The following is a 57,671-nucleotide window of genomic DNA, read 5'->3' as shown; positions in this document are numbered from 1 at the left end:
TCATGCAGTCAAAGTCGATAGTGTTGAAGCCAACCCGACTGATCCAAATCAAGCCACTGTGAGAGCAACTGTTACCGAAGTGCGGAAGTATTTTCCGGGCGGTCAGACGGGAGAAGTTCAAACCGATCGAGATATGTCCGTTCGTTACACTTTGGTGCGACAAGACAATCAATGGCGGATTAAAGACTGGCAATAATCTTTTCTGAAAAATGTCCGCCTTCTGACTGCTCTATTTGGGGATACAATCCGTTACGATGGTGCAGGGAGTAGCGCCCAGTGGCGGGGCATGGCATGATCGGAAGTTTGGTACACGCTTATACCCCCTTGATCTTCTGGACTGGGGTGGGTGCTTTATTGTTCAAATATTTGCCGCAATCGTTTCCACGATTTCTAGGGCGAAGTTTATATTGGATCGGGGTTCCGTGGCAGATTTTCGCTCTCGTGCGAGAAACAAATTTTGCTGCGAATGTGGGATTAGTTCCTGCAATTACGATCGCAACTCTGGGCACAGGATTAACGATCGCTTGGATCACGCTGCAAGTTTTGGTCTGGCTCAAAACTGTCTCGAAACCGACTTGGTTAAGCGCGATCGATGCTTGGTTGCCGCCGCTTGATCGATCCTCTCAAGGCACATTTGTGATCGCCTCGATGCTCGGCAATACAGGATTTGTCGGACTAGGACTGATCCCCGCACTGATTGGCGATGGCGATCTAAGTTGGGCAGTCTTTTTCAGCGTCACTCAGAACCTCATCGGAACCTATGGGATCGGTGTTCTGATTGCGAGTCACTACGGTCGATCGGAAAATCAGAGTTCAATCTGGACATTGTTGCGGGATCTGATCACGGTTCCGACCCTATGGGCATTTGCCGCCAGCTACTCGACCCAATCAATTCCATTTCCAGACTGGGCAGAAACGATCGTACATTCTTCACTTTTATTCGTAATTCCAGCCTCGTTTCTTTTAATGGGAATGCGATTGATTCAGTTAAAAGGAATCGAGAGCTTGAAAACCGCTACAATTTCGGTATTGCTGAAGGCGTTAGTTTTACCGAGTCTGGTTGCGATCGCGGTCGCAATTTTAGGACTGAATCACGATGCGCGACTCTCTCTGACCATTATGGCAGGTGTTCCCACTGCATTTGCAAGCTTGATTTTGGCAGAAGAATACAACTTAGACCCGGATCTTGCTGCCAGTAGTATCGCACTCAGTACGATCGTCATTTTGGTAACAATTCCGATCTGGCTATTTATTAGCTAAAGATTGAAAAATTGTATAAACGCATACGTACTGCTGGATCAATGGTAGAATTTTGCCGACAAGTAGAGACGCACTTTTATGCCGCCTACGCTCCTGACAGAAGCTTCACCCGTCACACCCAAACTCACTCTCGGTCGGATTTTGGTTGTAGATGACGAACAGTTAATCCGAGACACGATCGCGCTCACCTTGTCCGATGAAGGTTATGAAATCATGACCGCTGCTGATGGTCGTGAAGCGCTGGAAATTTTGCAAGCGGCTTTCAGTCAAGATGCCGATCAATCCTTAATCCCAGATTTGATCATTCTCGATTTGATGCTGCCGTATGTGAACGGTTTAGATATTTGCCGCTGGATGCGCCGCGAAGGAAGCAGCGTTCCGATTTTGATGTTGAGCGCGAAAGGGAGTGAAACCGATCGCGTCGTTGGCTTGGAAGTTGGAGCCGATGATTATCTGACGAAACCGTTTGGAATGCGGGAATTGGTTGCCCGCTGTCGTGCTTTATTACGCCGTCATCAACAGTTTCAAACGACGCAAACGGTTCCAACGTTGCAGTTTCAAGACGTGACGATATATCCACAAGAATGCCGCGTGACAGTTCGCGGTGAAGTCGTCAATTTCTCACCCAAAGAGTTCAAGCTATTAGAGCTTTTCTTGCGGCATCCCAAGCGGGTCTGGTCACGGGATCAACTGCTAGAGAAAATTTGGGGTCACGATTTTATCGGAGAAAGCAAAACCGTTGATGTACATATTCGCTGGCTAAGAGAAAAGCTGGAACTCGACCCAAGTAATCCTCAGTATTTAGTCACGGTACGGGGCTTCGGCTATCGATTCGGTTAAGCTAAAGGGACATTAACGCGATGTGTGACTTGTAGCTTGGCGGTTGAAACCGCGGCTATACAAGCAAAGTGTGCCTCCGCACACTAACAGTCAAGCCTAGTCAGTCCGCATAGGGCAGACTTTGCTTGTATAGCCGCGAATTCCATTCACCAGGGCACAAGCACATCGCGGAACTCGCCCTCTAGCCCCCTCGCTGCCTGTGTCTGTTCTCTGGTTTCTAGCTGGACTTGCGATCGGGATTCTGCCGTTCACACTCTATCGAGGACAACTCAGTTCCCGTATCAATCATTTAACAAAAGACTTACCCCCCGACGAAGCCGCGATCGATTTGTCGGTGACTTCTCGTTTGTCGATGTTGATGCACCACAATCAAGAACGCCTCGAAGAGTTAGAACGCTCGATCGAGACTTGGAAACAGATTCAAAATCTTTCCCCGATCGCGTATCTCCAAGTTGATGAAGAAAACCAGTTAATTTGGTGCAATCCCGCAGCAGGGGAACTTCTAGGAATTACTCAGGCGGACGATTACGCACCCCGATTATTGCTGGAACTGGTGCGATCGTATGAACTCGATTCGCTAATTGAAAAAGCCCGCGATCGCAATCAGCCTCACCAGCGTGAATGGTTATTTTATTCAATCTCCGCTGATGCTGAAGATCTCTCACAAGCTCGATCGACTCCGATTCGAGGAATCGCTTTTCCTTTGCAAGATGGGGAAGTGGGAGTCTACCTCGAAAATCGTCAAGAAACCGTAAATTTAGCCCAACAGCGCGATCGTTGGATTTCCGATGTCGCGCATGAACTAAGAACACCCCTGACCTCGATTCGGCTCGTCGCTGAAACCTTACAGCCTCGGCTTGAACCCACGAACAGACAATGGATCGATCGCTTACTCAATGAAACGATTCGCCTCAGTCGATTAGTTCAAGATTTGCTTGATCTGAGTCAACTCGATTTGAATCCGTCCCAGCGATTGCGCTTAACTTCCGTGGATCTCGTCAAACTCATTTATTCTGCGTGGCAAAGTCTCGAACCGCTTGCCTGCGAAAAACAAGTTCAGTTTTCCTATAACGGCTTAGAGTCGGTTATTCTCAAAGCCGACGAAGCTCGAATGCACCGCGTCCTTCTGAACCTGCTCGATAACAGTTTGAAATATAGTCCACCTCGTAGCGTCATTCGAGTCGAAACAACATTGCCGGAAAACTCGAAACCGCGAGTCCAAATCGACATCACCGATTCAGGTGAAGGCTTTCCTGAAGACTCGATCGAATATGTCTTTGATCGATTCTACCGAGCAGACCCCTCACGATCGCGTCAAAATCAGGGACAGGAAGCCACTCAGTTGACCAGTGGCAGCGGTTTGGGACTGGCGATCGTGCGCCAAATCGTTGAGGCACATCAAGGCACGGTTCGCGCCCAAAATCATCCTGATGGCGGAGCTTGGCTGCAACTCATTTTACCGATCGAGCGGACTTCATGAATACTTATCGCTCTCTGTCAACGGATTCAGAATTCTGAATCAGCCGATTGTTCCGCCATTTTACTGAATACAGGCTAGTGTAATATTTGTACATATTGGTAGATATACAGTCGCCACTTTTCTGCTTCATCGTTTGTTCACACTCATCCTGAGTCAAGAGTTTATGCCTGAGAGGGTTCAAAAAATTCTTTCGCAATGGGGAATCGCCTCGCGTCGTCAGGCGGAACAGATGATCTTAGAAGGACGAGTGAAATTAAATGGCTCGATCGCAGAATTAGGTCAAAAAGCCGATCCAGAACGCGATCGCGTCGAAGTGGATGGGCAATTGATTCAAATCGTCGATCGTCCAGAATTTCTCTACTTTCTGCTGCACAAACCAGCCGGAGTCGTTTCGACCTGCGACGATCCTCAGAATCGAACGACTGTTCTTGAACTCTTACAAAAGAATTTAAGACAAAGACAAGGACTTCATCCGATCGGTCGATTAGATGTAGAATCGACCGGAGCAATCCTGTTGACGAACGATGGAGAGCTGACTCATTATCTGACTCATCCTCGCCATCACATTCCGAAAACGTATGAGGTCTGGGTCGAAGGAGAAGTGTCACGATCGGTCTTGCAGGAATGGCGCGAAGGCGTTATCTTGGACAACCGAAAAACCTTACCCGCATCGGTGAATGTGTTACGCCGTACTTCATCTAGTACATTACTGCGTGTCATTCTTCGCGAGGGTAGAAATCGGCAGATTCGTCGCGTCGCGGAACAGTTGGGACATCCCGTACTCCAGCTTCACCGCACTGCGATCGGAGAAATTCAACTCCACCCACCGGGCAAGTCCCCGTTACCAGCGGGACAGTACCGCCCACTAGAAGATTCTGAAATTCGTGTACTCAAACAGGGAATGAACCCGGCGTTAGAGAAGTTGCCAGCACAGACGAAGGAGCCGCCCAGATGAAGAAGACCCTCCAAACGAATCGAGAACAAGCAGAACGGCTGGCAGAGTTGGGAAATCAACTCCGCGATCGTCGCGAGAAACAAGAGATTCCGCTCGAAAAAGTGGCAGGGACAACCTGTATTCAACCCCGGCTATTAAGAGCGATCGAACAAGGAAAGATCGAGGATCTTCCTGAACCCGTTTATATTCACAGCTTTATTCGCCAGTACGCAGATGCGATCGGGTTAAACGGGGTGGAATTTGCCAGCGAGTTTCCGACAACAGGCGTGATGGCTTTACCGACGATTCGGACTTCTTGGCGAGCGTTGCCTGGGGCACAATTGCGACCGATGCACTTGTACTTAATGTATATGGTGCTGATTTTCGGGGCGGTGAATGGATTGTCTTATTTTCTGAATCGATCGACTCAAGCTTCCGTTCCAGTGGTGGAATTACAACAGCCCGCTGCGCCTGTTGCTCCGTTGGGTCCGACTCTGCCTGCACAGCAACCTGCCAACACTAAGACCATTTCTCCTGCGCCCGCTTCTAACAAGCCTGTTCGCGTGGGAGTAACGGTTGCTGAGGAGTCTTGGGTGCGGGTGATGGCAGATGACAAAGTGGCGTTTGAGGGTGAATTGCCCAAGGGAACGCAGCGGACTTGGACTGCCGATCGACAAGTGATCGTTCGGGCTGGAAATGCAGGCGGCGTGATTGTTTCGTATAACGAAAGCCAAGCGAAACCTTTGGGACAACCGGGAGAGATTCAAGAGATAGCTTTCCCGCCTGATCCGCAAATGGCTCTAAGATAATAGGCTGTGGGGCGATTTCCGCCCCTTTGTTTTTTGGGATCAAAATGTCAGTCCAGTACGGTTGGTTGGGATCGATCGCGGATTTTCTCGCCTGTTCTCCGAGCGATTGGTTAGCGACACTGCAAGCGAATTACCAAGCGCTCTATCAGATGCGATCGACGGGAACGCAAAACCAGGCTTGGGAAGAATGTGGGGAAATTCTACGATCGCAGTTTGCCAATTTCAGCCGCAAATCCTGGACTTTGATCTTTGAATATGAACTACCCGGTGAAGGTGGACGACGACCGGATTTAATCATTTTGGGATCGGGACAGATCCTCGTTTTCGAGTTCAAGCAGAAATCAACGCTTTCAAATGCCGATTTGGATCAAGTTGCGGCTTATGGGCGAGATCTATCCGAATATCATCAAGCATCGGCAAATCATCCGGTGAGCGCAATTCTGATTCCAACTCGCTACACCAAAGAAAATGCTGTTCGGAATACAGTACAGATTCTCAATCCAACGCAAATCGCAATCTATTTGGAATCACTAAGTGAAACGCAACCGGAGATTGATTCTAATCAATGGGTGAATTCAACTTACGAACCGTTACCGACTGTGATTGCTGCGGCGCGACGAATTTTTCAGCAAGAACCGTTACCGAGTATCAGACGCGCTCAGAGTGCGAAAATTCCTGAGATTTTGGATTATCTGAGGCAAATTGTCGATCGAGCTTCCACCCAAAAAGAACGCCATCTGATTCTAATTACAGGCGTTCCTGGAGCCGGAAAAACGCTCGTCGGTTTACAGTTCGTTTACGACAGCGATCGACCTGCAATTTTCCTTTCTGGCAATCGTCCTTTAATCACCGTTCTTCAGTACGCACTAAAAAGTAAAGCGTTCGTTCGAGAAATTCGGAATTTTTATCTCCAACACGAAGCCCGTCGCCAGTCCGCACCCAGAGAGAACATCATCGTCTTTGATGAAGCTCAACGGGCTTGGGATGCCGATCGTATGTCTGAGAAGTACGGCATTTCGAGTGCGGCTCCGGGCGCAGTTTTACGAATTTGTGAGCGGGTTCCAGATTGGTGTGTGCTGCTTGGCTTGATTGGAGAAGGGCAAACGATTCATGTTGGGGAAGAAGGCGGAATTCAACAATGGAACGAAGGATTAAACGAATCTTGGCAGGTTCATTGTTCGTCTGAGCAAGCACAATGTTTTGATACAACCGTTCACACGAATGATTTGTTGAATCTCACTACGTCTTTGCGATCGCATCTCGCACATGATGTTCAAATCTGGGTTGCCCATGTTCTTAATGGTGAAATCGATCAAGCGCAATCTGTAATCCCTCTTCTGATTCAAGAAGGATTTAATGCTTATCTCACTCGTAATTTAGAAGTAGCAAAGAATTATTGCCGATCGCGTTATCAAGATCAATCCGATAAGCGTTATGGTCTAGTTGCTTCTTCTCGATCGCGCAATTTAGTCAAATACGGTATTCGTAACGACTACATTTCTACTCAGAAACTAAATATTGGTGCTTGGTACATTGATTCACCCGATTCTGAGAATTCTTGCTGTACCTTCGATCGTGTTGTCACCGAATTTAGCTGCCAGGGATTAGAACTCGATTTCCCGATCGTCGGTTGGGGCGATGATTTGATTTGGAAAGACGAAGCTTGGATCACCACCACGCGCCAAAAGAATGTTCGTGATCCGTTACAGCTTCGATTAAATAGTTATCGCGTCTTACTCACCCGTGGGCGAGATGGATTCATCCTCTACGTGCCACCCGAAACCAAAATGGATCGCACCTTTGAAATTTTGCGATCGTCCGGATTATCACTTCTTAGCGATGAAAAGTGATGTCATGAAGCCCAGACTTAATCGGACAAATATCAAAGTGATCTCAGTCAAAACACGGATTGATCTGGGTCACTTCATAAAGCTTTTAACATCACTATACTGACTCCAACCCGTCTTCGCGCAAAACTTTAACCGCGTAAATTCCGAATCGCAGCCAAATCGTGTGTAGTAACGAGTAACCACTTCGCATGATTTAGAACCGCGATGCTAGTAATGCCGTCTCTTCGGTAGTTTCAACGTTTCCTGGAACTCCGAACTCTGTTCCTGAGTCCCAGACCACGGGAACACTAAGCGAAGCAACCGACCGATTTCCACATAGCGCACAGAAAACATGATGCCAGCAACTTCCTTCTACGCTGATGCAGAGTTTGACCCCTCCACCCTGGAGCATTCCCCGATCGCGACAGACTCAGAGTTTGATCCGAGCGAAGATCTTTCAGACCTCGAAGCTGACTTGACGGGACAACCAGGAATGCGCCCCGCTGGACGGAAAACCACTGATCTCGTCAGGCTCTATCTCCAAGAAATCGGGCGCTACCGTCTCCTCGGACGCGATGAAGAAGTCGCTGAGGCACAAAAAGTCCAACGCTACATGAAACTTTTAGAACAGCGTAACGATGCTGCATCCAAGGGAAATGCGTTAATTCGTCAATATGTCGAGTTAATCGATGCCCGCGATCGATTAGTTTCCACTCTGACTCATCGCCCGTCTCTCGAACGCTGGGCAGCCGAAGCCAAAATCGAGGTCGTCAACCTCAAACCGCTATTGGCAGAAGGCAAACAACACTGGGCAAAAGTCGTCAATTTAACGGTCACTGAACTGGATTTAATCCAAAATCAAGGACTTGCAGCCAAAACTCGAATGATTAACGCCAATTTGCGATTAGTCGTTTCGGTCGCGAAGAAATATCAGAATCGCGGTTTAGAACTGCTTGATTTGATTCAAGAAGGCACATTAGGACTAGAACGAGCAGTTGAAAAGTTCGACCCGACAAAAGGCTACCGATTCAGCACTTACGCCTATTGGTGGATTCGTCAGGGCATCACTCGTGCGATCGCAACTCAAAGCCGCACGATTCGCCTTCCGGTTCACATCACCGAAAAACTAAACAAAATTAAGAAAGCTCAACGGAAAATTTCTCAAGAAAAAGGTCGCACTGCTACGATCGAAGATATCGCTCTTGAATTAGAAATGACCCCGCCACAGGTGCGCGAAGTGCTGCTTCGAGTTCCGCGATCGGTGTCCCTCGAAACTAAAGTCGGGAAAGAGCGCGATACCGAACTCGGTGATTTGCTTGAGACTGAAGAGATTACGCCTGAAGAAACCCTCATGCGGGAATCGCTCAGACGAGATTTGATTCAGCTCTTGGCAGATTTAACCGATCGTGAACGAGATGTGATCGAGATGCGATTTGGATTAGGTAGTGACGGGCATCCTTATTCTCTAGCGGAAATCGGACGCGCTTTAGAGTTATCGAGAGAGCGAGTTCGGCAGATTGAAGCGAAAGCTTTGCAGAAATTAAGACAGCCAAAACGCCGAAACCGGGTTCGAGACTATCTTGAGTCGCTTAGTTAGAGGATGTTTCAGGAGGATAAAAAGCGGCTTTGCTGCGTTGCCAGTCCGCCCGGAAATGAATCTCCGGGCTAATGGAGGAAACCCCGCTGAAGCGGGCTAAGAGCGTAATACGGAGTTCTTAGCCCAGTTGAGTGGGCTTCCCCTGATTAGCCCGGAGATTCATTTCCGGGCGGGTGAATGCGATAAACGATGACTTCTCAAACATTCTCTTAGACGGCTAAATTCTTAAAGCAATTGCTTTCCAAACACCCTCTTAGACGGCTAAATTCTTAAAGCAATTGCGGAAGATTCTCAATTGGGTGAACTTATTGCAAGTCGCCTAATTTTTTTGTATGCTATGATTCTCAAGAAAGGAGGCTTTGTTGACAATGCTGAACGCTCCTACTTACACCAGTGCTTCGCTTAAGGCTGAATTGAACGAAAAAGGATGGCGCTTGACCCCTCAGCGTGAAATCATCCTGCAAGTGTTTCAACAACTTCCAGAAGGGCAACATCTGAGTGCTGAAGATCTTTATCATGAACTTCAAGCCAAAGGCGAAGGGATTAGTCTATCGACGATCTATCGCACTTTGAAACTCATGTCGCGGATGGGCATCTTACGCGAACTAGAACTCGCGGAAGGTCATAAACACTATGAAATTAATCAACCTTATCCGCATCATCATCATCACTTAATCTGTGTCCGCTGCAATAAGACGATCGAGTTCAAGAGCGATTCAATTCTTAAAACCGGAACCAAAGCAGCCCAGAAAGAGGGATATCACATTCTGGACTGCCAACTCACGATTCATGCGGTCTGTCCGACCTGTCAGCGATCGTTACTCCCACTCTAGGGCGACCCGAAGATCACACGAGCATTATTCAATCCCCGCGATCGTAGTAATGCTGCCCGACGTTCTGCCGCTTCTGGCGTAGTATAGCTTCCTCCATCGGCATAATTGCCGAGTCGGGACTGTCTTGGCACTGCATCTGGAAGCACGGTTTGAATCCGCGTGAATTCTTCGGCGCTACGGAATGGAATCACCACGACATAGCGGCGAACATCTTGAGGATTTTGACCACCTGCGTTCGGTCCTTCTGCGACTCCAAGTGCTGCCAAAGTCTGACGATCGGCGATTCCAGTGACAGGGAATCCTTGAGATTGTTGGAAACCCGCAACGGCTTGCTGGGTCTGTGTACCGAAATAGCCAGTGATCGGAACTGAGAAGCCCACTCGATTCAGTTGTCGTTGCAATTCGGTGACGCGCTGATTCTGATCGCCGATTTGCAGTTCCCCTGTACCCGGTGTACCTGGAGGCGTTGTGGGAGAAGTGGGTGTACCGGAAAGAATGGCATAGACATCAGCATCCACCACACCTGTTGGAGAGCGACCTGCATCGTTTTGGAGTTGAATGACAGCAGCTTGAGTATCAGGTCCGAACACGCCATCGATCGTGCCGTAGTAATAGCCTCTTGCTTGGAGTTGGGTTTGAACTTCGCGGACTCCAGGACCTCGATCGCCTAACTGTAAGCGATCGCCAAATTGCGCTGAACCCGTTCCTTGTGCAGGACTTCCCAAGCCAAAAGCGCGGTAGGTTTCTGGTCCAACGATTCCATCGGGTGTAATTCCCCGCTGTTGCTGACATTGAAGGACGGCTTCGCGGGTTTGAGGACCAAAAAATCCAGTAGAAGAACCATCAAAACAGCCTAATGCTCTGAGGCGATCTTGTAGCTCGGTGACGGCTGTTCCAGAATCACCTTCTTGTAAAACGAGTTGAGCACTGGCAGACGTGGCAAAGCTCACAATGGCGCATCCTACCATTGCACTCAACAGTTGAATGCTGCGTCTCCTAATGCGCGATCGACGGAATGATTTTGTGGCGAGATGCAGGACTGCGATCGTGTTCATAATTCTTCGAGCAACGTTTTTGAAGGAGAGTACAATAGAAAGTTTTCTCCTAAAAGTATATTACCCAAGAAGAGTTTTACAAGCCTGACCGGACTCGCGGTAGATTCGGTTCATAGAGTCCGGTCTTTAGAACTATGCCAAAAGTAGGAGCGCAGGTGTTACCGATGCGAACTAAAATCCTTTGAAAGATTGATCTCAAAGGTCTGATTTTCGCGTGACTGGTTATGCTCTTTAGTTAGGTATCACTATGGGTTTCCCGAAATCTTCAGATTATTCAGAGTCGATCGATGATCGGGCATCCTCTGAACAGTCTGCAAGTCCAAAGACTGCTTTATCGGTCATCGATGCGGTGGCGCTGATCGTTGGAATTGTGATTGGAGCAGGCATTTTTGAGACTCCTGCTTTAGTCGCATCCAACACAGGCACAAATTTCACCGTTTTACTCGCTTGGATTATCGGTGGAGTTGTTTCTCTGATCGGAGCGCTGTGCTACGCAGAGTTAGCGACGACTTATCCGCATGTGGGCGGGAACTACTATTATTTACAGCGGGCGTATGGAAGCTCGATCGCGTTTCTGTTTGCCTGGGCAAGAATGACGGTCGTGCAAACGGGGTCGATCGCATTACTAGCATTTGTGTTCGGTGATTATGCTTCTGAAATTTTGCCGCTCGGAACCTATTCAGGAGCGATTTATGCAGCGGGTGCGATCGTGCTTTTCACGATCATTAATATCCTTGGACTAAAACAAGGAAAAGGTGCTCAAAACTGGCTCACGGCTGCAAAAGTTCTCGGACTTGTCTTGGTGATCATTGCAGGTCTGACGAGTTCAGGAAGCCCAGTTCCTCAAGCTGCGACTGGATCAGCGCCCATTACGACAAGTTGGGGAATGGCAATGATTTTCGTGCTGCTGTCTTATGGAGGATGGAACGAAGCAGCTTATATTTCGGCTGAAATTCGCAATCCGAATCGTAATATTGCTCGATCGCTCTTTTGGGGAATTGGCATCATTGCAGCGATTTATATTGCGATTAATTTCGCCTATCTTCACGGCTTGGGAGTCAGCGGAATGGCGAACTCGTCAGCGGTGGCGGCAGATTTAATGCGAAATGCGTTTGGTCAGCCTGGAGTGATTTTTATTAGCTTGCTTGTTGCCGTTTCTGCTTTGGGTGCATTAAACGCGACGGTATTGACGGGAGCGCGAACGAACTATGCACTAGGGCAGGATTTCAGCGTGTTCCGATTTATGGGACAGTGGCAAGGCGAGAAGAATTCACCGATTCCAGCCTTGATCGTGCAAGGTGCGATCGCGCTTCTTTTAGTTGCACTTGGAGCATGGAGACGGAAGGGATTTGAAACAATGGTGGAATATACCGCCCCGGTGTTTTGGTTCTTTTTCTTGCTGGTGGGCTTTTCGCTCATCCTCTTTCGCTTTAAGGAGCCGAATCGTCCGAGCGCTTTTAGAGTGCCGTTTTATCCGATCACCCCGATTTTGTTCTGTGGTATTTGTGGATTTTTGCTGTATTCCAGTTTGGTGTATGTCAAAGAGGGCGCGATCGCGGGTGTGATTGTTTTGGCTCTGGGGATTCCGGTTCTGATGTGGCAGCGTCGCGTCGATAGTTAGTTATTGAGGAGAAAATAGAATGATTGTTCGTCCTTTGGTGATAACGGTTGGAATGTTGAGTTTGATGATAGCGGGCTGTTCGTCGTCTCCCACTGCGACAACGGAGGCTCCAACAACAGCTCAAAGTCCTGCAACTCAAGCTCAAAGTCCAACAACGACCCAGAGTCCGGCTCCAGCAACAACGACTCAAAGTCCTACCCCTCAGTTGGATGTGCCTTATGTGCCAACACCAGAACCCGTCGTGGATGCGATGCTGAAGGTGGCGAAGGTTGGAAAGAATGATGTGCTGCTGGATCTTGGCAGTGGAGATGGACGAATTCCAATTACCGCAGCAAAGCGATTTGGAACGAGAGGATTTGGCGTAGATATTGATCCGGAGCGGATTAAGGAAGCGAATGCGAATGCTAAGAAAGAAGGTGTCACGGATTTAGTGCAGTTCGCACAGCAAGATTTGTTCAAGACGGATTTGACGAAGGCAACGGTAATTACGTTGTACTTGCTGCCGCGCATCAATCTTCAATTACGTCCACAATTGTTGAAGCTGAAACCGGGAACGCGGATTGTGTCTCATGCGTTTGATATGGGCGATTGGAAGCCGGATCAAGTGGTGAGCGTGAATGGAACGAATGTTTATTTTTGGACAGTTCCAGAGACAATTCCGCCAAATCTGAAGAACTAGAGCAGTTCTTGGGGCAGATGAGGAGACCTGCCCCACGTTTTTTATGCTGAGACTTCATAGTTCACAGTTCCAAGCCAGGGTGCTTGCGGTTGTTGATACGGCTTGAAATTCAAAGGTGTAAGGTTGCCTTTTCTGATGAGATGCGACATAAAGTGCAGTGAACCTTGAAGTAGATCAGCGCTGAGTAGCTCTCGATCGGGAGTCGATCGTAGTTTTTGAGTAAACGATTTCATCATTTTTTTCAGCGCTCCAGCATTCTGCGAGAGTTCCAGATAAGCAAAAGTCGTATTCCGAATTTCTGCTTCTAGCTTGGCAGGATTCGTTAGCGTTTGATTCTCGAAAATGCCATTGAAACGTCGCTGAATAAAGGTTCTTACGTGTTCAGAATACGGCTTCGTATGATACTGCTGTATCGCTTCAGATAAGCGAATTTCCTTGTTTTTATTGATGGTTTCGCTGACTGTCCAAGCGGCGATATTCGCTGAATGATCCGAATCGGATGCAAATCGATCGAGAGCTTCTCTCAGCGATTTCAAATTACCAGGCTTAGAACGAAAAAGCTCGATCGCTGATCCAATATCTCCCGCCCAAGAAGTGTAGTCTCCTGTCCAGCGAGTAAAGTCCGACCATTGCAATCCAGGCTGATCGATTTGATCAGACAGCGCTGCGATGAAATGTCCAAAATCCGTCATTTCGCCTGCAAATAAAAGCTCTTGGTCTAACTTTGCTTCAATAAACGGTTGCTCAAATCCAGTCACGATCGACCAAGGTTTCGTCGTATAGCTTGGCTTAGTATAACCACGTAATCGATTCGTGATTTCGTAAACTGAAGCATCCGGATGGGATTGTTCAAAACTCTGAATAAATTGCAGAACGCCTGAGAAGTCCATCATAAGATTTGCCAAAAAAATACTGTGCCCACATTAGACACAGCATCGAATGAAGATACTACGGAATGGATTTTTTGGATAAATCATGGTGCCTGGGCGAATATAGCCATACTTATTTCAGTTGGGACACTTCTAGAAAGCCCCCTAGCCCCCAAGTTTGGGAGAGTCTTAAGCCCCCAAACCCCCAAGTTTGGGGGCGACTTCGAGGATGTCCTAATCTAAACTTCTACAAACGATCACAAGAAATAAGCGGTAGCGCTGGAAGCTCAGTCACTTCAGTGCTGAGAGGAAAGCGCACACGAGCGGTTTTAACCGCCGTCATTTTTCCGAGGCAGTCGCTTAATGTAGTCTCGCAAAACCTCAGCAGGAGACACCTGCTTTGATTCTGCGTAGTCTTTGAGTCGCTGGAACTCTTCATCAGATAACCTTAAATTGAATACATTCTGTCTTACCATCGTAGTAGAAATAAACTACGATAATTATATGCCGAAATTGGATAGGGCACTGTCAGCTACGCAGTAAACAGCTTCTCCAGTAGGCAAGTATCAACGAGTGATACGCAAACCGTAGCAAACGGGGCTGTCCCAGAATTGCCTGGGTTGTAGAAACAGACTTTATCTTGCGAAACAAGTCGAGTGCTTGCATGAGATTTGGAGTAGGGGTAGGGCGCGTGTAAGCCAGCCTGGAGGCTCAAACTTGATATCAGTCCCGCAGCAATGCGAAGGGATGTCGATGTTTAGGGCTACTGAAAATTTCCGTATCTGGAGCGAGAGGCTAAAAGCACCCGCGTCTTCAGACCGGGGATAAGCTTACTAAATTTCGTAGTGCCACGTTGCATCAGGGTGCAACAGGGTCAAATGATTGGGCAATCGCTGAACTAAGCCTTGTTGCTCAAACTGCTTCAGAACACGGGTAATCGTCACGCGAGTCGTTCCGAGTAGGTCTGCTAAATCCTGGTGAGTCAGTCGCAGATCAATCAAATGACCTTTGCTGACTTTGCGCCCAAACTTCTTTGAAAGCCAAGTGAGCAGTTTTAACAACATCTCTTCGACTCGGCGATGACTGCGAATCAGCATGAATTCTTCAGCTTGTTGCACTCGTGCTAGAAGTTGCACGGGGTCAGGGAACCATTCATCGGCAGAAAGTGGAGTCGCTTCAACCTCAGTTAAACACTCGATTTGGTAAGGCTCGATCGCGGATAGGTAAGTTCCAACCCAGTCACCCACACCACACAATCCCAAAGTAACGGTCGAACCATCTTCGAGCCAAGTTACCATTCGCACCACACCCGACTCAATTCGCCAGAGTGCAGTGTGTCGGAGTGGAATTGTCGATCGACGTTTAAAAGATCGAACTTCGGGCAGCGATCGAGAAACGACTGTGGAGTGCATGGCGACCCTTGTATCAGTGAAAAAGTTAGCGATCGTACTTGGTATTGCATTGTTGTATTCCGACGGCTTAGAACCGCGATCGAGAAATTAAGCTCGATCGCGGTTTAATCTGACTTATTGTTTTGCAGCAGCTAACGTTTGATCAAACACACCACCATCTTCAAAGAATTTCTTCTGAACTTCGTCCCAGCCCCCGAAATCTTTGATTGATGCCAGGGTCTTCACTGGAGGTAGTTTCGCTGTATCTGCTTTGGTTCCAGCAGCAACACTATCCAACGGACGATATCCTAGTTTCAAGAATTCTGCTTGAGCTTCTGGTGTGAATAGGTACTTCACAAACGCTTCAGCAACTTCGCGGGTTCCATGCTTATCCACGTTCTTGTCAATTACAGAAATGGGAGTATCGATCGAGATATTCGTTTCTGGAACAACATACTCCAGCTTTTCGCCCTTTTGCTGTGCCAAAATTACTTCATTCTCATAGTTGATCAGCGCATCACCCTGACCTTGTTTGGAGAACGCATCGGTCGATTCACGAGCATCTTTAGCGAGAACTGCAACGTTTCTGTATGCTCTAGCGACAAACTCTTTGGCTTTGGCTTCGTCGTTATTGTTGCGTCTGAGCGCATCATTCCACAATACGAGATAGTTCCAACGTGCTCCACCAGAGGTTTTTGGATCAGCCGTGACCCATTTCACATCATCGCGGGTCAGATCTTCCAAGGTTTTAATGTTTTTGGGATTACCTGGACGAACCACGATCGCGGCAACTGTTTTCGCAACGGTTCCATTGTTAGGAGTTTTTGTGTCCCAATCTGCATTCACCAGTCCCGCTTTCACCAGTTTTCCAGTATCGGCTGCCAATGCGAGGTGAGCGACATCGGCTTCTAAACCGTCAATAATGGCGCGAGTCTGAGATCCCGATCCGCCGTAGCTCTGTTTGAAGGTGACGTTTTGACCTTTATCTCTTTTCCACTGCTCAACAAACTTGGGAATGATGGCATCATGGGCAGCTTTGGGAATTGCATAAGCTACGAGCGTTAGTTCCACATCTTTAGTTGGATTAGAAACCGGGCTTGCTCCTCCTCCAGCGGTGGGCGTTGAAGCGTTGTCGCCACTGCTGCACGCTGCGATCGTTAAACTCAGTGTCGCTCCGATCACAAATAGAGACAAAAACTTTCTGACCGATCTTGGATGAAATAGGGATTGAACTGCTCGGATCACTGATTCCAAAGCGTTATAGCGCCAAAACTTCATTGCGTTCTCCTTGTATTCTACGGTTCGTCACTCGAATTACCGTATTTTCTCAACCCACATCGTATCGGGGAATATTGAAATTCGCAATAGGTATCTGCAATTTCTCGCTCGGATTATAGGAGTTTCGCGATCGCATCCAGTCCCAAATCGATCTTCTAAAATGATCGGTAGTTCTTCAGACGTACAAGTATGCTTTCGACGTTTGTGATTACGCTACGGGAAGGGGTAGAAGCTGCGCTAGTGGTCGGGATTGTGCTGGCGTATTTGAGCAAGGCAGGTCGATCGAGTCTCAATCCTTGGGTTTATGGCGGGATTGTTTCCGGCATTGTTGCGAGTGTTGCTGTTGGGATTGTGTTTATCTGGACATTGGGCAGTTTAGAAGCTTCTAATCAGGTTTATGCACCTGTGTTCAAACCGCTGCTAGAAGCGATTTTTGGATTAGTCGCGATCGCGCTTTTAAGTTGGATGCTGATCTGGATGACGAAGCAAGCGAAATCCCTTAAAGGTGAAGTCGAACGCGAAATTGATCAAGCAATGCAGACGAATGCAGCTTGGGGCGTATTTGGATTGATCTTCTTTGCGGTGCTGCGAGAAGGATTTGAAACGGTGGTGTTTATTGCGGCACAGTTTCAGCAAGGATGGTCGCCTGTCATTGGTGCAATTGGCGGATTAACAGGCGCGATCGTCATTGGGATTTTATTGTTCAAACTCGGTGTACAGATCAATCTGAAACAGTTCTTTCAAGTGATGGGAGTGTTCCTGTTATTGATTGTCTCTGGCTTAGTGATTGGTGTGTTAGTTCACTTTGATAAAAGCTTCGCAATCCTGTCTCAGTTAAATCCTGAGTTTGCGAGTCTCTGTATTTCTGAGCCGAATTCTTGCTTTCTTGGCAGCTTGATTTGGGATGCTTCTAAAGTGCTACCGCAGAAACAATTTCCAGGTGTAATTTTACATACACTGTTTGGATATGTCGATCGCTTATATTGGCTCGAAGCGATCGCATATCTAATCTTCTTATTTACAGTCGGTAGCTTGTATCTCCAAAGCTTGAATCCAACTAAGGAACCAGCACAGAAAGCGCTTTCGGAACAACCTTAAAATGTGCAGGTGTGGTGGTCGTAATTTCGCCATCGGTGTTAATGGACTTCGCTTTCTTCACATACACAAAAATCTCCTTCCCTTGCCAAGACTGAACCCAGCGAGATTTTGTGTGTGTTCCTCGTCTCAGAGCAGGAAGCGCTAACGCCATCTGCCACCAATGATCAATTTCGAGACTGTAGAGATCCAAGCGTTCATCATCGATCGCAGCATCTTCCGCGACTGCCATTCCGCCCCCGTAGTAGCGACCATTTCCAACTGCAATTTGAACGGTTTTCACTTTCTGCGATCGACCATCACAAACAATCTCAGCTTTGAATCTGCGCGACTTCCACAACACTTGGAATGCAGTCGTCGCATACGCCAACACACCCCAGCGTTTTTTTGCGGTCTTCGTTAAACCGCGAGTAATTTGAACACTTAATCCTAAGCTTGCAACATTGAAAAAATACTTACCATTCACCCAACCGAGATCAATCTTTTGAATCTTACCGTTTGCAATTACCTGACAAGCTTCGGGCAATGTTACTGGAAGCCCAAGCGTTCTGGCTAAATCGTTCGCAGTTCCGAGGGGCAAAATTCCGAGTGGCAAACCTGTTTCAACTAATCCTTCAACCGCTGCATTCAGGGTTCCATCTCCGCCGCCAACAATCACGAAATCGACACGATCGCGGTTTTCTCGAATCGTTTGGGGCAACAATGCGGGTCGATCGATTGGAGCTTCGATCAGTTCTAATCCCAAAGCTTCTAGCTGATGAATTGCTGCCTCAAGTTGATCATGACCTTTACGAGCATTGCGATTGACGAGGAGTAGCGCACGATTAGACATAAGAAGAAAAATATCGGGAACAAATGCCGCAATCTTAACGGATATTGAGGTTTCTCGCCTATGTCTATAGCATTGAATCGAACGATAAGTAAATGATGAATTCCGGTTTCCTACCACAGATAGATGAATTCTTAAAACAAAACTTACAAGTATCCTCTATGACAAAAAGCTCGAATATGTTCGTAGAAGATATCTCAATTAGATCAAGGGCTACAGGCTGCTTTTTGTTTGGTTTGATGGCTTCAATTAGATGAACGATTGACTAGATTCTATTCATCTGTGGTGTGAGATACCCTCTATGCTAAATAAATTAGGAAACTCTGCGATCACATTTAGCACGATCACGCTTTGTACAACAGTTTTCAATTCCAGTGCATTCGCGATCGATCCGTTAGAACTTTCTGATCCGACGATCGAACAAGTCACTTCAGTTTCCCAATTAACCGATGTTCGTCCCACGGATTGGGCATTTCAAGCTCTGCAATCCTTAGTCGAACGCTATGGCTGTATCGCAGGCTATCCAGACCGAACTTATCGTGGCAATCGTGCTTTAACGCGGTTTGAATTTGCGGCGGGATTGAATGCTTGTCTCGATCGAGTCAATGAACTGATCGCAGCTTCCACCGCAGATTTAGTGAAAAAAGAAGACTTAGCAACCCTGCAAAAGCTTCAAGAACAATTTGCAGCCGAACTAGCAACAATTCGCGGTCGAGTGGATGCGTTAGAAGCCCGAACGACCACTTTAGAGAGACAACAGTTTTCAACAACTACAAAGCTCGGCGTTGAGTTGGTTACTTACTTAGCAGATGCGTTTGGACGCAATGCGAGTGATGCCAATAATACGAATTTTGGGTATCGATTGCGATTTGATTTTGACACAAGCTTTTCTGGTGAAGACCGCCTTAGAGTTCGGCTCCAATCGACCAACCTGCGACGGCTCGATACTGCGACTAATTTTCCGGTGGGGTTAGCAGGCGGAACGGATGAATCGAGATTTCTAGCAACCAGCGTTTCGCAAAATGGTGAAATCACGCTGAATCGCTTGCAGTATCGGTTCCCAGTTGGGGAAAGGTTAACGGTTTACCTTGATGCGAACTCGATCGATCCCACGATCGTCACTGATCCGATCACGCCGTTTAATGATCAAGTGATTGGTGCGCCCTCGAACTTTGGTCAAGTCAATCCGGTTTATTTCCCGATCGGGAATCGGGCTGGACTTGCTGCAAATTTCCGAGTTTCACCAGCAATTAGCTTTGACTTTGGATACTACGGCGAAGATTCAACGATCGGCGGACCGAATTTTCCAAATAGCAGATCTGGTCTTTTCAACGGCGGTTACAGTGCTTGGGGACAACTCGTTTACAGCGCTGGATCGCTCAAATTCGGCTTGCTCTATGTCAATAGCTATTCTGTGGTAAATGGTGTTGATACGTTAGCTGGAAGCAATCCCGCAAAAGTGATCGGAGCGGGTCCGGTGATTGGAAATTCTTACGGGTTCCAGTTTAACTATCGAATTTCACCGCGATTTGAATTAGGTGGATGGCTTGGATATACGGCGGCTCGTGCGTTGGGAGATGGCACAAAAGGTGATGCAAGCGTTTGGAACTATGCGGTTAACTTAGCGTTTCCTGACCTTGGCAAGAAAGGGAACTTGGGCGGAATCCTCTTTGGAATGCAGCCGAGATTAACAGGCACGAGCAATGATAATCTGGCGCAAGCGATCGGGCTTCCGGCTGGACAACGCAGCGATCGAGATACGGGCTATCACATCGAAGCTTTTTACCGCTATCAATTCACCGACAACGTTTCGATCACGCCTGGAATTATTTGGCTCACGGCTCCAAACCACGATAGTCGAAATCCTGATGTGGTGATTGGTGTGATTCGTACTACTTTCGTTTTCTAAAATCTATCGATCGTGGTAGTTGTCAAAATTCCCTGCGCTATTCTAAATCTATTTCTATGTTGATGAGGACTTCAAGATGAAGCGACGAAAGGTAATTCTAGGCGGATTGTGTTTTGCCTCTCTTGCAACGACGGCTGCCTGTGGTGGTGGGGGGCAGTCGGGTGGCAATCAAGCTGGAGATAGCAAAACACTCACGATGCTGACATCACCAGACTATCCACCCTACGGATTTTATCAAACCTCTGGAGGTGAACGTAAGATCGTTGGATTTGACATTGATATTGCGAACTATATTGCAAAAGAATTGGGCTATCAATTGAGAGTTCAAGAGTCCGATTTTAACGGGTTGATTCCAGCACTTCAGGCGAATCGCGCCGATTTTGTAATGGCGGGAATGACCCCAACCGATGAGCGCAAAAAGAACGTTGATTTTTCTAATATCTACTTCCAGGCGCAAAATACGATCGTGGCTCTCAAAGGGAGCAATCTTGTGAAAGCCGAGAATCTTGCTGGAAAACGAGTCGGGGTTCAACTGGGTTCGATTCAGGAAGGCGATTTGAAGAAGATTGCGGAAAAGGTACAAGGAATTCAGGTGAAAACATTGAACCGTGTGCCGGAAATCATTCAAGAGATCAAAGCCAAGCGAATTGATGCAGCGATTATCGAGGATACGGTGGTCAAAGGATTTGCACAGGCGAATGCGGATTTGGAATATAACGTGATTCCATCTGAAGGACCATCGGGAAGCGCGATCGCATTTCCAAAAGGATCGCCCCGTGTTGCAGAATTCAACGGAGTTTTGGACAAAATGAAAGCAAACGGAGAACTCGATCGATTAGCAAAACAATGGTTTGCCACGACGATTCCAGCCTCTCCCGCAGCGTCTCCTTCTCCCACGGCTTCCCCTTCGCCATCTCCCACCAACTAATCTGCTAAAGATATGAATCTAGATTTTTCTCGTATCTTTTCGGATATTCCTTTTATTCTCGCAGGTGTTCCACAAACTTTATTATTCACGTTTGCCTCTGTATTCCTCGGTTTGATACTCGGAACGGTACTGTCTCTATTTAAGATTTCTGGAATCAAACCACTGGTCTGGTTTGCTCTAGCATATACTTCGATTTTCAGAGGAACTCCGTTACTGTTGCAGCTATCGTTGGTCTATTTCGCAACTCCGCAATTGATTGGATATGATATCACTGCATTACAAGCAGGCGTACTTACGTTTAGTCTGAATTCTGCCGCGTATATGTCCGAAACAATTCGCGCTGGTATTCAAGCCGTCGATAAGGGACAAACTGAAGCAGCGATGTCTTTAGGAGTTCCTTATCCGTTGTTGATGTGGGATGTGGTATTGCCGCAAGCATTGAGAAATATTTTGCCAGCGTTAGTAAACGAAACCATTTCGCTGTTAAAAGATTCGTCGCTTGTTTCAACGATCGGTGTGGTGGAGATTCTTCGGAGTGCCCAAATTGTTGGCGCAAATAAGTTTATTTATTTTGAGCCGCTGATTTTTGCTGGGTTACTTTATTACGTTTTGGTAATGGCATTGACTTTCTTAGCATCCATTCTTGAAAAGAGGTTAAAACGCAGTGACTAACGTTGTTTTACGAACAGAATTTCTCGCCAAATCTTTTGGGAGTTTGAAGGTTTTAGATGATATTTCAACTGAGATTCGACGCGGTGAAGTGGTTGCGATTCTGGGTCCTTCGGGGTCTGGAAAATCTACGTTTCTACGCTGTATGAATTTGCTCGAACGCCCGACGCGCGGACGAGTTTATTTCAACGATGTAGATATCACCACACCGAAAACAGATATTGCAAAAGTGCGTGAAAAATTGGGGATGGTGTTTCAGCATTTCAATTTGTTTCCACACATGACGACGCTGAAAAACGTGACGTATGCGCCGATGAAATTGAAAGGAATGAGTCACGCTCAAGCTGAAGAAAAGGGCAGAGAGTTATTAACTAAAGTCGGTCTGGGTGAAAAGTGTGATACTTATCCGTCGCGCCTTTCTGGGGGACAAAAACAACGAGTTGCGATCGCTCGTGCTTTAGCAATGGAACCCGAAGTCATCCTTTTCGATGAACCCACTTCTGCGCTCGATCCTGAAACCGTGAAAGAAGTGCTCGAAGTGATGAAAGCTCTGGCGAAAACTGGGATCACAATGGCGATCGTGACTCATGAAATGGGGTTTGCTCGTGAAGTTGCCGATCGTATTCTTTTTTTAGATCAAGGCAAACTCGCAGAAGACGCGCCACCCAACGAATTTTTCGGAAACCCAAAATGCGCTCGTGCCCAACAGTTTCTAGAAAAAATGCTGTAGTTTCGTCTTGATTTCACGAGGATAGATTAACCAAACACGCTGTACGGTCTGAGTTAATGTTTGTACCATAGCTGAAAGTTCTCCAATTTCTCGGAGTCCGATCGTGGTTTGAATATTAATTCCTCGATCGTACAGCGTGTAACCCCGACTCACGGCAATTCTCAAGCCACAATAGATCTCCGGATCGAATCCAAGTTGCTTTGTCCAAAGTTGTACTTTTTCGAGTAGCTTTTTGCGATCGCTTTCCGACACATGAGAGATGTCTAAAGCTTTGAGCAAGTCCCGATCGAGAAATCTCCGCGACAAATCCGATAAAATTTCATCTCCATGATTTTGCCACTGCTGCAAATGATAGATAAACGTGCCGTCATCAGTTGCTAAATATTGCGCTAAATCAATTTCGTTATTAATCCAAGCTTTGACATTCTCATCAGCATACAAACCTCCCAGTTCTAATTGATGTTTTGCTTGCTGAAATATCTTTAACAAAACCCAAGTTGCTGCTACATTTTTACGATGGTTGTACACCTGCGAATACATAAAGAAGCGCACGATCAAATAATGCTCGATCGCTGCCATTCCTTTACGTGCGACGACTAATTGCTGAGTGACCGGATCGTATCGCATTGCCATGAGAATTCGATCGAGATCAATCCGTCCGTAAGAAGCTCCAGTAAAGTAACTATCGCGCATCAAATAATCGAGTCGATCGCAATCCAACTGACTTGACACTAATTGCGAAATTAATGGAATTGGATGCTTCTTCAAAAACACCGCTTCAATTTGATCAATCAAATCGGGCGAATGTCGATCGAGCAATTCCCGAATCGGCTTTGATTCTCGCAAAATCCGCCGCGTCCAAACTTCATGATCGCTACCAAAAATCTCTTCAGCGGTGTGACTAAACGCGCCATGTCCAATGTCATGCAACAATGCCGCACAGAGTAAAACCGTTCGATGCGGTAACAATTGCGGATAGTCCCGCGCAATTCGATCGAATGCCCGTCGCGCCACTGCCATCACACCGAGCGAATGCGTAAATCTTGATCCTTCTGCTCCATGAAAGGTCAAACTCGCAGGTCCCAACTGTCGAATCCGCCGCAATCTTTGAAAGGCTGGCGTATCGATTAATTGGATCAGAAGTGACTCAGTTGGATCGCCAGAATTTAGCGCGATCGCTCCATGTAACGGATCGTGATAGACACGCTCAAAATTCACTTGGCTCCTGCAACTAGAGAGTTTTCGGATAGCTCCTCGATCGCAGCTTGGTATTGTGTATCAGATGGCGTTCCCAATTGCTCGATCGTCATTCCTGGATCAAGCGAAACCGAGCGATCGGGCTGGATTCCCAAACGATTAATGTCGGTATGATTTGGCGTTTCGTACTTTGCTACCGTCACCGCTAATCCCGCACCATCAGATAAATCAAACAGCGATTGAATCAAGCCTTTCCCAAACGTTTTCTCACCGATAATCGTTGCCCGTCCATTATCCTGAAGCGCTCCCGCTAAAATCTCACTCGCACTCGCTGTTCCTTGATTTACTAGAACCATGAGCGGATCTTGCGTTAGAGCCTTTCCGGTTGCTTCAAAACTTCCGATCGTGCCCTGCCGATTCACGGTGTAGACGATTTCGCCTTCGTCAATCCAAAGCCGCGCAATCTCAATTCCAGCATTCAGCAAGCCGCCTGGATTGTTTCGCAAATCGAGAATATAACGATCGGCTCCATCGCGTTCAAATTTCGCGATCGCATGAGCCACTTCCATCGTTGCATTCGCATTAAACTGACTCAACCGCAAGTAACCCACTTTCGAGCCGTCTGCTTGTGAACGTAACTCAGCAAAGACCGGATTCACCTCGATTCGATCGCGTACCAGATCAAAATCCCGCTCGAATCCTTCTTCTCGTGCGATCGTCAAAGTGACATGACTTCCCACCACGCCGCGCATTCTGTCTGCCGCTTCGTCGAGGCTTAATCCCTCAGTCGAGACTTCATCAATTTTGAGAATCGTATCGCCCGCAAGAATGCCAGATTTTGCAGCGGGAGAACCGACGATCGGCGAAATCACCTTCAACCGCTTCGTCTCCATATCCAGCGCAATCTGCAACCCTACTCCGGTCAATTCCCCTGACGTACTCGTTTGCAAACTCTTATATTGATCCGGCTTTAACAATCGGGTAAACGGATCATCCAGCACAGCCAACATCTGAGAAATCGCGCCATAAGTCGATTCTCGATTTGGTAACGATTGCTTCAAATATTTCTCACGAATCGCCCACCAATTTCGATGATTGAAAGTCGGATCGACGTAGGCTCGATCGATAATCCGCCAAACCTCGTTAATCAATTTCTGCTCTTCGGTGAGCGCCTTAGCGGGGGCTGCCAGAAATAGGAGTGCAGCCGCGATCGATAACCCAATCACCGTCAGTGAGCGAAGCCAAGTAAGTCGTTTTCCCATAGCGATCGATATTAACGCTAAATCAGGCAATTTGATGCAGTCAAGCCACTCAAGATCATCAGTATGATTCACTTTGCCAGAGAAGCCCGATTCTGACAAAAGTTTTGTCGAACGAAATTATTCTTTACAAAGACTTAAGTTAACGAGTCGAACCCAGAACCCTTGAGAAATCAGCAAAACCCCTGATAAATTGGCTCTTTCCACGCGAAAATCTGTCCTTGGGATATGTTACATTTTTTATGAACAGCAATCATTTTTAGGAACGCTTGCTTTATGGCAAATGTGTATGACTGGTTCGATGAGCGCCTGGAAATCGGAGCGCTTGCCGAAGACGTAACCAGCAAGTACGTGCCTCCCCATGTCAACATCTTCTATTGCTTGGGCGGCATCACGCTGGTCTGCTTTTTAATCCAGTTCGCGACTGGATTTGCAATGACTTTTTACTATAAGCCAACCGTTGCCGAAGCATTCTCCTCCGTTCAGTACATCATGAACGAAGTGAACTTTGGCTGGCTGATTCGCTCCATCCATCGCTGGTCTGCCAGCATGATGGTGTTGATGATGATTCTGCACGTGTTCCGCGTTTATCTCACTGGCGGTTTCAAAAAGCCCCGTGAGTTGACCTGGGTAACGGGTGTAGTCTTGGCAGTAATCACCGTTTCTTTCGGTGTGACTGGATACTCCCTGCCTTGGGATCAGGTCGGCTACTGGGCGGTGAAAATCGTTTCTGGTGTCCCTGAAGCCATCCCAGTTGTGGGAACGCTGATTGCAGACTTGCTGAGAGGCGGCGCAAGCGTCGGTCAATCGACCCTCACCCGCTACTACAGCGCACATACTTTCGTCTTGCCCTGGTTGATCGCCGTCTTCATGCTGGCGCACTTCCTGATGATTCGGAAGCAAGGAATTTCTGGTCCGTTATAAGGATGTTTGGATTTTAGATCTCAAGTAAGATAAATCTAAAATCCAAACTTTTTTGCTGATCTCTAGAGTTAAGGAGAGCCTCCGTTAAATGGCAACCATCAAGAAGCCGGATCTCAGCGATCCTCAATTGCGTGCGAAGTTGGCGAAAGGCATGGGTCACAATTATTACGGTGAACCTGCTTGGCCCAACGATTTGCTTTATATCTTCCCGGTCGTGATTTTAGGCACGATCGCGCTTTGTGTCGGTTTGGCAGTGCTCGATCCTGCAATGAATGGTGAGCCTGCGAATCCGTTCGCAACTCCGCTCGAAATTCTGCCTGAGTGGTATCTGTATCCTGTGTTCAACATTCTCCGCCTCGTGCCGAACAAGCTCTTGGGTGTGGTGTTGATGGGTTCAGTTCCTCTAGGCTTGATCGCCGTTCCGTTCATCGAGAACGTGAACAAGTTCCAAAACCCCTTCCGTCGTCCTGTGGCGATGGCAGTGTTCTTGTTTGGAACGTTTGTCACGATGTGGCTCGGAATTGGTGCAATCTTCCCGGTGAGCCAAGGCTTGACCCTCGGTTTGTTCTAAGGTTGATTTGAAATAGAAATTTGATGCCTGCTGGGTGGCTTGAGGAGATTCGAGCGATCGAGCAGGCATTCTCTTTAAAGGAATTTCTGATGGTTCACTCTGCGAGGCTTTTCAACCTCTGAAGAATGTCTAGAGTTGGAAGCAGGGGCAGAATTTAGAAGTCATTATGATGCAGGAATCATTACACCCAAGCTGAGTGGAACTGTAAATCATAATTCCATTTGTGGGAATTGCTGTTGCCTTCTGAATTTGGCACTGAGGAACCAAGACTATAAAGTTTTTGCGCTCGATATCAAGCTCTGGCTTCCAACCTTTCAAAAATTCCGGTATCCGAATTTGATGGTGATTGCTAGAAAGCCAAAGTTTTGCAGGAATTACCCGCTGATACTCGCATCCTGGGAGATATCAAAACTCACAGAATCAGGGACTTTAAATGTAATACTCGTCGAGAATCTGAAGCAGGTCGCCCCAATCAACATAGGAAGTATTCTGGGTTTTAATGAATGGCGCGGCGGCGAGTGCGGCGTTCTGATTGATGTCGATTTGCTCGTAACCAATAATTTCATCATTCACAAATGAATTGCGCCAGTCCTGGGATGACCCGGTTTCTTGGAAGGTCAGACGATTTAACTGGTCTTCTGTATAAATAGAGCGCGGCGAGGTTGTGTAGGTTTGATACTCTCAGATTACAGACGGAGTCACAGCAATCGTTTGACCAATTGACCTGTATTGACCTCTGATTTGGAAGAAAGAATTTTACTATGGCAAATCGGGCGAAGTGTGTTCGAGTTGGGTGAAATGTTGCTAATCAGCTAAGTTCGGTTAACCTTTGGATGCTTGGCGGTTAGAAACCGCAGCTATACAAACAAAGTGCGCCGCCGCGCACTAACCACTAATTCCATTCGCCACGGCACTCATCTTAATCACACGTTAATCACAGTTCGATCGTGATGAGGATCACCTGATATATCAAGCTTTGACAAAGTGATGCGGGAACTCTGGAGGCATTGTTCCTGATGAATTTATCAAAGTATGGCTTCTACTTGGAGCGCCATTGCTCAACCGACGGATTTAATTGCCTCCAATTTTGCCACAGGTGAAACGAATTGGTTCGCGATCGCAGAAAATCGCATTATCAATCGTGCTTCCCTTCCTATTTCTGATCCGAATCTTCAAGTTGTTGATATTTACGATTACGATCGTGATGGTCGGTCTGATTTGCTTTGGAACGATCGACGTGATAATTCCCTGTTCTTTTCAAATGGTCAGCGTCTGCATACTCTGAATGATTTGAACTGGCAGATTCAGAGAGTTGGAGATTTTGATCGAGACAACGATCGAGATATTCTTTGGCGCAATCAAAGCACCGGACAGATTGCACTTTGGCAATTAAACGGAATGCAAACAGAAACCGGGCAAATTCTCACATCGGTCGATCGGGGCTGGAAAATTGCTGATGTCCAGGACTATGACAGCGATGGCGATTTAGATCTGTTGTGGCGGCACGATCGCTCTGGTGAGAATGTGTTCTGGCAGATGAATGGAACCGCGATCGAGCGTGGATTTGCGATCGCATCTGTGCCCGATCCAAATTGGAAAATGATCGGGAGTGGCGACTTTAATGGCGATCAAAAGTTCGATCTGTTCTGGCAGCATCACCAATCCGGACAGATTGTCATTTGGCAAATGAATGGAATGAGCATCGAGCAAGGAACCCCTTTGTCGATCGCGGTTGATTCAAGCTGGCAAGTCAAAGGCATTCACGATTACAACCAAGATGGAACAGACGATGTTCTCTGGCAGCACGTTCAATCTGGAATGATTCAATACTGGGAAATGACTGGATCGCAACCTCAGCGATCGACCTTCCCAGCAACCTTCAATAATTGGCAAATTCAATCATTCAAACAATCAGAATTCATAACAAAGATACCAACATACAATTCAAATTCTGGCTACGGAATTGTGAACGCTGGAATTGCAGTTGCGGCAGCGATCGGACAAGCTCCATTTGCTCAAGTTCAAAATACTTCCTGGGCACTGGATATGATGAATATTCCAGAAGTTTGGGCGCGTGGATATACAGGTCAAGGAATTACGATCGCAGTCATCGATTCTGGCATTGATTTAACCCATTCGGATCTTCGATCGAATCTCTGGACGAATTCACGAGAAATTGCTGGCAATGGAGTAGACGACGATCGGAATGGTTTTACCGATGATATTTACGGCTGGAATTTCAGCTTAAACAATAACGATGTTTCTCCCTCCAGCGCACACGGAACCGCAGTCAGTGGAATTATCACAGCCGCACGAAACGAGTTTGGAATCACAGGAGTCGCTTACAATTCCAAACTCATGCCAATCCGTGTGACGAATGCCCAAGATAACTGGAACGGTAATTTAGCCAATGCAATTCGATACGCTGTAGATAACGGTGCGAGAGTCATTAATTTATCGCTATGGTGGACAGATTCCCCACAGTTAAGAGATGCACTCGCGTATGCTGCTAGTCGCAATGTGATTACCGTAAAAGCTGCATTAAATGAAGGCGCATCACAGCCGAGTAATCCGGCTCGATATGCGACTCAATTCGGAATTGCCGTAGGAGCAGTCGATCGCGATCGACGTTTCGCCACTTTCTCTAATCGATCGGGCTTTGATCCTCAAATGCGCTATGTTCTTGCTCCCGGTCGCGACATTGAAACCACGATTCCCGGCAATACTTATCAATCCGGTTGGTGGGGCACATCAATGGCAACCCCTTACATTTCTGGTGTGGTTGCATTAATGCTCAGTGCCAATCCGAATCTTACCCATGATCAAGTGCGGCAAATTTTGATCGAATCGACCACAGATGCGATCGTGTAACATTCCTCAGAGGATGTTTGAGAAGGATAAAAAGCGGCTTTGCTGCGTTGTGAGTCCGCCCGGAAATGAATCTCCGGGCTAATGGAAGAAACCCCGCTGAAGCGGGCTGGGAGCGTAATTCGGAGTTCATAGCCCAGTTTAGTGGGCTTCCCCCGATTAGCCCGGAGATTCATTTCCGGGCGGGTGAATGCGATGAACGATCACTTCTCAAACACTCTCTTAGACTTTCTAATTCCTGCCCGCGATCTAGAATGAAAACAGTCGCGTTAGGCAAAGTCTAGTTATCGAAACCGTCTACGGAAACCTCAACGGCTTAAAATCCAGCCAAATTAAACAGCTACAGCGGTTGTATCACCAACGCTTACCGGGCGATCGCATTACGACTGCCGAGTTCGCTCAACGGATCGCCGCGATTAGCTCAGAGATCAGTCAACCTGTCTGCACCTATGTGAATCGTCGCGGTCAAGTGATTCGCGTCGGAGTCGGAACGCTCAGACAGACCCAGATTCCGATGCTAGAACTTCCACGCTACGGGGCAGAACGACTCTGCGGCATTCGCTGTATTGCGACACAACTAAAACAAGATCCGCCGGGTGAATCGATGCTGACAGTGATGGCACTTCAGCGATTAGATGCGTATGTGGCATTAACGCTGACGGGAGGTGGTTTTGAGCGTCGAGGGGGCGGTGCAACTGGATACGTTAGAAGCGCGTACTTAGCTCACCTAGTGCCGCACCCAGAAGCGAATTGGACAATTTCGCCGCCGTTAAGTTTGGACATGATTGCAGAGCAGGATTTTCTGGCACTGGTTGAAGGGCTTGAAGAAGAATTTCGCCGGGAATATGTCGCGCAGCAAGTCGATCGAGATCACGATCAAGTCCTCATCGTCGGATTACAAACGGATAATCAATCTCCACAGGTTTTCAAAACGGGACTGCGAGAATTAGCGCGATTAGTCGAAACCGCAGGCGGCGAAGTGCTGCAAACCATGACCCAGAAGCGTCCCCGTCCGCATCCTCAAACTGTTGTAGGAGAAGGAAAAGTCCAGGAAATTACCTTAGTGGCTCAGACCGTTGGCGCGAATTTGATTGTGTTCGATCGAGATCTTTCCCCCGCTCAAATCCGCAATTTAGAAATGCAGATCGGCATTCGGATCGTCGATCGTACTGAAGTGATTCTCGATATTTTCGCTCAACGTGCTCAGTCTGGAGCCGGAAAGCTCCAAGTTGAACTGGCACAACTCGAATATATGCTGCCGAGACTCACTGGACGCGGGCAAGCGATGTCCCGACTCGGTGGCGGAATCGGAACACGAGGACCTGGAGAAACGAAGTTAGAAACCGAACGTCGATCGATTCAGCGGCGAATTACTCGGCTCCAACAAGAAGTCAATCAGCTTCAGGCACATCGCGCCCGATTGCGACAGCGCAGACAGCATGAAGAAGTTCCTTCGATCGCAGTGGTCGGTTATACGAATGCTGGAAAATCCACGTTATTAAACGCGCTCACGAATGCGGAAGTTTACACAGCAGATCAATTATTCGCAACACTTGATCCAACAACTCGTAGGTTGAACATAACGGATTTAGAAGCGCAAAAGACAACGCAATTACTTCTAACCGATACCGTTGGATTTATACACGAGTTACCACCCTCGCTAATGGATGCATTCCGGGCAACCCTTGAAGAAGTGACCGAAGCGGATGCCCTTCTACACGTTGTGGATCTGTCGCATCCCGCTTGGCAAAGCCAAATTCGAGCCGTTATGCAAATTCTGTCTGAAATGCCGATTAGTCCGGGTCCTGCACTTCTAGCATTTAATAAAATCGATCAGGTCGATGCAGAACAACTCGCGATCGCACGTGAAGAATTTCCACAAGCGGCATTCATCTCAGCCCACGAACGCTTAGGGCTAGAAACACTCAGACAACGATTGTGTCAATTAGTGCGCTACGCCATGTCAAATTAGATTGAAACCTATTAAGTGCCCAGTGGCAGACAACCCAGGGCACAGATCAACTATCTCGAACCAGCCTTGGTCAGTTCTGCATTGAGGACAGAACTCACCGCAGGCGCATACTTCACTAGCGTTCCGATCTCAGTTTGAATCGGCAAAACGTCGATCGAATCCAAGGTCGAACAATACTTCAAATCTTCCAAACAGTTCAACCGCAGCAAGCGCTTTCCGTGGCTTGCGTGATACAGCAAACTCAGCAGATTATCCTGCCACTGTTGATACAGCGCCACTGCACCGACCATTTCATCATTCCCGACCAATTCACCAAGCGAGGTTCCGAGACGATCCGCCACACTCTGGACGATCGCACCTGCACAAACCGTATCTTCCAGCGCAAATGACCCTTCCCAACCTGCACCCACAATCCAAACCGTTTCTGGCTGATGTTCGATCAAATAATCTACGACAGCGTGACGATTGATCAGGGCAGCCGCTAACACCGTCGGAGAAGCCTGAATCTTTTGCAGAGCGCGAGTGCCATTCGTCGTGCTAATAAACAGACGTTTGCCGCCCATCAGTTCCGGAGTGCAATCGAGGGGAGAATTGCCTAGCTCACAGCCTGCCACCTTACTGCCGCCTCGTTCTCCGGCTCGTAAGCGCTTTTCAGGGGGAAGCATCTCGCTTTCATGAATCAACTTATCCATATCGCTGAAAACCTGAACAGCTTCCGCTCCTGAATGTAAAGCAGTCGCGATCGTGCTGGTTGCCCGAAGCACATCAATCGCGATCGCACAATCAGCAGAGTTCTGTACGGGCGTGAGTTCGGGCGTGTGGAAAACAGAAAATTTCATAATGGGTAGTGTAGAGAGACTGCGGAAATCCAAACAAAGTTGAAGGGGGGTCGCAGCCTTCAGAATACTAAATGCAGACCCAATCTGCGAAATATATCTTAACGGCTGACCATAGATTCAAGTCGATGATAGCCCAAACTCGCTATTGGGTGTATGGTATGAGCGGGTTTTGATTCAAAAAAAGAAACATCGTAATGATTCTTGAACAAAACCAACTCAATGAAGCGCTTAGGATGTTTCTATCATTGAAATCTCTTAGGGATCTAATCATGTCACAGCGCCCGATCATTCTTGGCATCGTTGGAGATAGTGCGGCTGGAAAGACCACTCTGACACGCGGAATTGCTCAAGTTCTGGGCGAGGAGAATGTGACGATTATTTGCACCGACGATTATCACAAATACGATCGTACCGAACGCTCTCAAATTGGGATTACTGCGCTTCATCCTGACTGTAATCACTTAGACATCATGCAGCAGCACTTATCTCTGTTGCGATCGGGGCAGCCGATTCTGAAACCGAACTACAGCCACAAGACCGGAACCTTTGAAGCGCCGACTTACATTAAGCCGAATCGGTTCGTCATTATCGAAGGGTTGCTGGGTTATTCGACTCGGCTTGCACGTGATTGTTATGACGTGAAAGTGTATCTTGCACCACCGGAGTCTTTACGCGCCCAGTGGAAGATCAAGCGCGACACTCAGAAGCGTGGATACACGGAGGAACAAGTTCTAGAAGAGTTACGCAAACGAGAACCGGATTCAGCCGAATTTATCCGTCCACAACGGGCTTGGGCAGATATGATTGTGAGTTTTTGTTCTCCCACCTCTACACCAAATGGTCATTTGGATGTGAAATTGGTGTTGCGTCCGACAATTCCGCACCCAGATTTAACTCAAGTAGTGGGCGATGATGCTCCGACTCGATCGGCAATTCGATTAGGACTCGATCGAGACATGGGTAAGCCTGTGGATGTGCTGGAAATTGACGGACACGCCACAAAAGAGCAGGTTGTCCATCTAGAACGATTTATCTGCGATGAACTTCCCGCCTTATCAAATGTCTGTAATCCGACAGGCGATACCGAACTGGGCAAAGTCTCAGGAACGACTGGAGAAATGATTCAGAGCTATCCGCTGGCAATGACACAGTTGTTGATTGTGTATCACATGATCAAGGCAACGAAAGCGCTTTAGACCCTGTAAACGCCGTGACGGGCTTGTGAAATTACTGACTTAATCTCTGTGAATGTGCGGATTCGATCGTCCTGAATACATAAATTTACAGATTTTTTCCTAAGTGACTTAACGCATCGTCTCGACAGGCGCTGATTTATGAACACTTTATATTCACAAGTGCAATTGTAATCTCACCGTAAAAATGCCGAAGCAAATGTCAATTTACACTTGTGTGTTTTTACACTGAACAAGATTCTTGTTAGATGGGTGCTCATTCCGGGAAAACACGTCGGTTTTCTTGATTTCTACCAAGCCTTAAAAAAGTTGAGCTTCCATATTCTGGTTTAAATGATTCCGCAACCATTCAATCCGACGTTCTCGCGCACCGCTGCGCGATCGATTCCACTTGTTTCAGTTTTCGGTATCTCGATCGCCAATGCTACCCGGTCAGAAGCGATCGAGATTATGGAGGAACTTATTCAGCGATCGACTCCTTCCCAAATCTTCCTTCCCAATGCTCATACGCTGAATTTAGCGGTGTCTGACTCGAACTATCACGCTGTTCTCAAGCGTGCCACTTACCGATTTGGGGATGGTGCTGGAATTCGCATTGCCGCTCGAATGAGGGGAGTCAAAATGAAGGCGAATTTGGTTGGAACCGATCTCGTTCCTGACTTTTTTCACGCCACTGCAAATCGAGGCTATCGTTACTTTCTACTGGGTGCAGATCCAGATACGATTCAATGTGCGGCTCAATATGCCAGAAAACGGTTCCCTGGTTGGGAATTAGTGGGATGTCACCACGGATATTTGACTGACCCTGAAACCAGAGAGTCTGCGATCGACCAAATTAAAGCGGCTCAACCCCATGTATTACTCGTTGGGATGGGCAATCCGATTCAAGAAACTTGGATCGATCGCTATCAGCCCGATCAAGTTCCACTTGCGATCGGAGTTGGTGGACTGTTCGATCATTGGGGCGGAAACTTGAAACGTGCGCCTCGCTGGGTGCGATATTTTGGGTTTGAATGGCTCCAACTCTTGATTCAACAGCCCAAAAAATGGCAGCGTTACCTCATCGGTAACTTTACCTTTCTGCTGAATGCCGTTCTGTGTTGGAAGCCCGATCTCGATTTAGCCGCTAAACTCAACCGAAAAAGAATGCGATGAACTCAACCTCAATTAGCCCCCTTCGCTGGCACCTGAAAAAATTGGCGCGTCGGCTGATGGTTCTCTCTAGTCTCGTCCTGAGAGGATTCAAGTTTGGTCACGATCGACGATCGCAGATTCGGGTCTTGACCTATCACCGTTTTGGGTATCAGCCGCGTGATCCGTTTTGTGTCACGCCCAAGGATTTTGAAACTCAGATGGCTTGGCTTGCTCGTCATAAACGAGCGGTTTCCTTGGAGCAGATCGAGCGATTTTTGAGGGGCGAAATTGACCTTCCCAATCACTCAGTGTTAGTGACGATCGACGATGGCTATCAAAGCATTTACGATTTTGCGCTGCCGATTTTGAAGAAATACAATATTCCCGCTGTTGTATTTGTCACCGTCAGCGCGATCGATCATCACGAAGATGCAGAGCCTCATTTAACTTGGAATCAGGTTCGAGAGTTGGCATCTCATATCACAGTGGCATCGCATGGATGGACGCACCGATCGCTTGGCAAAATCAGCCTTGAGGAGATGCAGGTCGAGGTTCTGCGATCGCGCAAAATGCTGGAGCAAAAATTAGGCACTCCAGTCACCGCATTTGCATACCCGTTTGGAACGCTGGCTGATTTTAATGCAACTACTGCAACTGTTTTGCAGGATAGTCACTATCAGTATGCGTTTACGTCGCAGCACGGTTCGATTTCGGAGCGGGAATCGCCCTTGAATCGGTTCTACCTGCCTCGAATTAAAGTGGAGGGAGGCGAAGGATTGTGGATGTTTCGGCTTTTAGTGGGAGGCGGACTCGATCACTGGCGGCTGATTGATCAAACCTTGTGGAAGTTTCAGCAAAGTCCCGATCGTTCAGCCGTGTAATTACAGTGATTGAATTGAACTTGATAAGTAGGAGAGCCAAATTAAACCACTCGTTGGGTTTGGGTTTCGACTGCGCTCAACCCTCGAAGAATCGGGTGTTGCGCGTTGAGCGGAGTCGAAACGCATTTTACGATTAATCTCACCCATCTACTTACACAAATTCTCTTTTTTAAGAGAATCACTCCTAGAGGGAATTTAGAACATTTCACAACTCAGACAAGATCGCTATAAGGGTGAACTGCTAAATCTCTCGATCGCATTCACCAAAAAGTCAATTTCACTCTCAGTTGTGAAGTAATGCACACAAGCCCGAACACAATTTGGATTCAAAATAACCCGCAAAAAGATACTCTGTTCTTCCAAAAATTGCACTAGCTGAGTATGTTTTCCACTTTCTAATTGAAACGAAATTAAACCCGCTTCCGGGGCAGTTTGCTTCAAACATTTCACATCGGATAATTCGTTCAATCGCTGCCACAAATAAGCACTTCGATCGCAGATCATCCGATACCGCTCTTTAGAATATGGCGCATGAAACTCGATCGCATTTCTCAAGGCTGGATACAACGGAATCGCAGAGGTCGCAATTTCATAACGCCGACCATCAGGCTGAAAGCGATCGGGATTCCCTTTTGCATCTGTGATCACACTCCGCCAACCAATGAAAGTCGGATGTAACCTTTCTCGTGCTTCAGGACGCACATACAATCCACCCACACCCGCAGCACCGCACCACCATTTATGTCCAGTAAAGGCATAGAAATCTGCTTGTAACTGTGTCAAATTTAGCGGCAGAACTCCTACCGATTGAGCCGCATCAACTAAAACTTGAACCGATTGAGCATGGCAAATTTCAACCATTTCTTCTAGCGGTAGAACTTGTCCCGTGTTCCAGAGAATGTGACTGATCACAAACAAACGAGTATTCGGTTTGAGGCATTGTTTGACGATCGCACTCGGATCACCCGAATTCAGAGTCTCTAACAAGGGACAAACAGAGACTTCCAAATCAAATCGCCGCTGAAGTTCGCGAACGGCTGCAATGATTCCTTGATGTTCGCAATCGCTGATCAAAATGTGATCGCCATCTTTCCAATCCATTCCCCAAAGTGCAATATTGCAGCCGACAGAAACATCTTCGGTAAGCGTGATCGTATCCGGAGTTGTTCCAAGATCTTTCGCGATCGCATCTCTCGTTAAAGTTCCTTCTTCAACAATCCAAGCATTTGCCGCACTGGAAAACGGACCTAATTCTTGAAAGCGATCGTGCGCTTCGTGCAGGGCTGCGATCGCTGATCGGGGCATCGGTCCTTGTCCGCCATAGTTAAAATACGTTTTACTTTTCAGAAATGGGAATTCACTGCGGTGCTGTTCGAGCATAGAAAAACGCGATCGAGGGCTTCCTAAAAATAACAAACGACTTCGCAATCGTTAAAGCACTAAGAAAACTGTTGCTTAATTTACATTTAAGCTGCCGTTAATTTGATTCGCTTAACATCGCGCTCAAATTGCTTAATATTATTAAACAGATGCAATTTTCGCTTTAGAATCAGACATAATCGATACATCTGATTGATGCCGCAGTCCGCCTAATTTTTGTTAAGTTGTAGGCATGATAATTACTGCTGATCTGCTGCTAAACTATCAACGCTGTAGCCGTCGAGCTTTTCTCGATCGATACGGGGATGCGGAACAAAAAGATCCCCCAAACGATTACTTGCTAAAGCTGATACAAGATAGTGCAGAAAATCGGCGACAAGTGTTGGCAGATCAAGAACACCGAGCGCCATCGTATCGATCGGGCGATTGGCGGAAAGGTGCAGAAGAGACTTTAGACTTAATGCGATCGGGAATCGATCGTATCTATCAACCTGTTTTAATCACTGAGGAAAATGGGGTCGCACTCGTTGCTAATCCAGATTTATTAGTGAAGCAGCCAGGACAATCCATTTTTGGCGATTGGATCTATGTTGCTTACGACATCAAACTGAGTAAGCGTCCAAAGCAGGAATATCAAATCGTGGTTGCTTACTTTGCCAAAGTGTTAGCGGCGGTGCAAGGAGCTTGGGCAGAAGAAGCCTGGTTAATTTTGAAAGAACGTGGTGAATTTGCAGTGGATTTATGGGAAACCATTCCACGCATGGAGACGATTCTTTCGACTTGTATTGACACTCTGAAACATCAACAAGAACCAGAGGTATTTATCTCTCGGAGTCGGTGTAGTTTGTGTCATTGGTTTAGTCACTGTTATGCGATCGCGAAATCCGATAATCATCTTTCTCTGCTTCCCGGTGTGACGCAATCGCGCTATGTTCAACTGCAAGCGTTGAACCTGACAACTTTGGAAGCTCTAGCCGAAACGTCCCCCACTCGACTTGAACCGCTTCCCGGATTTGGTAGTGAAACCGCTCATAAAATTGTTCGACAAGCACGATCGACATTGCAAAACGTGGCGCTTCTAGGTGAAAGTCTCGCAGCGCATACGATGGGTAAACGACCGTTCCGAATGCCTGAAATTCCGACTGCTGCGATCGAGCTTTATTTCGATATCGAAGCTGAACCGAGTTTGAATCTGGTTTATTTGCATGGAATATTAGTCGTCGATCGAATAAATCAAACCGAAACGTTTCATCCCTTACTGGCAGAAACGCCTGAAGAAGAATCGATAGTGTGGCAAAAATTGATTGACTTATTGTGGGCGTATCCGACTGCGCCCATTTTTCATTTTTGCCCCTATGAATTGCAGACGGTTGAACGTCTTGGAAAGTTATTTGAAACACCAGATGAATTAGTCAAACCGTTATTATCGCGATTCGTTGATTTGCATGATTGTGTGACTCAAACTGTTACTTTGCCTGTCGAAAGTTATGCGCTGAAACATATTGCTCGTTGGGTTGGTTTTGATTGGCGAGATTCGAGCGCAAGTGGAGCACAATCGATTTATTGGTACGCGCAATGGTTAGCAACAGGCGATCGCAATTATTTAGACTCGATCGTGATCTACAACGAAGATGATTGTCGGGCGACCTATCAAGTGAAAGAATGGCTGGTAAACTTCTTAGATCAAGCAGTCATACAAAACGAGTTAGGGTACGCAGTCTAATGGCAAAACTCGATCGCATTCTGATTTACCCAATCAAATCTCTTGATCCCGTCTCGGTCAATCAAGCAAAGATTCTTCCTGGCGGTTCGCTGGAACACGATCGAGAATTTTGTATGGTCGATGAGAACGGAACTTGGGTGAATGGGAAACGAACGGCGAAGGTTCATCAGATTCGATCGCAGTTTGATCTAAAGACGCGAATCGTAACGCTCTCAGTTCAAAACGATCGTCCGGTGAGTTTTCATCTCGATCACGGTCGCAGCGGCATCGAAGGCTGGCTGGGTGATTATTTTGGGTTTCGAGTGTTTTTGAAACAAGATTTGACGACTGGATTTCCAGATGATCCGGTTTCTCCAGGACCGACATTAGTTAGTGTTGCAACGTTAGAAAAAGCGGCTTCTTGGTTTGAGGGAATGACAGCGGAAAGTATGCGATCGCGTCTCCGTACAAATTTAGAACTCTCTGAAGTTCCTGCCTTTTGGGAAGAGCAACTCTATTCAGCGGATGAAAGTGCGATCGAGTTTCAGATTGGTGATGTTCAGATTCAAGGAATTAATCCTTGTGCTCGATGTGTGGTTCCGACTCGTGACGCTGTTTTAGGCGATCGATATCCTCAGTTTCAAAAAGTGTTCACAACCCAACGCAAACAAGAATTACCGGATTGGGCAGCGAAAGAGCGGTTCGATCACTACTACCGCATGGCAGTCAACACTCGAATCGCTCCTTCTGAAACTGGAAAAGTTCTTAAAGTGGGTGATGCTTTACAGGGTGTTTGAAAAGCATCAAAGTTCTCTCGCTGCGTTCTCGAGCGCCCCGGAGTGAATTCGGGGCGATCGGGAGAAAGTCCTTTGAAAAGGACTAAAGGCGCAGTGTTGATCTCTTAGTCCCCTTTAGTGGACCTCGTTCCATTAGCCCCGAATTCATTCCGGGGCGGGTGAATGCGATGAACGATATGTTTCAAACATCCTCTTAACGTGGAGCGGGACGAGTTGAACCGCCACCTACGACATTTAATCGCTGAGTTACCATCGTCATGCCACCGTGTCGAACCAGAACCGCAGACACCCATTGAGATCCAGCAGTACTCGGAGCTTTGCCCACTTTGAACAATCCACCAGAGTTCAACACATCTAAATCAGCGGTCGCAGGCTTGAGATATCCAGCAGAATTCACAGGCTCTTGAACCACCGCGCCAAGTAAAAGATCGTTCTCAAGCGGTTCCTGCACGATCGCATCAAAACTAAATTCCTGTCCAGGTCTGACTTGTTCCGGTAAATTCACTTTGACCGAGGGCGGCTTTTCGCCAGTAGTTATCAGATTTCTCTCAGACAAAATCTCTTGCCGAACAATCGCTCGATTTTGGAACTGTTGACGCGATCGCAAAGTGGCATCTAATCTCACCTGCTGTCCGTCTCGCGTCTGAGTTCCCGTAATCCGCGTGACTGTGACTGCTTGAAACCCATTCTGACTCGGCTCCCAAGACTGCAATTCCGTCTTATAAGTGAGCGTTGGATACTGCTTCCAAAGTTGCGACAAAGATTGCTCTAAACTCTGCCGATTCAACCCATCAGAATGCGTGAAATTCGGGCTGTAGAACTTCAAAACTTCTTGAATATTTCTGCGGTTTGCGGCGGCATCAAGTTGAGCGATCGCACTTTTCAATTCTGCCGGAGCGGTTTCTGGAGTGGCGGCAGTTACACGATGAACTGAACCAGATACGATCGCCAAACTCAAACCAATCAGAAACAAAATTTGCAGCGGGGCAGTCAATCTCAGGCGCATAAACACTCACCGAACAACAAGCTTCTAATCACTATACACGTGAATTTTGAGCAAGCCGAACAATCATCTGCATTAAGACGCTATTTTTGTACGATCGCACGTTCTATACTTGAGCTTCATTATCTCTAGGTCGCGCTATGCTTACTCCTGCTCAATCCTCGCAACTTCAACAATGTCTAGAACTGGCACGTGATATCAATCAACATCAAGAAGCGATCGCACAATTCACTCAGCTAAGAGACTCGATCGCTCAAGATGAAGCGGCAAAATCATTAATTGATGGGATTTGGGCGGAAGTCTTAGCGGCTCGTCGATCGTCCGCGTTTTGGCAACAAATGAGCGATGTTGAAAAGGATGTCTCAGAACGTTTGGCTCAAAATCATGTTCAGCTTCAGCAGAACTATCTTCGTCTAATGCAGGAAATGTGACATTAGGTTGATTTAACTTTTGTACGAACTTTTCTAACTGCCTATCTCGCTTAGGAAATCTCCCTAAAAAAACTTAATTATTCGTTCGACTTTCTGTAACTGATATTTTATGAAGTAATGTGATTCTACTTTGTTAAGAAGGTTATCGGAAATACTCGATCGAACTCTGAAATTAAAGAGTTTTCGTCGGTTAAATCAATTGAATTCATATTGCTTAATCGTTTAAGAACGCGATCGCATTCTAGCTGCAAATTTCTACAAAAAATATTATCAATCCATGAAGTATACAGACATAAAATTTCATATTTAGACCCTAGAAAAATAAAGATAGATGTCCATAAGATGAGGGCAGGTAAATAACGGACTCCGAAGTTTACCCACCCTTATTTCTTGTACATTCCAGTAATCATCAAAATCATGACCACAACCTTACAACGTCGCGAAAGTGGCAATGTGTGGGAGCGTTTCTGTAACTGGGTCACTTCAACCGATAACCGGGTCTATGTAGGCTGGTTCGGCGTGTTGATGATCCCTACTTTGCTCTCCGCAACCATTTGCTACATCATCGCTTTTATCGCTGCTCCTCCTGTAGACATCGATGGCATCCGCGAACCTGTTGCAGGTTCCTTGCTGTTCGGCAACAACATCATCTCCGGTGCAGTTGTACCTTCTTCTAATGCGATCGGCTTGCACTTCTACCCGATCTGGGAAGCCGCTTCCTTAGATGAGTGGTTGTACAACGGCGGTCCTTACCAATTGGTGGTATTCCACTTCTTGATTGGTGTATTCGCTTATCTTGGTCGTCAGTGGGAACTCTCCTACCGTCTCGGTATGCGTCCTTGGATCTGTGTTGCTTATAGCGCTCCGGTGTCTGCTGCAACTGCTGTGTTCTTGATCTACCCGATCGGACAAGGTTCGTTCTCGGATGGTATGCCTTTGGGTATCTCCGGTACGTTTAACTTCATGATCGTGTTCCAAGCAGAACACAACATTCTGATGCACCCGTTCCACATGTTGGGCGTTGCTGGTGTCTTCGGTGGATCGCTCTTCAGTGCAATGCACGGTTCGCTTGTCACTTCTTCATTGGTGCGTGAAACCACCGAATCTGAGTCGCAAAACTACGGCTACAAGTTCGGACAAGAAGAAGAAACCTACAACATCGTTGCAGCACACGGCTACTTCGGTCGGTTGATCTTCCAATACGCATCGTTCAACAACTCGCGTGCACTGCACTTCTTCTTGGGTGCATGGCCCGTCGTTTGCATCTGGTTTACCGCGCTGGGTATCTCCACGATGGCATTCAACCTGAACGGATTTAACTTTAACCAGTCGATCTTGGATTCTCAAGGTCGCGTGGTGAATACCTGGGCAGACATGATCAACCGTGCGAACTTGGGAATGGAAGTAATGCACGAGCGTAACGCTCACAACTTCCCGCTTGACTTGGCTGCGGGTGATCAAACTCCCGTTGCAGTTCAAGCTCCTAGCATCAACGGCTAATTAAAAAAGTGCGGGGGTTACTCCTGAAGCAACGCCCCGCATTATAACCCTTGATTGAAAGAAATCCCTCGGCTTTGGTCGGGGGATTTCTGCTTTTATCTAGATTACACTTAACAAAACTTATTCTCCAGTTCGTTTTGGACAATTTGGAGGTGAGGGATTAGCTGTAAATTCCGCCTCTCGATCGAGTAACTTTTCCCGATCGAACCCTTCACATTCGGTAATAATAGACTCATATCATAAATTTCGTGTCCGTTCTTTTCTGAGATCGCCACGATCGTGCTACTAGGAGTTCCGCTGTGAAGTTCAAACCGCTGATGAAACCTGCTGGAGCGCGGACTGTCTTAATTGGGTCTGCGATCGCTCTTGCATTCACTGGATTTGGCATTTTCTCGTATTCGATTTTCCGTCCCAATTCACAATCCTCTTCGGCTGAGATTTCAGCGCCACCTTCGGACACAGTAGACGCGGTGAGTGCGTTGGGACGATTGGAGCCAGAAGGCGGCGTGATCAAAGTCTCGGCTCCGACTGCTTCTGCTGCTGGTGGATTCGGCGGATCGCGTGTGGAACGAGTTCTGGTGAAAGAAGGTGCAAGGGTGAAAGCAAATCAGCCTTTAGCTGTTTTAGATACGTATCAAACGCTTCTAGCATCCGCGATGCAGGCGGAAGCTCAGGTGAAAGAAGCAGAATCGCGATTGGCTCAGGTGCAAGCGGGTGCGAAACAAGGCGATATCAATTCTCAGAGAGCGACGGTTTTGAGAGCACAGGCAGAATTGCCGAAAGCGGAAGCCGAATTTTTCAAAGTCGATGCAGAATATCAGAAAGCGAAGCGAGATTACGATCGCTTTACCAGACTCTTCAAAGAAGGGGCGGTGAACGAATTAGAAGTGAGTAATCGTAAGCTCACGTTAGATACGACTGAGAAGCAGCGCCAGCAAGCCGCTCAAGTCATTCAACAAGCACAACTCGAACTCGAAGGGGCAAGACAAACTCTGAGCAGTGTTGCCGAAGTTCGCCCAACGGATGTGCAACAAGCGCAGGCAGGTGTCCAAGTTGCGATGGCGAATTTTCAGCGATCGAAAGCAGATTTAGATAAAGCGATCGTGCGTGCGCCTGTAGACGGTCAAGTGCTGAAAATTCACACTGATCCGGGCGAAGTTGTTGGCAATGATGGCGTTGTGGATCTCGGTCGCACGAATCAAATGTATGTGGTGGCTGAAGTCGATGAGAATTCGATCAACAAAGTGAAAGCGGGACAACGGGCGAAAATTACCGGATTTGCGTTTCCAGGGGAAATGATGGGAACGGTCGATCGAGTTGGATTACAGATTCGGAAAAATGAAGTCTTGAACACTGATCCCGTCGATCGAACAGATACGCGAGTGGTCGAAGTGAAGATTCGGCTAGATAATAGCGAACCCGTAGCAGGATTGACGAACTTGCAAGTGAGAGTCGCGATCGAGCCTTAGAGGGCGTTTGAAAAGTATCGTTTATTGCATCAATCGCCCCTCGAATGAATTCGGGGCTATCGGAACAAAGTCTGTTGAAACAGACTGAAGAGACTGCTACGATTGGCTTTCAGTCCACTGAAGGGGACTTCACTCCGATAGACCGTGATTTCTAATCACGGGCGAACTGCACTCGAAGCAAGGACCTTCTTGTACTTCTCAAACATCCTCTAAGAGGATAAAAAGTTCTCGCTACGTTGTGATTCCGCCCCGGACTGGAAGTCGGGGCTATTGGTACAAAGTCCTTTGAACAGGACTGAAATCCTTTGAACAGGACTGAAATCCTTACTCCACTTGGTTATTAGTCCCTTTAGTGGACTTCGTTCGATTAGCCCCGATTTTAATCCGGGGCGGGTGAATTCGGTGTCCGCTACGTTTCAAACATCTCTTAAAGTCTGTAAATGAGTAGTCTATGTTTGCGATTCCCTTAGCTTGGTTGCAACTGAAACGTGAGAAAGTTCGGCTCTTAGTCGCACTGGCTGGAATTGGATTTGCAGTAATTTTGATGTTTCTGCAATTGGGATTCCAGGATGCACTGTTTGAAAGTGCAATCACGCTGCACCGCAATATTGAAGGTGATATCTTTCTGATTAGTCCTCAATCGACTTCGCTGATTGCGATGAAGAGTTTTCCTGAACGGCGATTGTTTCAGTCGTTGGGATTTGCAGGCGTGAAGTCGATTAGCCCGATTTATATTGGGTTTGGGATTTGGAAAAATCCATTTTGGCAAGGTCCGCCTGCACCGCAAACTCGGAGTATTTTGGTAATTGGAACGAATCCGGGCGATGACATTTTTGCGGTTCCGGGCGTTTCGGAAAATCGATCGAAGATTCGTTTAACCGATGTCGTTCTATTCGATAGTGCGTCTCGTCCTGAATTCGGTCAAGTATCAGAGCGATTTCAAGCATTAAATTCTTCTGATCCTGCGATTCGCACGGAGGTTGAATCTCGTCGAGTTGAAATCGGTGGATTGTTCCGGTTAGGGGCTTCTTTTGGAGCGGACGGTAACTTGATTACGAGCGATCTGAATTTTCAGCGCATCTTTCCGAGCCGCGATCCATCTTTGATTGATATCGGTGTGATTAAACTTGAACCGGGTGCAAATCTAGAGCGAACTTTAGAACGATTCAAGAATTTGCCCGGAGAGCGGCGGGTTGATCCGAATAAAAAGCTTCAAGAAACGAAAGAAGATTTTGTTGTCGGTGATGTGCGCGTGATGTCGAAGGCGGCATTTATAGCATTTGAGCAGAACTATTGGAAAGACAGTACTGCGATCGGGTTTATTTTCACGTTAGGAACTGCGATTGGGTTTGTTGTTGGAACAGTAATCGTTTATCAGATTCTCTACACCGATGTGGCTGATCACTTAGCTGAATATGCGACTTTGAAAGCGATGGGCTACAAGAATCGCTATCTGTTGTCGATCGTATTCCAAGAGGCGTTAATCTTGTCAGTAATGGGGTATATTCCTGGCTATCTACTTTGTATTGGGCTTTACAATCTCACTCGCAATGCAACTTCTCTACCATTAGCAATGACATTATCGCGAGGCATAATTGTGTTATGTCTGACTATTCTCATGTGTGTGATTTCGGGTGCGATCGCAGTTCGTAAAGTTCAACAAGCTGATCCGGCTGACATTTTCTAATTATGCCAAACGATTCCATCATCGATATCCAGAACGTTAATCACTACTACGGCACAGGACGATTGCGGAAACAGATTCTCTTTGAGGTCACAACCGCGATCGAGCCTGGAGAAGTGGTGATTATGACAGGTCCTTCTGGTTCTGGAAAAACGACTTTGCTGACCCTGATCGGAGCACTCCGATCGACTCAAGAAGGTAGTATGCGAGTGCTTGGACAAGAATTGCTCAATGCTTCAGAACGCGAACTGGTCGAACTGCGGCGAAATATTGGCTACATTTTTCAAGCTCATAATTTGCTTAATTCGCTCACGGCTCGACAGAATGTGCAAATGTCGATCGAGCTTCATACTGATATTTCTCAAGCTCGATCGCGTGAAATGGCAGAGTCGATGTTAGCAGCGGTCGGACTGGGTGAATGGGTGAATCAGTATCCGAGTGAGCTATCTGGCGGACAAAAACAGCGAGTTGCGATCGCTCGTGCCCTTGTTTGTAATCCGAAGATTGTTCTGGCAGACGAACCTACTGCTGCACTCGATAAGAAATCCGGTCGAGATGTAGTGGAAATTATGCAGAATTTGGCGAAGAAACAGGGAGCCGCGATTTTGCTGGTAACGCATGACAATCGAATTTTGGACATTGCCGATCGTATTATCAATATGGAAGACGGACGACTCACTTCTCTTGAAGTCGCACCTGCGTGATTTGTCCGACTTTTACGATCGCTCAGTAGGAAAAAATGATGCAAGTCTCGATCGTGATTCCCACATTGAACGAAGCGAGTCGTCTTGGACGCACATTACGGCAGCTTGCAGTGCTTGAACCATCCGCGATCGAAGTACTGGTTGTGGATGGAGGAAGCCAAGATGAAACCGTTCCAATTGCACAAGCGGCTGGAGCAAAGGTAATTCAGTGCGATCGTCGAGGGCGATCTGTGCAGATGAACTATGGAGCAAAATCAGCGATCGGAGATGTGGTTTGTTTTTTACATGCGGATACCAGTGTTCCTGATGATTTAGTTGCTGTGATTGAGCAAACACTTTCAGATTCAGCGATCGTTTGTGGTGGCTTTGTCTCACTGATGGCTGGAGCACAGAACACACGCTGGGGAATTTCACTGCACAACTACTTAAAAACCTACTACGCTCCTTTGCTGTTTAGACCGCATTTGTTCTTACGAGGATTGCGTCTGCTCTTTGGTGATCAAGTGATGTTTTGTCGCCGCGCTGAGTTTTGGGAGTGTGGTGGATTTGATGAGCAGCTTCCGATTATGGAGGATGGAGATTTGTGTCTGCGACTGGTGCAAAAAGGGCGAATTCGACAGGTCAATCGGATTGTACAATCCTCCGATCGACGAGTTGCCAAATGGGGAGCTTGGAAAGCAACAGCAATCTATCTCTATGTTGGAATTTTATGGGGAGTGGGAGTCTCTTCGGACTATCTCAAAAAGTTCTATGAGGATGTCCGTTAGGTAAGCTTTGCGGCAAGCTTTAACACAAATTGAATTGCAGGATTGAGAAATGTTTTTCGATAGTATACGTCTGCTGCTTGTTTAATCGCTTGTGCTTGCGTTGGATAGGGATGAATTACTTCAGAGAGTGCCTTTAGTCCTTGTTTTTTGACGATCGCAAATGTGACTTCGCTGATCATGTCGCCTGCATGACGCGCCACGATCGTGGCTCCTAAAATTCGATCTGAACCCCGTCGAAGTAGAACTTTCACAAAACCATTGGTTTCTCCGTCGGTTAAAGCTCGATCGACTTCTTGAAAAGGAATATGAATTGTTTCAGTCTCTATTCCTTTAGTTTGAGCTTCTGTTTCATACAGTCCAACATGCGCGATCTCAGGATCAGTGTATGTAACCCAAGGCATGACGAGGTTACTGAGCTTACTTCGCCCTAAGCCAAATGGAGCAAATAAAGCATTCCGTATCAGAATTCGAGCGGCAGCATCCGCAGCATGAGTAAACTTCCATCGCATACAAATGTCGCCTGCTGCATAGATTCGAGGATTTGTAGTTTGAAGATAATCATCTACGATCACACCAGTTGTATTGTATTTTACGCCGACAGCTTCTAGGTTTAGTCCTTCAACGTTTGGCGATCGTCCTGCACCAATCAAAATTTCATCTACAACAATCGTTTTTGTTGTGCCCTGATGTTGATAGTGAATCACTTTACCCGTATCGGTTTGCTCGACCCGGTTTACGGTGCTTTTTAGAAGTAGCTCGATACTATCTTGTAAAAAACTTTGCTCGATTAGATGAGCAGCTTCGGCATCTTCTCGATCGAGCAAATGGTCTTTGTTATGAAGTAGCGTGACTTCGCTACCGAGTCGCTGAAATGCCTGTGCCAATTCACACCCGATCGGACCCCCTCCAATTACTGCCAAACGAGCAGGACGATTGACCAATGAGAAAACAGTTTCATGGGTGAGAAAACCAGCCTCAACAAGTCCAGGAATGTCAGGATGACCCGCACGTGCACCTGTAGTAATCGCTGCCTTCTTAAAGCGAAGTTTAGTTCCGTCAACCTCGATCGTCTGTGGGTCACAAAAGACTGCCCGACCGAGAAATACATCAATTCCCAAGCGACGAAATTCGTTTGCTGAATCATGCGGACTAATCTCAGAGCGAATCCGTCTCACTCGTTGCATTACCGCCGCAAAATCAACCTCTACAGATTCGGGGGGACGAATCCCAAAAGGTTGAGCATCGCGAATTGTAGCCGCAACCCGTGACGATTGAATCAATGTTTTCGAGGGGACACAGCCTAGATTGAGACAATCACCGCCCATCAAGCTTTTCTCAATCAAAGCAATCTTCAATCCCAAGTTTAATCCAGCCGCTCCAGCCGCTACGACCAGTCCAGCCGTTCCTGCACCCACTACAATCAGGTCATAGATTGGTGCGGGTGTGGGATTGACCCAATCTGTGGGATGCACCTGAGCAATCAGTTTTTGATTGTATTCATCAAGCGGTTGAACGGCAGGCTGATTCAGGATTGACATAGCAATGTTTTACTTACAATAAAGAAGCGATCGCTTACGAGCTTTGATCATGGAAACAATGGTGCGTCAACAGTATAACCAAATGGCAACGGTGTACGATCGCCTCTGGAGCCGTTATATTCTCAAATCTTTATCGTTTCTGAGAGATTGGACGCAGCTTGCCCCAACGAGCACTGTGCTAGATGTTGCTTGTGGTACGGGAACTTTTGAAAGTTTAGTTCTAGCAGAACAGCCAGATCAATCGATCGTTGGAGTTGATCTATCGGAGAAAATGCTAGAAATTGCTCAGAAAAAATGTCGCGACTATCCGAATGTTTCGTTTGAACAAGCTTCTGTGACCGCATTACCGTTTGACGATCGCAGTTTTGATATCGTGGTTTCAGCCAGTGCGCTTCACTACTTTGAAGATTCGATCGCAGCTTTACTAGAAATAAAGCGGGTACTGAAACCTGAAGGGGAGCTAATAATTCTCGATTGGTGTAAAGACGATTGGCTGTGTCAAATTTACGATTTTGTTCTGAAGCGACTCGATCGAGCGCATCAACAGTGTTATACACAGCATGAATTTCACGAGCTTCTGAGCAAAACAGGTTTTCACATTGATCGATCGACTCGATTTCGCACAGGTTGGGCATGGGAATTAATGATCGCGACTGCAAAGCCTATCGATAGAATTTAGGAAAGTTAGAACATTGATATGCCAATTGTTGAGAACAAACAAGGAACGCGATCGCGTCGATACGACTTTGATTGGTTGAGAGTATTAGCTGTTTTGCTGCTGATCTATTTTCATGCGGCTGCCGTGTTTTATCGAGGTGAGCTTGGAGAGTTTTATATTCAAAATGCTCAACCTAGCCAACTGATGAATGCTCTGATATTGTTCATCCATCAGTGGCACATGCCGCTTTTTTTCCTGATCTCTGGTGCGGGAACTTGGTTTGCATTGTTGCATCGATCTAGTCAGCAATATGTTCAAGAACGTGGGCAGCGATTATTTATTCCGTTTGTGTTCGGAACACTCTTTCTAGTTCCACCCCAGGTATACTTACGACTGCTGAATCAATCAGCTACCGATCGAGCTTATTGGCAGTTCTATCCTCAGTTTTTTAATGGTGTTCGCCCCTATGGGAACTTTGAATGGGCACATCTTTGGTTTCTAATTTATTTGTTTACGTTTTCAATTCTGGCACTCCCGCTATTGATAGTTCTGCGAGATGCACCACTACGATCGACATTAGCAAACTGGATCGAGAAACCTGGTGTCATCTTGCTGATGGCGTTACCTTTGGCTCTGATCGAAGGTAGCTTACGACCCCATTGGTTTGGGTTTCAAAACCTGTACGACGACTGGGCGAATGTTTGCTTGTACCTGCTGTATTTTATCTATGGCTATTTAATCTGTTCAGATGCTCGATTTGGAAGCGCGATCGACAAACATTTAGGGATTGCGACAACATTAGCGATCGTCTGTATGAGTGTGTTGCTCAGTCTGTGGCAGACCGATCTGATTCCCGATCGCGCTTACTCAGTCAACTATGTTCTATATCAATGTTTTCGAGGCTGCAATAGTTGGTTCTGGGTGTTGATGCTCTTAGGACTGGGACGGAAATTTTTGAATGTTAATAGTCGTTTATTGTCTTATACGAACGAAGCAGCTTACCCGGTTTACTTGCTCCATCAAACGGTTTTAGTGTCGATCGCGTTCTATGTGGTTCGTTGGAATGCGGCAGTCATGACAAAATTCTGGACAATTAGCACCGCTACAGTTGTTGTTACGATCGCGCTCTACGAACTGTTCATCCGACGGTTCAACCTTGTACGATTCCTATTTGGTCTGAAGCCAGTCATAAGGCAGTCGCGCCAAGAAGCCTCGATCGCGACTGCCTCAGATTCAAGCCAATCCTAGCAACTGAGTGAGTTCTAGAGTTAGATTGTTCCTGGATCGCGCTTGCCCAAAAGGTGCTGAACCGCTGTATTTGCTTCGGGAATTGCCAACACAAACGACGCGATCGAACAAAGTGTCGCAACTTGGCAATAGGCGCACAGTGCTTCATTATCCCGCCACTCGATTCGCGCTAGTCCCAATGCCACGATCGAATCAATCAGCGTTTTTCCTGCCATTGCGATCGGTAAGAGTGGCGCTTGTGTGGCGCGATTTGCTCCGCCTGCTCCAGCCAGCAATGCTGTAACTGAATAGTTGACAAGCATCATCAATCCATCCGGTGTATCAAATACGCTGTAGGCGAAATCGGAAGCATCGACTTTACTCGAATCAATTCCGGGAATGGGCGGATCAGGAAGTTTGTCGATCATGCCAACTTGATAGGCAGAGACCGCTTCTGCCATTGTTGCACCCAGGAAAGACAGTCCCATAATCAGGCGACGACGGGATAGATCAGGATTCTGACCTTTCCGTAGTTCCTCACTCAGTTGTCTTGGCTCCATTTGATGTTTTCTCCAGATGTAAGAATGTATTGGGTGAAGACGGTTTTCGGTCAAGCACACAACATTCACACAGTTTGGTTGCCAGGAGAATAGACAACACCACACTATAGGCAGAATTCGACGATTTTGAAGTGTTGTTGAATCGGCTTAAGAGGGTGTTTGGAAAGTAATCGTTCATCGCCTGAATCGCCCCTCGAATGGAATTCGGGGCTATCGGAACAAAGTCTGTTGAAACAGACTGAAGAGGATCTGAAGATTGGCTTTCAGTCCCCTTTAGTGGACTTTCTCCGATAGACCGTGATTTCTAATCACGGGTGGAACGTAATCGCAACGAAGAGTCTTTCTATACTTTTCAAATATCCTCTAAAAGCGCGATCGATTTTAGAAAGCGATCGACAATCAGTATACCTAGCCATTCACAACAGAAAGCTACCAACTCGGCAATAGAACCCTATCGCGACTTGGTAGCGAGTTATGGTGATTTGACTCTAGGACACATCGTAATTTTGACGGGATTTGACCTAGAAATCTGTATCGAAGATTGCTCAAATTCATCGATTGACGAGAATCACAGACGAGAAAGGGTCGATCGAGCATTCTATAGCAGTACCTACTTTAGTTAGAACACTTCTTAGAAAGCCCCCCAGCCCCCAAGTTTGGGGGAGTAAGAGTCTTAAGCCCCCAGAATTGGGGGTTTGGGGGCAACTCCGAGGATGTCCTAATCTAAACTTCTACTGCTATAGAAAAGTTATTTAACTGAGCAATCCATGATTCGACTTAATCAATTGATGATGGGCTTTTCCGTTGTGGTCGGTTGCTTGATTATTGGCATTCAGAACACGCCAAAACTTTGGCATCAATTCCAACTTTGGCAGCACTCCGGAGTGACTTGTGAGCAGTCTACAGAAGACGGAAAAGCCACACGCTACGGAAACGATTGCAGTTAAATCTCTTTCATGGCTTCGTTAATCTGCTGAGTGACAAAGGGCAAAATTTCTTCATTCGCACTGTGTGATTTGCCTTCGGTGAAGACGACGAGAAGATAGGGCTGCAAATCGGGCAGTTCAACATACGCGGCATCATGACGGACTCGGCTCATTAAGCCTGCTTTTGACCAAACTTTTGCAACTTGAGGAACACCGCCCCCGATGAAGCCCACGATTTGATTTTCGGGATCGGCTTCGAGATCTGCGGGATTTAGCGATCGCTTAATTAATTCCATCATCGACTGCGATCGCTCTGGTGTAACCGCTACGCCACCTACAATACTGTGAAGCAATTTCGCGGCTGCATTCGTAGTGAGCATATTCCGATTCTCGAAATCTTCCCCGTAAAAGGCGCGTTCTCGCCCGTAGGGACCATCACACCAAGTTTTTTGATTCACATTAATCGTGGCAAACTCTGACCAGTTCAACGATTGAAAATACCGATTCACAATATTGCGCTGATATTTCCAGGTTTCAAACGGTCCGGCTGCAAGTTCGGGTCCGCCTGTCGTACCGCTGAGAACATCCACAACCAGTCCAGTTGCATCATTACTCGAATCGACAATCATATCGCGCAGTGCCCGATCGAGTTCGGCAGAGGACGGGATCATGCCACGTTCTAACCATTCGTGTGCCGCGACTAGGTAAAATAGCTTGACCACACTGGCGGGGTAAATATTTTCAACACCGCGATAGGCGAATCCTCTGGGCGATCGCTGCCAAAATTCTTCGGGGCGAATCGCTCCGCCAGTATTGACGAACACAGGCGAGTCATACACAATCCAGGTCAATGCAATTTGATTTGCAGCAAGACTCGGAAACTGTGCCCAAGTCGCTTGTAAGACTCGATCGCCCAAGGTTTCTAACCGTTCGTCTTTGTGAAAAAAAGTCATAGCTCAGTGAAAGTTCTGCCTTATGCAATATCGCACGATCGCGAATCTCAATCTCTACGATTCACCGGATTTAAATCGGTTGGCAACGCAAGCGGCTGCGGGTCGCTATTTGAAGATTTTGTCAGATGAGCCGCTTCAGGTGATGACTTGTGAAGATGATTATCCGGGCTATCTTGATCCGCAGGATTTGAAGTCTCTGGAAAAGGCTGAAGAGTCGTATCAGGCGGCGGTTTGGACAGCGGAAGAAATTCGCGATCGTATCTCTGAAGTGATCGAATTTACTCAAACGGCGATGTCGGTTCCGAATGAGTATCTTTGGGGTGGAACGGTTGCACCAGACTATGATTGTTCGGGCTTGATGCAGGCGGCGTTTGCTTCGGTGGGGATTCGACTGCCGCGAGATGCGTATCAGCAAGAGGCATTTTTACAGCCTGTTGAAGTGTTGATTCCGGGTGATTTGGTGTTTTTTGGCACTCCTGAGAAGGCGACTCATGTTGGGCTTTATCTTGGAAATCAGCAGTACATTCATAGTTCTGGCAAAGATCGCGGACGAAATGGAATTCACATCGATCGACTTTCAGTAGAGGGCGATGCGATCGAACAATATTATTATTCAATCTATCGAGGAGCGGGAAGAGTCAGTTCTAGTTATATTCCCCAGCAATGATGTCTGTTTTGATTTGGTTACTGTGTGCAATTAGTTTTTTCCTATCCCTTTGGGTTGTGATCCCGGCTCCGATTTTTTCATTGTTGCCGTTGAGTGTGGGCGCACCAGAGATTAGTCACTGGCTGGTTTTGACGAATACGATCGCGGCTCTACTTGCATTATTCCGCGTTCACTCTTTGCCATTGTTTATCGGAATGCTATTTGCACTAGGTTTGAGTCTAATTCCTGCTGTACAACTTCCCACAACAATACAACAAGCGAAAACAGCAATGATATCGACTTTGGGTGAAAGTTCTATGCAGCAAGTTTTACCCAGTTTTCGCTCTGCTCCTTTTGTTGTGTTCGATGCGTTTCGTGGAATTCCGAAAGCTGAGATTCGTCGAGATTTGAACATTCCGGTTGCGAGTCCTGATAATGTCCCACTCACGATGAATGTATATCGACCTGTGAAAGCAGGGAAGAATCCAGCGATCGTACAAATTTATGGAGGTGCTTGGCGATCGGGAACTCCGGACTCGAATGAAGACTTTAGCCAGTACATGGCAGCACAGGGCTATACCGTTTTAGCGATCGACTATCGACACGCGCCACAGTACAAGTTCCCCACACAGCTTGAAGATATTAGAACGGCAATTCAGTTCATTTTGCAAAATGCCGATCAGTATGAAGTGGATGTCGATCGCATGGCAATCATGGGACGATCCGCAGGGGGACATTTAGCGATGTTAACAGCGTTTGCGACCAATGCTTTTCCGTTTCGTGCGATCGTCAATTACTACAGTCCAGTTGAACTCACGGAAGGCTATAACAATCCACCGTTTCCTGATCCGATCAACAGTCGAGAAGTGCTAGAGAACTTTTTGGGCGGAACTCCAGTGCAGCTTTCGGAGCGATATCGACAAGCATCGCCTTATCAGCAAGTACGATCGAATCTCCCGCCAATCTTGCTAATCTATGGAGGCAAAGATCATATTGTGCAATCCCAATTTGGTCGAAGCTTGTATGAGAAATTGAATCAGAATGCCAACACTGCGGTGTTCATTGAAATACCTTGGGCAGAACACGCCTTTGATGCTGTGTTTAATGGGATTAGTAATCAGTTATCGCTCTACTACACAGAACGCTTTCTAGCATCAATACTGAAATAACCTAAGTTCGAGATAAGGCTGGGCGCTTGGCGGTTTCTAACCGCCACAGCAATTGAACGCAATTTCTTAGAGGGTGTTTGAGAAGGATAAAAAGCGGCTTTGCTTCGTTGCCAGTTCGCCCGGAAATAAATCTCCGGGCTAATGTAGGAAACTCCGCTGAAGCGGACTGCGAGCACAACACGGAGTTCTTAGCCCAGTTTAGTGGGCTTCCCCCGATTAGCCCGGAGATTCATGTCCGGGCGGATGAATGCAATGAACGATTACTTCTCAAACACCCTCTTATCCAGAACTCAGGTTGAAATAGCTATCGTACCTTCTGACGCGACTTCAGCACTTTCAATCTCTGACGTAACTCTTCAATTTCTGGCTTCTCTCGTCCGTAGCGCCATCGAACATACGCCTCGGAAATTTCGCGAATCGCATGAGATCGATCGTCGTTTTGAACTTTCTTCGCCGATCGAGCATATTCCAAAGGCGTATCTGCTGCACTCTTTCGATAACCTTGAGAGGCAAGTTGGGAGAGCATCTGCTGATAAAGTCGCTCCATCGGTTGCAACTTCCGCATCCGTCGATAGTAGCGCCATTTTTGCCAGCCTTGACCGATTAGCCAGACAGACATCGAGCTTCCAATGATAATCAAAGTCGCTGTAAAGAAGCCTTGCAAGCCTTGAGTAAAGAGAGCGAGGAACCAACCGATCGCATTTCCAACAATCCGAATTACTTCACTAATCCAAGCCGTCACAGGTAAAGGCAACCAGCTTGCAACCCAACTCCAGAACCGCTGCAACAAACTAAACGGCTGATAGTCTTCAACCGAAGGTGGAATGAGTTCATGACCAGGAATCGGGTCGATCGTAAACCATCCCATTCGCGGCACAAACATCTCTGTCATCGCGTAAGCATCTGTATTCCGAACAATGTACAGTCCAGTAAACGGATTGAACTGTCCCGGAGCGTATCCAGCAACCAATCGAGCGGGAATGCCAATCGATCGCAGCATCACAGTCAGTGCCGTTGAAAAATGATCGCGATCGCCGCCTTGATTCTTCAGAAAAGCAAGAACTAAATCCTCATTCGGTTCTAGTAGTTTGAACTCTTGCTGAATCCGATAACGCTGTTTCAAATACTGTCCGAGATACAAAGCTTTTTCATAATCTGCATCTAATGAATTCTCAGAAGTTGCTAAGATGCGATTCGTTTCTGCTGCTACCTGTTGTGCAATGCTCGGTGGAATCTGCAAATGTGGACTCTTTTGAGGATATTGCGCTCTGAGTGAATTCAACCGCAGCAAAGTACGATCGCGATACGGAACCGCCGAAACCACACTGTAAGTAATGCCATCACCTAAGTTAATCGGAGAACGCAATCCTGCCTCTGGATCGATCGCGATTTCATCCGTCGGAAAGTACACTTCTCTTGCTCGATCGAGGGCTGGCAGCAAGTTCGGCATATCCGAAATAATCGAAAAAGTCTGAACCACTTCGCGAGTTCGATTCACACTCACCGGAGTTGGCAAGATAAACCGATACGACCAAGGCAACCGTTTCACCGTCTGGGTTTTATCATTGCGAGAAACTTCCCAGCCTTGTCCGGTATATCGATCGAATGCCATCACCCGCCAAAAACCTTCAATCTGCGATCGGACTCGCATAATCGCTCGTGGCTTGAGTCTACCGCGCTGATTCTGATTAATCTTGTCGCCAAATCCTGCATAAAAATCCGCACTTGGATCACCCTCTTGTGTTCTACCGCGTCCCTGTCCTGTGCTCCCTCCCCGAATTCCAGCACGTAACTCTCCGCTCGATGGCGAGCCTGGATTGTTAATTACTCGATTATCAAATCGCTCATGCACACTTACCGGAGAACTGACTGGGAACATTCGCAATTGATACCCTGGCAAGCGCGGCATAAAGGCGAAAATGACTAATCCCAAGGCAAGCACGATCGCAAAAATCGCAGGCAACACTCGAAAATTGATCTTCTTAAAGCTGGTGCGCTCTAGCTTAACCACATCCACACCTAAGCGCGAACAATAATCAAGCATTAAAACGGGAAGTGCGATCGCCAAAAATACGAGCAACATTGCTCCGAATAGCATCGTTTGACTTAAGGTACTAGCAACCGAGAGCAGCACCAATCCAATGATCATCGAATAGCCCAAATCTTTGCGTCGTGGCAAATCAAAACTATGCAGCACTTGAATCTGAATCAAGAACTCTGCTAAGAGCAATCGATTATCACCCGATTGAGCATTTCCGAACATCTTGCCGAAAAAGCTGAACAATACGATCGTCATTGCGATCGCTAATAGAAACTTAAACCCAACATTCTTTTTCCCTCGTCGATGCCAACTCCAATACGCCCCGATCGCGCTGAGGGGAATTGCCCAGAGTGCTAACTGAGTTTCCGCCGCCAGATCAGTCGCTAAAATGCCGACACTAACGAGCGATTGGGTGAGGACTCGAAACAGAATCGACTCTTCGGGTTTTGCCTCTGGAATTGCTTGAATCCGGGCTTGGACTTGTTGCCACCAGTTTTTCATGAAGAAAAGATGAAGGGTAAGTTCACCCTCCAGAGTACCCGCGATCGAGTCCAACTATCGAGAATTCTGCACTCAATAAAACTAAGGCATTCCAGCGGGCGCAGATTAAATTAATTGCATCCTCGATTGTGATTTGCTTTGTGCTGAGAAAATGACAGCTTGATTCTGATGTGATCTACATCTCTTGTTGATGTGATTTATTGTCATGAGCAATCTAGAGCATCTGGGTATCTTTTGGGTAAGTTGCTATCGCCCCATCTGTCTCAGGAGCCAAGCTATGTCCGAATTGTCTGCTCAACAGTTTGAATTGAATGGTTATTCAGCGATCGAGCCAATCTATCTTGGTTCGAGAACGCTCGTATATCGGGCTGTTCGGAACAGCGATCGAGCTTCTGTGATTCTCAAACGATTGCGAGATGAAACACCAACGGTCGAAGAACAAACGCAGTTTCGCAATCAATACGTGATCACAAAAGACTTGGCGATTCCTGGGATTGTGCGGGTGATTGGGCTGGAATCTGGTGGCAACGGAGAAATTCTTG

General features: G+C 47.0%; 52 protein-coding genes (2 of these 52 running past the window's edge). 37 read left to right on the top strand and 15 right to left on the bottom strand.

The features are described from left to right. From ACQ4M5_RS25635 to ACQ4M5_RS25595, 9 genes are all read left to right on the top strand, one after another. Positions 1-196: the end of an IMS domain-containing protein gene (locus ACQ4M5_RS25635; protein WP_430678552.1), read on the top strand. It extends 1,892 nt beyond the left edge of the window; 196 of the gene's 2,088 nt are visible here — the last part of the coding sequence; its start codon lies off the left edge, out of view; it ends in the stop codon at positions 194-196. 95 nt (positions 197-291) lie between these two features. Then, complete coding sequence (locus ACQ4M5_RS25630; protein ID WP_430678551.1) at positions 292-1,260, top strand: AEC family transporter; 969 nt, start codon at positions 292-294, stop codon at positions 1,258-1,260. A gap of 78 nt (positions 1,261-1,338) precedes the next feature. Further along, positions 1,339-2,100 carry a response regulator transcription factor gene (locus ACQ4M5_RS25625; RefSeq protein ID WP_430678549.1) on the top strand — a complete coding sequence of 254 codons (762 nt, stop codon included), beginning with the start codon at positions 1,339-1,341 and terminating at the stop codon, positions 2,098-2,100. A gap of 199 nt (positions 2,101-2,299) precedes the next feature. Next, complete coding sequence (locus ACQ4M5_RS25620) at positions 2,300-3,580, top strand: sensor histidine kinase (protein WP_430678548.1); 1,281 nt, start codon at positions 2,300-2,302, stop codon at positions 3,578-3,580. Positions 3,581-3,743: 163 nt separating this feature from the next. Next, positions 3,744-4,535 (top strand): pseudouridine synthase, encoded by a 792-nt coding sequence (locus ACQ4M5_RS25615; protein WP_430678547.1) that lies wholly within the window; start codon positions 3,744-3,746, stop codon positions 4,533-4,535. Continuing rightward, the gene (locus ACQ4M5_RS25610) at positions 4,532-5,323 is read left to right on the top strand and encodes a helix-turn-helix domain-containing protein (RefSeq protein ID WP_430678546.1); all 792 of its coding nucleotides are present in this window, start codon (positions 4,532-4,534) and stop codon (positions 5,321-5,323) included. The genes ACQ4M5_RS25615 and ACQ4M5_RS25610 overlap by 4 nt, the downstream gene beginning before the upstream one ends. Positions 5,324-5,367: 44 nt before the next feature. After that, positions 5,368-7,173, top strand: a complete 1,806-nt coding sequence (locus ACQ4M5_RS25605) for a DNA/RNA helicase domain-containing protein (protein ID WP_430678545.1) — start codon at positions 5,368-5,370, stop codon at positions 7,171-7,173. Positions 7,174-7,504: 331 nt separating this feature from the next. Next, positions 7,505-8,749: an RNA polymerase sigma factor SigC gene (gene sigC / locus ACQ4M5_RS25600; RefSeq protein WP_430678544.1), complete on the top strand. Its 1,245-nt coding sequence runs from the start codon at positions 7,505-7,507 to the stop codon at positions 8,747-8,749. 368 nt (positions 8,750-9,117) lie between these two features. After that, positions 9,118-9,582: a Fur family transcriptional regulator gene (locus tag ACQ4M5_RS25595; RefSeq protein ID WP_430678543.1), complete on the top strand. Its 465-nt coding sequence runs from the start codon at positions 9,118-9,120 to the stop codon at positions 9,580-9,582. Here the strand turns inward: ACQ4M5_RS25595 and ACQ4M5_RS25590 are convergent. Beyond that, entirely contained in the window at positions 9,579-10,637 is a 1,059-nt protein-coding gene (locus tag ACQ4M5_RS25590; protein WP_430678542.1) for a peptidoglycan-binding domain-containing protein, read from the bottom strand. The two genes, ACQ4M5_RS25595 and ACQ4M5_RS25590, sit on opposite strands and share 4 nt — an antisense overlap. Before the next feature lie 247 nt (positions 10,638-10,884). Between ACQ4M5_RS25590 and ACQ4M5_RS25585 the strand changes: the two genes are divergently transcribed. Then, a complete protein-coding gene (locus ACQ4M5_RS25585; RefSeq protein ID WP_430678541.1) occupies positions 10,885-12,258 on the top strand; it encodes an APC family permease in 1,374 nt (457 codons plus the stop codon). 19 nt (positions 12,259-12,277) lie between these two features. After that, the gene (locus ACQ4M5_RS25580; protein ID WP_430678540.1) at positions 12,278-12,937 is read left to right on the top strand and encodes an SAM-dependent methyltransferase; all 660 of its coding nucleotides are present in this window, start codon (positions 12,278-12,280) and stop codon (positions 12,935-12,937) included. A 41-nt stretch (positions 12,938-12,978) separates the two neighbouring features. On the opposite strand, the gene ACQ4M5_RS25575 is transcribed toward ACQ4M5_RS25580, so the two are convergent. From ACQ4M5_RS25575 to ACQ4M5_RS25565, 3 genes are all read right to left on the bottom strand, one after another. After that, complete coding sequence (locus tag ACQ4M5_RS25575; RefSeq protein WP_430678539.1) at positions 12,979-13,830, bottom strand: hypothetical protein; 852 nt, start codon at positions 13,828-13,830, stop codon at positions 12,979-12,981. A gap of 809 nt (positions 13,831-14,639) precedes the next feature. Then, positions 14,640-15,218: a Crp/Fnr family transcriptional regulator gene (locus ACQ4M5_RS25570; protein ID WP_430678538.1), complete on the bottom strand. Its 579-nt coding sequence runs from the start codon at positions 15,216-15,218 to the stop codon at positions 14,640-14,642. Positions 15,219-15,332: 114 nt separating this feature from the next. Further along, positions 15,333-16,475: a sulfate ABC transporter substrate-binding protein gene (locus ACQ4M5_RS25565; RefSeq protein WP_430678537.1), complete on the bottom strand. Its 1,143-nt coding sequence runs from the start codon at positions 16,473-16,475 to the stop codon at positions 15,333-15,335. Positions 16,476-16,664: 189 nt separating this feature from the next. Between ACQ4M5_RS25565 and ACQ4M5_RS25560 the strand changes: the two genes are divergently transcribed. After that, entirely contained in the window at positions 16,665-17,573 is a 909-nt protein-coding gene (locus tag ACQ4M5_RS25560; RefSeq protein ID WP_430678536.1) for an FTR1 family iron permease, read from the top strand. Here the strand turns inward: ACQ4M5_RS25560 and ACQ4M5_RS25555 are convergent. After that, positions 17,533-18,402 (bottom strand): lipid kinase, encoded by an 870-nt coding sequence (locus tag ACQ4M5_RS25555; protein ID WP_430678535.1) that lies wholly within the window; start codon positions 18,400-18,402, stop codon positions 17,533-17,535. The genes ACQ4M5_RS25560 and ACQ4M5_RS25555 overlap by 41 nt on opposite strands. A gap of 298 nt (positions 18,403-18,700) precedes the next feature. Between ACQ4M5_RS25555 and ACQ4M5_RS25550 the strand changes: the two genes are divergently transcribed. The 4 genes from ACQ4M5_RS25550 to ACQ4M5_RS25535 all read left to right on the top strand — a co-directional run bounded on the left by ACQ4M5_RS25550 (position 18,701) and on the right by ACQ4M5_RS25535 (position 22,635). After that, positions 18,701-20,308, top strand: coding sequence for an iron uptake porin (locus ACQ4M5_RS25550; RefSeq protein WP_430678534.1), 1,608 nt, complete (start codon positions 18,701-18,703; stop codon positions 20,306-20,308). A gap of 76 nt (positions 20,309-20,384) precedes the next feature. Beyond that, the gene (locus tag ACQ4M5_RS25545; protein WP_430678532.1) at positions 20,385-21,236 is read left to right on the top strand and encodes a transporter substrate-binding domain-containing protein; all 852 of its coding nucleotides are present in this window, start codon (positions 20,385-20,387) and stop codon (positions 21,234-21,236) included. A 12-nt stretch (positions 21,237-21,248) separates the two neighbouring features. After that, entirely contained in the window at positions 21,249-21,908 is a 660-nt protein-coding gene (locus ACQ4M5_RS25540) for an amino acid ABC transporter permease (protein WP_430678531.1), read from the top strand. Continuing rightward, positions 21,901-22,635 carry an amino acid ABC transporter ATP-binding protein gene (locus ACQ4M5_RS25535; protein WP_430678530.1) on the top strand — a complete coding sequence of 245 codons (735 nt, stop codon included), beginning with the start codon at positions 21,901-21,903 and terminating at the stop codon, positions 22,633-22,635. The genes ACQ4M5_RS25540 and ACQ4M5_RS25535 overlap by 8 nt, the downstream gene beginning before the upstream one ends. Here the strand turns inward: ACQ4M5_RS25535 and ACQ4M5_RS25530 are convergent. Both ACQ4M5_RS25530 and ctpA read right to left on the bottom strand, forming a co-directional pair. Then, positions 22,618-23,853: an HD domain-containing protein gene (locus ACQ4M5_RS25530; protein ID WP_430678529.1), complete on the bottom strand. Its 1,236-nt coding sequence runs from the start codon at positions 23,851-23,853 to the stop codon at positions 22,618-22,620. The two genes, ACQ4M5_RS25535 and ACQ4M5_RS25530, sit on opposite strands and share 18 nt — an antisense overlap. Then, positions 23,850-25,094: a carboxyl-terminal processing protease CtpA gene (gene ctpA / locus ACQ4M5_RS25525; RefSeq protein WP_430678528.1), complete on the bottom strand. Its 1,245-nt coding sequence runs from the start codon at positions 25,092-25,094 to the stop codon at positions 23,850-23,852. Before ctpA ends, ACQ4M5_RS25530 begins: the two co-directional genes overlap by 4 nt. A gap of 273 nt (positions 25,095-25,367) precedes the next feature. On the opposite strand from ctpA, the gene petB reads away from it, so the two are divergent. Continuing rightward, positions 25,368-26,015 carry a cytochrome b6 gene (gene petB / locus ACQ4M5_RS25520; protein WP_068382559.1) on the top strand — a complete coding sequence of 216 codons (648 nt, stop codon included), beginning with the start codon at positions 25,368-25,370 and terminating at the stop codon, positions 26,013-26,015. An 88-nt stretch (positions 26,016-26,103) separates the two neighbouring features. After that, positions 26,104-26,586, top strand: a complete 483-nt coding sequence (gene petD / locus ACQ4M5_RS25515; protein WP_190377482.1) for a cytochrome b6-f complex subunit IV — start codon at positions 26,104-26,106, stop codon at positions 26,584-26,586. 429 nt (positions 26,587-27,015) lie between these two features. Here petD and ACQ4M5_RS25510 read toward each other — a convergent pair whose 3' ends face one another. Continuing rightward, positions 27,016-27,159 carry a hypothetical protein gene (locus tag ACQ4M5_RS25510; protein ID WP_430678527.1) on the bottom strand — a complete coding sequence of 48 codons (144 nt, stop codon included), beginning with the start codon at positions 27,157-27,159 and terminating at the stop codon, positions 27,016-27,018. Between the two features lie 459 nt (positions 27,160-27,618). Here ACQ4M5_RS25510 and ACQ4M5_RS25505 point away from each other — a divergent pair, with 459 nt between their 5' ends. Next, a complete protein-coding gene (locus tag ACQ4M5_RS25505) occupies positions 27,619-29,457 on the top strand; it encodes a S8 family serine peptidase (RefSeq protein ID WP_430678526.1) in 1,839 nt (612 codons plus the stop codon). 346 nt (positions 29,458-29,803) lie between these two features. Beyond that, positions 29,804-31,426: a GTPase HflX gene (gene hflX / locus ACQ4M5_RS25500; protein WP_430678525.1), complete on the top strand. Its 1,623-nt coding sequence runs from the start codon at positions 29,804-29,806 to the stop codon at positions 31,424-31,426. A 50-nt stretch (positions 31,427-31,476) separates the two neighbouring features. On the opposite strand, the gene ACQ4M5_RS25495 is transcribed toward hflX, so the two are convergent. Continuing rightward, positions 31,477-32,265 (bottom strand): 2-phosphosulfolactate phosphatase family protein, encoded by a 789-nt coding sequence (locus ACQ4M5_RS25495; RefSeq protein ID WP_430678524.1) that lies wholly within the window; start codon positions 32,263-32,265, stop codon positions 31,477-31,479. A 269-nt stretch (positions 32,266-32,534) separates the two neighbouring features. On the opposite strand from ACQ4M5_RS25495, the gene ACQ4M5_RS25490 reads away from it, so the two are divergent. The 3 genes from ACQ4M5_RS25490 to ACQ4M5_RS25480 all read left to right on the top strand — a co-directional run bounded on the left by ACQ4M5_RS25490 (position 32,535) and on the right by ACQ4M5_RS25480 (position 35,473). After that, complete coding sequence (locus ACQ4M5_RS25490; protein WP_430678523.1) at positions 32,535-33,461, top strand: phosphoribulokinase; 927 nt, start codon at positions 32,535-32,537, stop codon at positions 33,459-33,461. Between the two features lie 330 nt (positions 33,462-33,791). Next, positions 33,792-34,613, top strand: coding sequence for a WecB/TagA/CpsF family glycosyltransferase (locus tag ACQ4M5_RS25485; protein ID WP_430678522.1), 822 nt, complete (start codon positions 33,792-33,794; stop codon positions 34,611-34,613). Further along, on the top strand, positions 34,610-35,473 hold the full coding sequence (locus ACQ4M5_RS25480; RefSeq protein ID WP_430678521.1) for a polysaccharide deacetylase family protein: 864 nt from the start codon (positions 34,610-34,612) through the stop codon (positions 35,471-35,473). Before ACQ4M5_RS25485 ends, ACQ4M5_RS25480 begins: the two co-directional genes overlap by 4 nt. Before the next feature lie 225 nt (positions 35,474-35,698). On the opposite strand, the gene ACQ4M5_RS25475 is transcribed toward ACQ4M5_RS25480, so the two are convergent. Next, positions 35,699-36,853 carry an aminotransferase class V-fold PLP-dependent enzyme gene (locus ACQ4M5_RS25475; RefSeq protein WP_430678520.1) on the bottom strand — a complete coding sequence of 385 codons (1,155 nt, stop codon included), beginning with the start codon at positions 36,851-36,853 and terminating at the stop codon, positions 35,699-35,701. 232 nt (positions 36,854-37,085) lie between these two features. Here ACQ4M5_RS25475 and ACQ4M5_RS25470 point away from each other — a divergent pair, with 232 nt between their 5' ends. Together ACQ4M5_RS25470 and ACQ4M5_RS25465 are read left to right on the top strand one after the other, a co-directional pair. Next, the gene (locus tag ACQ4M5_RS25470) at positions 37,086-38,576 is read left to right on the top strand and encodes a TM0106 family RecB-like putative nuclease (RefSeq protein WP_430678519.1); all 1,491 of its coding nucleotides are present in this window, start codon (positions 37,086-37,088) and stop codon (positions 38,574-38,576) included. Beyond that, a complete protein-coding gene (locus ACQ4M5_RS25465; RefSeq protein ID WP_430678518.1) occupies positions 38,576-39,352 on the top strand; it encodes an MOSC domain-containing protein in 777 nt (258 codons plus the stop codon). Before ACQ4M5_RS25470 ends, ACQ4M5_RS25465 begins: the two co-directional genes overlap by 1 nt. Before the next feature lie 193 nt (positions 39,353-39,545). Here the strand turns inward: ACQ4M5_RS25465 and ACQ4M5_RS25460 are convergent, their stop codons facing one another. Then, positions 39,546-40,358: a nuclear transport factor 2 family protein gene (locus ACQ4M5_RS25460; protein WP_430678517.1), complete on the bottom strand. Its 813-nt coding sequence runs from the start codon at positions 40,356-40,358 to the stop codon at positions 39,546-39,548. A gap of 137 nt (positions 40,359-40,495) precedes the next feature. Between ACQ4M5_RS25460 and ACQ4M5_RS25455 the strand changes: the two genes are divergently transcribed. The 6 genes from ACQ4M5_RS25455 to ACQ4M5_RS25430 all read left to right on the top strand — a co-directional run bounded on the left by ACQ4M5_RS25455 (position 40,496) and on the right by ACQ4M5_RS25430 (position 46,910). Continuing rightward, positions 40,496-40,786 (top strand): hypothetical protein, encoded by a 291-nt coding sequence (locus ACQ4M5_RS25455; RefSeq protein ID WP_430678516.1) that lies wholly within the window; start codon positions 40,496-40,498, stop codon positions 40,784-40,786. A gap of 417 nt (positions 40,787-41,203) precedes the next feature. Then, positions 41,204-42,286, top strand: coding sequence for a photosystem II q(b) protein (gene psbA, locus ACQ4M5_RS25450; protein WP_430678515.1), 1,083 nt, complete (start codon positions 41,204-41,206; stop codon positions 42,284-42,286). A 299-nt stretch (positions 42,287-42,585) separates the two neighbouring features. Next, on the top strand, positions 42,586-43,755 hold the full coding sequence (locus ACQ4M5_RS25445; RefSeq protein WP_430678514.1) for an ABC exporter membrane fusion protein: 1,170 nt from the start codon (positions 42,586-42,588) through the stop codon (positions 43,753-43,755). Positions 43,756-44,206: 451 nt separating this feature from the next. Next, complete coding sequence (locus ACQ4M5_RS25440) at positions 44,207-45,442, top strand: FtsX-like permease family protein (protein WP_430678513.1); 1,236 nt, start codon at positions 44,207-44,209, stop codon at positions 45,440-45,442. A gap of 2 nt (positions 45,443-45,444) precedes the next feature. Further along, positions 45,445-46,143: a DevA family ABC transporter ATP-binding protein gene (locus ACQ4M5_RS25435; RefSeq protein ID WP_430678512.1), complete on the top strand. Its 699-nt coding sequence runs from the start codon at positions 45,445-45,447 to the stop codon at positions 46,141-46,143. 35 nt (positions 46,144-46,178) lie between these two features. Then, positions 46,179-46,910, top strand: a complete 732-nt coding sequence (locus ACQ4M5_RS25430) for a TIGR04283 family arsenosugar biosynthesis glycosyltransferase (protein WP_430678511.1) — start codon at positions 46,179-46,181, stop codon at positions 46,908-46,910. On the opposite strand, the gene ACQ4M5_RS25425 is transcribed toward ACQ4M5_RS25430, so the two are convergent. Beyond that, positions 46,907-48,448, bottom strand: a complete 1,542-nt coding sequence (locus ACQ4M5_RS25425; RefSeq protein ID WP_430678510.1) for a mercuric reductase — start codon at positions 48,446-48,448, stop codon at positions 46,907-46,909. The genes ACQ4M5_RS25430 and ACQ4M5_RS25425 overlap by 4 nt on opposite strands. A 49-nt stretch (positions 48,449-48,497) precedes the next feature. On the opposite strand from ACQ4M5_RS25425, the gene ACQ4M5_RS25420 reads away from it, so the two are divergent. Beyond that, positions 48,498-49,127, top strand: coding sequence for a class I SAM-dependent methyltransferase (locus ACQ4M5_RS25420; protein ID WP_430678509.1), 630 nt, complete (start codon positions 48,498-48,500; stop codon positions 49,125-49,127). A gap of 18 nt (positions 49,128-49,145) precedes the next feature. Beyond that, the gene (locus tag ACQ4M5_RS25415; protein WP_430678508.1) at positions 49,146-50,354 is read left to right on the top strand and encodes an acyltransferase family protein; all 1,209 of its coding nucleotides are present in this window, start codon (positions 49,146-49,148) and stop codon (positions 50,352-50,354) included. A gap of 20 nt (positions 50,355-50,374) precedes the next feature. On the opposite strand, the gene ACQ4M5_RS25410 is transcribed toward ACQ4M5_RS25415, so the two are convergent. Continuing rightward, a complete protein-coding gene (locus ACQ4M5_RS25410) occupies positions 50,375-50,893 on the bottom strand; it encodes a vitamin K epoxide reductase family protein (protein ID WP_430678507.1) in 519 nt (172 codons plus the stop codon). A 767-nt stretch (positions 50,894-51,660) separates the two neighbouring features. On the opposite strand from ACQ4M5_RS25410, the gene ACQ4M5_RS25405 reads away from it, so the two are divergent. Beyond that, on the top strand, positions 51,661-51,840 hold the full coding sequence (locus ACQ4M5_RS25405) for a hypothetical protein (RefSeq protein WP_430678506.1): 180 nt from the start codon (positions 51,661-51,663) through the stop codon (positions 51,838-51,840). Here the strand turns inward: ACQ4M5_RS25405 and ACQ4M5_RS25400 are convergent. Beyond that, positions 51,837-52,772 (bottom strand): serine hydrolase, encoded by a 936-nt coding sequence (locus ACQ4M5_RS25400; protein ID WP_430678505.1) that lies wholly within the window; start codon positions 52,770-52,772, stop codon positions 51,837-51,839. The genes ACQ4M5_RS25405 and ACQ4M5_RS25400 overlap by 4 nt on opposite strands. A gap of 22 nt (positions 52,773-52,794) precedes the next feature. On the opposite strand from ACQ4M5_RS25400, the gene ACQ4M5_RS25395 reads away from it, so the two are divergent. Both ACQ4M5_RS25395 and ACQ4M5_RS25390 read left to right on the top strand, forming a co-directional pair. Beyond that, a complete protein-coding gene (locus ACQ4M5_RS25395; RefSeq protein ID WP_430678504.1) occupies positions 52,795-53,439 on the top strand; it encodes a C40 family peptidase in 645 nt (214 codons plus the stop codon). Continuing rightward, positions 53,436-54,587 (top strand): alpha/beta hydrolase fold domain-containing protein, encoded by a 1,152-nt coding sequence (locus ACQ4M5_RS25390; RefSeq protein WP_430678503.1) that lies wholly within the window; start codon positions 53,436-53,438, stop codon positions 54,585-54,587. Before ACQ4M5_RS25395 ends, ACQ4M5_RS25390 begins: the two co-directional genes overlap by 4 nt. Positions 54,588-54,891: 304 nt before the next feature. On the opposite strand, the gene ACQ4M5_RS25385 is transcribed toward ACQ4M5_RS25390, so the two are convergent. Next, positions 54,892-57,129, bottom strand: coding sequence for a transglutaminase TgpA family protein (locus ACQ4M5_RS25385; RefSeq protein WP_430678502.1), 2,238 nt, complete (start codon positions 57,127-57,129; stop codon positions 54,892-54,894). Between the two features lie 277 nt (positions 57,130-57,406). Between ACQ4M5_RS25385 and ACQ4M5_RS25380 the strand changes: the two genes are divergently transcribed. Continuing rightward, positions 57,407-57,671, top strand: partial view of an ATP-binding sensor histidine kinase gene (locus ACQ4M5_RS25380; protein WP_430678501.1) — the 5' end (the start) only. It continues 5,414 nt past the right edge of the window; 265 of the gene's 5,679 nt are visible here — the first part of the coding sequence; its start codon is at positions 57,407-57,409; the stop codon falls past the right edge of the window.

The sequence above is a fragment of the Leptolyngbya sp. AN10 genome (assembly GCF_050565645.1).
Taxonomy (GTDB): domain Bacteria; phylum Cyanobacteriota; class Cyanobacteriia; order Leptolyngbyales; family Leptolyngbyaceae; genus Leptolyngbya.
Note: the sequence above shows the minus strand (reverse complement) of the source record. Positions and strands in the feature narration are given on the sequence as shown.

Bases quoted from the DNA above. Each gene is read 5' to 3' on its own strand.
- ACQ4M5_RS25420 (WP_430678509.1), top strand. From the start codon at position 48,498: ATGGAAACAATGGTGCGTCAACAGTATAACCAAATGGCAACGGTGTAC.
- ACQ4M5_RS25475 (WP_430678520.1), bottom strand. From the start codon at position 36,853: ATGCTCGAACAGCACCGCAGTGAATTCCCATTTCTGAAAAGTAAAACG.
- ACQ4M5_RS25570 (WP_430678538.1), bottom strand. From the start codon at position 15,218: ATGCACTCCACAGTCGTTTCTCGATCGCTGCCCGAAGTTCGATCTTTT.
- ACQ4M5_RS25605 (WP_430678545.1), top strand. From the start codon at position 5,368: ATGTCAGTCCAGTACGGTTGGTTGGGATCGATCGCGGATTTTCTCGCC.
- ACQ4M5_RS25430 (WP_430678511.1), top strand. From the start codon at position 46,179: ATGATGCAAGTCTCGATCGTGATTCCCACATTGAACGAAGCGAGTCGT.
- ACQ4M5_RS25470 (WP_430678519.1), top strand. From the start codon at position 37,086: ATGATAATTACTGCTGATCTGCTGCTAAACTATCAACGCTGTAGCCGT.
- ACQ4M5_RS25555 (WP_430678535.1), bottom strand. From the start codon at position 18,402: ATGTCTAATCGTGCGCTACTCCTCGTCAATCGCAATGCTCGTAAAGGT.
- ACQ4M5_RS25590 (WP_430678542.1), bottom strand. From the start codon at position 10,637: ATGAACACGATCGCAGTCCTGCATCTCGCCACAAAATCATTCCGTCGA.
- ACQ4M5_RS25465 (WP_430678518.1), top strand. From the start codon at position 38,576: ATGGCAAAACTCGATCGCATTCTGATTTACCCAATCAAATCTCTTGAT.
- sigC (WP_430678544.1), top strand. From the start codon at position 7,505: ATGATGCCAGCAACTTCCTTCTACGCTGATGCAGAGTTTGACCCCTCC.
- ACQ4M5_RS25485 (WP_430678522.1), top strand. From the start codon at position 33,792: ATGATTCCGCAACCATTCAATCCGACGTTCTCGCGCACCGCTGCGCGA.
- ACQ4M5_RS25580 (WP_430678540.1), top strand. From the start codon at position 12,278: ATGATTGTTCGTCCTTTGGTGATAACGGTTGGAATGTTGAGTTTGATG.
- ACQ4M5_RS25615 (WP_430678547.1), top strand. From the start codon at position 3,744: ATGCCTGAGAGGGTTCAAAAAATTCTTTCGCAATGGGGAATCGCCTCG.
- ACQ4M5_RS25415 (WP_430678508.1), top strand. From the start codon at position 49,146: ATGCCAATTGTTGAGAACAAACAAGGAACGCGATCGCGTCGATACGAC.
- ACQ4M5_RS25410 (WP_430678507.1), bottom strand. From the start codon at position 50,893: ATGGAGCCAAGACAACTGAGTGAGGAACTACGGAAAGGTCAGAATCCT.
- ACQ4M5_RS25425 (WP_430678510.1), bottom strand. From the start codon at position 48,448: ATGTCAATCCTGAATCAGCCTGCCGTTCAACCGCTTGATGAATACAAT.
- ACQ4M5_RS25495 (WP_430678524.1), bottom strand. From the start codon at position 32,265: ATGAAATTTTCTGTTTTCCACACGCCCGAACTCACGCCCGTACAGAAC.
- ACQ4M5_RS25575 (WP_430678539.1), bottom strand. From the start codon at position 13,830: ATGATGGACTTCTCAGGCGTTCTGCAATTTATTCAGAGTTTTGAACAA.
- ACQ4M5_RS25585 (WP_430678541.1), top strand. From the start codon at position 10,885: ATGGGTTTCCCGAAATCTTCAGATTATTCAGAGTCGATCGATGATCGG.
- ACQ4M5_RS25435 (WP_430678512.1), top strand. From the start codon at position 45,445: ATGCCAAACGATTCCATCATCGATATCCAGAACGTTAATCACTACTAC.
- ACQ4M5_RS25610 (WP_430678546.1), top strand. From the start codon at position 4,532: ATGAAGAAGACCCTCCAAACGAATCGAGAACAAGCAGAACGGCTGGCA.
- ctpA (WP_430678528.1), bottom strand. From the start codon at position 25,094: ATGGGAAAACGACTTACTTGGCTTCGCTCACTGACGGTGATTGGGTTA.
- ACQ4M5_RS25440 (WP_430678513.1), top strand. From the start codon at position 44,207: ATGTTTGCGATTCCCTTAGCTTGGTTGCAACTGAAACGTGAGAAAGTT.
- ACQ4M5_RS25385 (WP_430678502.1), bottom strand. From the start codon at position 57,129: ATGAAAAACTGGTGGCAACAAGTCCAAGCCCGGATTCAAGCAATTCCA.
- ACQ4M5_RS25505 (WP_430678526.1), top strand. From the start codon at position 27,619: ATGGCTTCTACTTGGAGCGCCATTGCTCAACCGACGGATTTAATTGCC.
- ACQ4M5_RS25560 (WP_430678536.1), top strand. From the start codon at position 16,665: ATGCTTTCGACGTTTGTGATTACGCTACGGGAAGGGGTAGAAGCTGCG.
- ACQ4M5_RS25405 (WP_430678506.1), top strand. From the start codon at position 51,661: ATGATTCGACTTAATCAATTGATGATGGGCTTTTCCGTTGTGGTCGGT.
- ACQ4M5_RS25460 (WP_430678517.1), bottom strand. From the start codon at position 40,358: ATGCGCCTGAGATTGACTGCCCCGCTGCAAATTTTGTTTCTGATTGGT.
- ACQ4M5_RS25630 (WP_430678551.1), top strand. From the start codon at position 292: ATGATCGGAAGTTTGGTACACGCTTATACCCCCTTGATCTTCTGGACT.
- ACQ4M5_RS25565 (WP_430678537.1), bottom strand. From the start codon at position 16,475: ATGAAGTTTTGGCGCTATAACGCTTTGGAATCAGTGATCCGAGCAGTT.
- psbA (WP_430678515.1), top strand. From the start codon at position 41,204: ATGACCACAACCTTACAACGTCGCGAAAGTGGCAATGTGTGGGAGCGT.
- ACQ4M5_RS25390 (WP_430678503.1), top strand. From the start codon at position 53,436: ATGATGTCTGTTTTGATTTGGTTACTGTGTGCAATTAGTTTTTTCCTA.
- ACQ4M5_RS25545 (WP_430678532.1), top strand. From the start codon at position 20,385: ATGAAGCGACGAAAGGTAATTCTAGGCGGATTGTGTTTTGCCTCTCTT.
- ACQ4M5_RS25595 (WP_430678543.1), top strand. From the start codon at position 9,118: ATGCTGAACGCTCCTACTTACACCAGTGCTTCGCTTAAGGCTGAATTG.
- petD (WP_190377482.1), top strand. From the start codon at position 26,104: ATGGCAACCATCAAGAAGCCGGATCTCAGCGATCCTCAATTGCGTGCG.
- petB (WP_068382559.1), top strand. From the start codon at position 25,368: ATGGCAAATGTGTATGACTGGTTCGATGAGCGCCTGGAAATCGGAGCG.
- ACQ4M5_RS25400 (WP_430678505.1), bottom strand. From the start codon at position 52,772: ATGACTTTTTTTCACAAAGACGAACGGTTAGAAACCTTGGGCGATCGA.
- ACQ4M5_RS25625 (WP_430678549.1), top strand. From the start codon at position 1,339: ATGCCGCCTACGCTCCTGACAGAAGCTTCACCCGTCACACCCAAACTC.
- ACQ4M5_RS25455 (WP_430678516.1), top strand. From the start codon at position 40,496: ATGCTTACTCCTGCTCAATCCTCGCAACTTCAACAATGTCTAGAACTG.
- ACQ4M5_RS25395 (WP_430678504.1), top strand. From the start codon at position 52,795: ATGCAATATCGCACGATCGCGAATCTCAATCTCTACGATTCACCGGAT.
- ACQ4M5_RS25490 (WP_430678523.1), top strand. From the start codon at position 32,535: ATGTCACAGCGCCCGATCATTCTTGGCATCGTTGGAGATAGTGCGGCT.
- ACQ4M5_RS25540 (WP_430678531.1), top strand. From the start codon at position 21,249: ATGAATCTAGATTTTTCTCGTATCTTTTCGGATATTCCTTTTATTCTC.
- ACQ4M5_RS25480 (WP_430678521.1), top strand. From the start codon at position 34,610: ATGAACTCAACCTCAATTAGCCCCCTTCGCTGGCACCTGAAAAAATTG.
- ACQ4M5_RS25550 (WP_430678534.1), top strand. From the start codon at position 18,701: ATGCTAAATAAATTAGGAAACTCTGCGATCACATTTAGCACGATCACG.